Consider the following 52,470-nt stretch of genomic DNA (forward strand, 5'->3'; position numbering starts at 1 on the left):
ACTAGTGTTTAACTTCTTCTGTTTTAGTTGTAGTTGCTTTTACAGTAGTATCTTTAACGGTAGAATCTTTTACTGAAGTATCAACAGCAGTAGTATCAGTAACGATAGTTGAAGAATCAGTTAAAGTTGTGTCAGAACCTTCAGCTTTTTTTTCTGAGTTACAAGCAACAACTGATAAAGATAAAGCTAAAGCTAAAAAGCCTAATTTGAATGCATTTTTCATGTTTGAATATTTTTAGTGATTAATTAATTTACCCTTAATACGTAGATATTAAAAAGGTAACCCATAAAAATCAAAAAAAATAAAAAAGTCCTTAAGAGGTTGATCTTAAGGACTTTTTTATATAACTAAAGTTAGACTAGTGTTTAACTTCTTCTGTTTTAGTTGTAGTTGCTTTTACAGTAGTATCTTTAACGGTAGAATCTTTTACTGAAGTATCAACAGCAGTAGTATCAGTAACGATAGTTGAAGAATCAGTTAAAGTAGTATCAGCACCTTCAGCTTTTTTTTCTGAGTTACAAGCTACAACTGATAAAGATAAAGCTAAAGCTAAAAAGCCTAATTTGAATGCATTTTTCATTTTTGAATTTTTTAAGTAATAATTTTCTTGTTAATGCCGCAAAGGTAAAAAGGTAACCCAACAATTTCCAAAAAAGTTAAAATATTTTTTTCTGCTATTTTTAGGTTACTGTTTATATAGAAGCGGAATTAAACTCCGTTAGTGGCTATAATTTTTTTTGTCTAATATTGGGTTACTATTTACCGAAAAACGTATTAACTAGTGAATAACAGTTTAAAGAGTTCAGTTCCAACGGATAGAGAGGTTATTTTAGGTATTCTAAATAACTCTGAAGATACACTTAACAAGTTATATAAGGCTTATTTTGCGATGGTTTTGCAATTTATCCTCAATAATAATGGTGATGAGGATGATGCAAAAGATGTTTACCAGGAAGCCATAATTATTTTATATAACAAAATTAAAGAGGGAAATTTCGAACTCAGCAGTAAACTTAAAACATATATTTATTCGGTTTGCCGACGGATTTGGTTAAAAAAATTGAGTCAGAGCAGTAGAAAGACCGGTAATATTAACGATTACGAAGATGTGTTTGCTGTTGAGGAAGATGTAGAAGAACACGAGGAAAAAGATTTGCAGTTTGTAAAAATGCAATCGGCTCTTGATCATTTAGGTGAACCTTGTAAAACCATTATTCAAGATTTTTATATACACAGTTTATCCATGCAGGATATTTGCGAAAAGTTTGGCTATACCAATACAGATAACGCAAAAACACAGAAGTATAAATGCCTGCAACGGTTAAAAAAAATATTTTTTCAACCATAATAATTGAAATGAGAAACGATTTGGAGTTAGATGCAATTATTGAAGATTATCTGTTAGGTAAACTTAACCTACAAGAAACCGAAGCTTTTGAACAGTTACGCCGGAATGATCCGACTGTAGACCATAAAGTGGTTTCCCATAAATTCTTTATGGAATCTATGGAAATGTTTGCTGCACAGGTTCGCTTAAAAGAACAATTAAATAGCATTCATGCAGAGATAGATGTAGATGGTTTGGCTTCAAAGCTAGGTCCTCATCCTTCGCGTGTGGTGCAGTTATGGCGTAAACATAAATCAGTAATTGCTGTTGCTGCTTCTTTTTTAGTTTTATCGCTGGTTTCAGTTTATTCTATTCAACACAATACTAAACAGAAAGAGCAACTTGTATTGTTAAGCAATCAGGTTAACAGGGCAATTAAAACACAAAATAGTTTAATCAGAAAGATAAACAACACCAATACCAGCCCGGGTAAACCGGCTGTTCAAAACAGTTTTGGCGGTACTGGTTTCGCCATCTCTACCAATGGCTACATCCTTACCAATCTACACGTAATTAACGGTGCTGATTCTTTGTATGTTCAGAATAATAAAGGGGAGTCTTTCAAAGTAAAATCAATTTATACAGATCCTCAGAATGATATTGCAATTCTTAAAATAAGCGATAAGAACTTCAATCATTTATCAGCTATTCCTTATTCAATAAAAAAGAATACGAGCAGCATTGGCGAAATAGTTTATACCTTAGGTTACCCTAAAGATGATGCGGTGCTGGGTGAAGGGTATGTGAGTTCTAAAAATGGTTTTATTGGTGATACTACGCAGTACCAGGTTTCTATTCCTGTAAATCCAGGTAACAGTGGTGGTCCGCTTTTAGATTCTAACGGTAATCTCGTGGGGATTATCAGCGGAAAACCGGATCAGACAGAAGGAGCTGCATTTGCCATTAAATCGAAATATATTTTAGAAGCCATGCGTGCAATCCCTCAGGATTCGTTAGGTTCAAGCAAACTTTCTTCAACGAAGAAAAGCCTGCTTTCTGGTTTGAAACGTACAAAGCAAATTGAAAAACTTCAGGATTATGTTTTCATGATCAAAGTCTATAATTAAATAATCCAAACAAATTAATATTAAATCCCCTGTTGCGTAACTTCTTCAGGGGTTTTTTGTGCGATTATAATTTAGATGTATTAAAGTAATATTAAACCTATGTATTTACTATAGTATTGATTAGCTTTGTTTAAATCAACTTAAAATTAATATTATTATGAGCATAAGATTAGGCGATACCGCACCAAATTTTCAAGCGGAAACATCTATTGGCAATATAGATTTTTACGAATATTTAGGCGATAGCTGGGGCGTTTTGTTTTCGCATCCTGCGGATTATACGCCTGTTTGCACCACAGAATTAGGCCGCACTGCTGCACTTAAAAGTGAGTTTGAAAAGCGAAATGTAAAAGTGCTTGCATTAAGTGTAGATTCGGCAGAATCGCACAAGGGTTGGATTAGCGATATCAATGAAACCCAAAATACCTCTGTAGAATTTCCAATTATTGCAGATGCTGATAAAACGGTTGCAAATCTATATGATATGATTCATCCAAATGCTTCAGAAACGCAAACCGTAAGATCGCTCTTTGTTATTAGCCCTGATAAAAAAGTAAAATTAACCATCACTTATCCTGCTTCAACAGGAAGAAACTTTAATGAAGTATTAAGGGTAATTGATTCTTTACAGCTTACTGCCCAATATACAGTTGCCACTCCGGCAGATTGGAACGATGGTGATGACGTAATTGTAATAAATAGTATTAAAACAGAAGATATTCCGGATAAATTTCCAAAAGGGCATAAAGTTATCAAGCCATATCTACGCACTACGCCACAACCGAACAAATAAATAAGAATTTTACGATCTATACGCAACATTATCGTTAACAATGGCTCGTTTCAGTCGTATTGTCTCATTATTTATTATATTCGATAGTTTTGTTCGAAGATTAACGCCTGATAATTTATTTAATTTTTAATTGTTTTTGGGAAAATGAAGGGCAAGATTTAAAAATTATTTATTAATTATTATTTTTATGGCAACTGGAAAAGTTAAGTGGTTTAATACTCAAAAAGGTTTTGGATTTATATTGCAAGAAGACAATACAGATTTATTCGTTCATTTTAAAGACGTTCTTGGTGGAATTGATAGTATACAAGAAGGAGACAGTGTAGAATATGAAGTAGCTGATGGCCGAAAAGGGTTGCAAGCCATAAACGTTAAAAAAATTAGTTAAGATTAAAGTATCAAAAAAGAAGCGCCTTTCTCTTTGAAGGGGCTTCTTTTTTGGCGTAAATCCTGGAAAATCCCTGGTGGACTATTACGATTTGCAATCAATAGTGTTGAATAATGGATGCTTTGAGGATCACGTTTTCTCCATTGGCTATTTTGGTGAAAATCAAAAACTGATTGTGGTTTGATTTAATTTTATATTTTTTCACCAATTCTTCTGCTTTCGCCGGATAATTCCTTACAATCACATTTCCAGTTAAATTACCCGTTTTTTTTAAGTCTGCAGCAGTTAGTTGCCCTTCAAGTTCAAATATTCTTCCTGGAAAGTCACTGTTAATGATATTACTTGCATAAAGTTGGGTTTGCGGATGCAATTTTGCCAATTGATAGCTAGCTGCAATCAGATTAAAGGCACCAGACTTAAGCAATGCTGCATCTGGTTCATACAGGTATTTAAAGCTTGCAAGATTATCGGAAAAGGATACATTGACATCACTTTCAGATTTTTTAAAGCAAAATACTTTTTCTTTTTCATTGAGTGCCACAGCAGTAATCTTCGGCTCGCCCGAAAAATCCTGATCAAGAATCCATAGCAACTCTTTACATTCATTTTTTACACTCACGATATGAATTTCACTTACGAATTTTAATTCTGTTAAACCCGCAGTTATGTCCAGTAGTGGAGCCGTCTTAATAATTATTCTGCCTGCTTTTTGCAATAGTAAATCCAGGTTTGCAGTTACATCCGGCGTGCAATCTTTCAACATGAATACCTTGCCTTTACCCGCCCTGCGTGCAGGATCAATATAAACGGTATCATATTGTTCGTTTGCATTTCTAACGAATGCCATGCCATCAACGGCTTCAAAATGAATGTTTTCCGCACGGAGGATTTTGGCATTATGTGCTGCTATCGCAGATAATTCTTGATTGATTTCGCAATGAGTTACCTTACGTATTTGCTTGGAAAAATAATAAGCATCTACTCCAAAACCTCCGGTCAGGTCTATCAGTACATCGCCAACGGCTAATTTCGATTTATACTGTGCCGTGATTTCTGAAGATGTTTGCTCGATAGACAAAGGAGGCGGATAGTAAATGTCTGAAGCCTGAAACCAGCTTGGTAACTTCTTTTCAGATTTTTTCTTACTTAGTAATTGTCCCGCTAACTCGGCTGCACTTACGCCTTCGAATTTACTTCTAGCTAAAGCAATCTGATTGATATCTGCATTTAAATTTGCGTCAATGTATTCCTGAATAGCTTTAGCTAAAAGTTTATAGTTCATTTTGCAGTTTCTAGATTGTATACCTGATTAATTATCCAAAGGAACTTGTTCAATCCAGGTTGGCTAAGGCGATTTGATTTAAGCCTTATTTTTCATCACCATCTGGCAGGTATGGCGACTTTTTACTTCCAGTAAAATATCTTTATCTACCGTTACGCGGTCAATAGTACTTTGATTGTAGTAGCGGATGGTCACTAACTCAAGGTCTTTATTATATTTTACAGTAAATTCTGCAGATAGGTCTTTAATTAGCCGCTCAATCCTTTCCGGCTGATCATCAACACTCACCGAAAAACTAATAGCAGAGTTCAGCATGGTGTTAATTTTAATCTTATGCTTGTGGAAGAGTTCGAAGATATTGCTTAGGTTTTCTTCAATAATAAATGAATAATCCTTTGGGAAGATGGAAATCAGTGCCTGATTAACTTTGAAAATAAAAGAAGGAACCGGTAGGGGATTATTCTCCTTTGTGATGGCTGTTCCAACACCCTCTGGTTGAATAAACGAGCGGACGAACAAAGGGATTCCCTTATTTTGTAGCGGTTTAATTGTTTTTGGATGAATCACGGTTGCGCCATAGTAAGTCAGCTCTATTGCATCATGATAAGAAAGCTGTGCAATTTTTTCAGTTTCATCAAACCATTTAGGATCTGCATTTAACACTCCCGGAACATCTTTCCAAATAGTTAATGCCACCGCGTCAAGGCATGAGGCAAATATGGCTGCAGAATAATCTGAACCTTCTCTCCCTAAAGTAGTGGTGTAATTTTCGCTCGTTCCGCCAATAAAACCCTGGGTAATAATAATGTGGTCATCAAGCAAAGGTACCAGATCACGTTGGATAATTTGATTCGTTTTAGCCCAATCCACTTTACCTTCACGGTAGGTATTATCCGTTTGAATAAAATTCCTGGCATCAGTCCACAATGCCTTGTTTCCACATTCATTTAACCAGGCGGCTACGATTTTGGTGGAAACGACTTCACCGATTGAAACAATCTGATCGTAAATATAATCAGCGTCATTATCCGGCTCATCTTCAATCAGCCAGTCAATCTCCACAAATGTATTCGCAACATCATCATAAACCGAATTGGATTTACCTTGAAAAAGCGCCTCAATAATGTGAAAGTGGAAATGCTTTATTTCATCGAAAATGGCGTGGGTTTCATCACTGCCATTTAAGTAGGCATGGGTTAACTCTTCCAGCTTATTCGTTATTTTGCCCATTGCTGAAATTACCACCAGCAATTTGCCGTTTTTATAATCTCTAACGATGTTGCAAAGGTTCTTCACGCCAGCCGCATCTTTTACTGAGGCACCTCCAAACTTAAAAATATCCATATTAAAATGCCTTAACCTGATCTGTAGATAATGCGGCATTTAGCCAGCCGCTTTCTAAATATGCACTGTATTTATTATAAAAGTTAATTGCAGGTGCGTTCCAATCCAAAACCTGCCATACCATTCCATTGAAATTGCCGTTTTTAGCTTCTACAATAACTTTTTCAAAAAGAATTTTGCCAATTCCTTTTCCCCTGAATTCTTCCGTTACAATAAAATCTTCCAAATATAATCTCGAACCCTTCCAGGTAGAATAACGGGTATAATATAAAGCAAAGCCTACAATTGTTCCGTCAACCTCTGCTACGAAAGCCTTCCAAACAGGGTTTTTGCCAAATCCTGCTTCAGTAAAATGATCCAGCGTTACGGTAACTTCTTGTGGAGCGCGTTCATATACAGCCAGTTCGTTAATCAACTCCAAAATTCTTGGGCAATCTATGGCTTTGGCTGTTCTAATATTTAAATTCATTAAAGATTATCTGAAGTGTTTTTAAAATGTTTGATGGTGCGCTTTCCGAAAATGCTACTTCCAATCCGAACCATTGTACTTCCTTCTTCTATGGCAATTTTATAATCTGCACTCATGCCTGTAGAAATCTCCCTGAAATAGTCTTCTTTCGGAAAAAAGCTGGACTTAATGCCGTCGAAGAAAACTTTCAGCTCGTTAAATTCAATGGTAATTTGCTTTTCATTTTTTGTATTTGTCGCGATGCCCATTAAGCCTACAATCCGAACATTTTTCAGTTCTGCAAATTCGCTTGAACGAAGTAATTCAATGGCTTCATCATGAGCCAATCCGAATTTGGTTTCCTCGTCGGCAATATAGATCTGCAATAAACAATCGATAACCCGTTTATTTTTGATAGCCTGTTTGTTAATTTCCTGCAATAGTTTCAGGCTGTCGACACCATGAATCATGCTTACAAAAGGCGCGATATATTTAGCTTTATTGCTTTGTAAATGGCCAATCAAATGCCACTCAATGTCTGCAGGCAACTGCGCCTGCTTCTCAACCATCTCCTGCACCATGTTTTCGCCAAAAATACGCTGACCTGCATGATAAGCTTCCAGTATTGTATCGGCAGATTGTGTTTTTGAAACAGCGATCAGTTTTACACCATCAGCCTCAACTTCGTTTTTATATTGTTTAAGATTATCAGCTATGCTCATTTATAACTATTTTTGGGTAAAATTAACAACCTTGCCGCAATTTGGGCAAAAAATAATATTTTAATTGAGCATGAAAGGATTAATGTGGGGTTTAGTGATGGTTGTTCTGGCTTTTGGCTGCAAGTCTAAAACACCAGATGGCATCATTGATATCTCAAGAATGGAAGGGATATTGTTTGATATTCATGTGGTAGATGGCTATATATCTACCATTTATGTTCCTGATTCTGCAAGAAAAGTTGCTTCAGCTTATTACAAAGGTATCTACAAAAAATTTGATACTGATTCTGCAGAATATACGAGGAGTTTAAATTACTATTATCAAAATCCTGAAAAGCTGCAGGAAATGTACAAAGTGATTTCGGCCCGGTTAGATAAGCAAAAAGCCAATATTAAGCAGGCTGATTCCTTACTGCTGAAAAAGAGATTTAAAACCGATTCGCTTAAAATTATTAAAAAATTCAAAGCAGATTCTTTATCCATTAGAAAAAAGATGAAAACCGATTCTTCATCTAAGGTAAAAGCTGATGCACAAATTAAAAAGAAAAAAGCACAGGCTGATTCCATTTTAAATACCAAAAGAAATGGTGATTTAAGACCGTTATCAGTAGCAGTACAATAATATGTTATATCCCGAAAATTGTTTAGAACGTTTAGGTTTTGTAGAGATAAGGCAACTTATTAGCAAGCATTGTTTAAGTCCGATGGGGCAGGCAATGGTGCTAAAGATGCAGGTGATGAGTCGTTTTGATCAGATCGATAAATTTTTACGTCAAACCCATGAATTTAAGAGCATCCTGCAAAATCAGGAGCCGCTACAAATAAATACCTTTTTTGATATTAAATCTCTGGTTGATAAAATCAGGGTGGAAGGCACTTATCTTCAGGAAGATGAATGGTTCCAGGTTTACACTTCGTTGCAAACTGTTTTTTCGGTTTTGCGGTTTTTTGAAGAGCGGGCGGAGGTTTATCCAACTTTAGAGGCACTTTTCGAGCATCTGCCTATTGAAAAAAATATCCTTCGAAAAATTGAAATGGTGATTGATCCGAAAGGAAAAATAAAACCAAATGCCTCGAAAGAATTGCAGGAAATTACTGCTGCAATTTCGCGTTCCGAGCAGGATGTACGCAAGCGAATGGATTCCATTTACAAACAAGCCATTGCCAACAACTGGGTGGCCGATGGAAGTTTAACCATTCGTGATGGCAGAATGTGTATTCCGGTATTGGCGGAAAATAAGCGGAAGTTAAAAGGTTTTGTTCATGATGAATCGGCCACAGGCCAAACGGTTTACATTGAACCAGAAGAAGTTTTTACACTCAACAATAAGCTTCGCGATTTGGAATTTGATAAACGCAGGGAAATCATTAAAATTCTAATTACACTTACTAATGATTTGCGTCCTTATTCCCCGTTATTGCTTTCCTATCACGGTTTCTTAACTAAACTGGATTTTGTACGTGCGAAGGCTTTATTTGCTTTGGATATTGAAGCAGAAATGCCAGGATTACTGAAAGAACCAAAAGCAAAGTTAATTAATGCGAGACACCCGTTATTGGCACTTTCTTTTGCAGCTGAAAAGAAAACGGTTACGCCGTTAAATATTCACATTGATGCCGAAACGCGTGTAGTTTTAGTGTCAGGGCCAAATGCCGGTGGTAAATCTGTTTGTATGAAAACGGTAGGTTTGCTGCAGATTATGCTGCAAACAGGCTTGCTGATTCCGGTAGATGCCAACAGTGAAGTGGGCATTTTCGAAAACATCTTTGCAGATATTGGCGATGATCAATCCATAGAGAGTGATTTGAGTACTTACAGTGCGCACTTAAAAAAGATGCGTTATTTTGTTGAACATGCTTCGCCAAAAACAATGGTTTTGATCGATGAGTTTGGTACCGGGACAGACCCTCAGTTTGGCGGACCGATGGCAGAAGCGGTTCTGGAGGTATTGAATAATAAAAAAGTTCGTGGAGTAATTACCACTCACTATTCCAACCTCAAGCTATTTGCAGGTAATACTCCGGGCCTGGAAAATGCCTCTATGCTTTTTGATAATGCGAAGATGAAGCCGCTCTATATTCTGGAAATGGGTAAACCCGGAAGCTCTTATGCTTTTGAAATTGCCCAGAATATTGGCTTACCGAAGGAAGTGATTGCACTGGCGAGAGAAAAAACAGGATCAAATCAGAATCGTGTAGATACCATGCTGGTGGATTTGGAACGTGATAAAAAGAACGTTTATGATGCTAAAGTTAGCTTGGCGAATCAGCAGAATAAAGCAAAAAACCTGATTGCAGAGAATGAGAAGCTGAGAGCCTTTCTGGATGAAAACCGAAGGATTTTAATTAAAGAGGCAAAGCAGGAGGCACAAAATATCATCAAAAATGCCAATAAGCTGGTCGAAAATACCATTGCTGAGATAAAGGAAAAACAAGCTGATAAAGCGGTTACAAAAGAACTTCGAGAAAATTTACAACAAGAACTGATTAAAAATACCGAACCAAAAGAGCGGCCAAAGCCTGCTCCGGTTGTGGTGGGCGGCGAGATTGCCATTGGTGATTGGGTAAAGTTTACCGACAGCGAAACCACCGGGATTGTAATGGAAATTAATCGTAACGAGTTAATTTTAGCCATAGGCGATTTACGTTCTACGGTTAAAAAGAATCGCGTTCAGCGGATCAGTAACAAAGAGGCAAAGAAAGTAGTGCAAAGTAGTGGCGGTTCATTTGCAGGGCGAATGAATGATGCGGTTTCAGGCTTCCGGGCAGAATTAGACTTGCGGGGAAAACGTACCGAAGATGCTTTATTTGAAGTAGAGAAATACCTGGACAAAGCCATTATGTTAGGCTTCCCGTCTATTAAACTGATTCATGGTAAAGGTGATGGGATTTTAAGAAAAATGATCAGAGAATATCTTCGTAAATATAGCCAGGTGAACAGGATGGAGGATGAACATGCAGACAGAGGCGGGGATGGAATTACCTACGTTTATCTGAATTAGCGCAGGGCATGAAATGTGGCTATAGGGAGTTGGAAGTGTGGTGGTAGAAAATAGAAAAGAAGGAAACAGAAAATAGGTGATGAGAAACAGGAGGGCAGGAAATAAGAAAATACAAAAAACATAACAAGAACGGTAGACGAAATGCGCTAAACGAAAAACGATTACGCTATATGGAAGAAAACAGATTACTTCTTTTTATCGCCCGGACACTTTTTGCAGCGCTTTCCTTTTTTATATTTTTCACAACACTTTTTGTGCTCAGCAGTACAGCTGAAGATAAATCCCATCCCTTTTTGAAATTCAGGATCGGTAGGGATAATCAGTATTTTGTCTTCGTCTCTCTCGTAAATCATTGCCTTACAAAGGTAAGCGTCGTTTAGAACAATTCCAATTTAATGTTATTCTAAAAAGATTTAAAAGTAAAACATTGTTAATATCTAAAGGCATTTACTAAATTAGCGAACTAACCAAAAATTCGTAAAATGATAAATAAAGTGGTATCAGGCGCTGAAGAGGCGATCAAAGATATTTCAGATGGCGCTACAATTATGCTTGGTGGTTTCGGCTTATGTGGGATTCCAGAGAATTGCATCAATGCTTTAGTAGAAAAACAAATCAAAAACTTAACCTGTATATCTAACAATGCCGGTGTAGATGATTTTGGGATTGGTTTGCTTTTGAAAAAGCGCCAGGTAAAAAAAATGATCTCTTCTTATGTAGGTGAAAATGCTGAATTTGAAAGACAGTTGTTAAGCGGAGAATTGGAAGTTGACCTTATCCCACAAGGGACTCTTGCTACCCGTTGTATGGCTGCCGGATATGGAATGCCGGCAATTTTTACGCCTGCAGGTGTAGGAACTGAAGTGGCTGAAGGTAAAGAAATCAGGAACTTTGACGGGAAAGATTATTTACTGGAATATGCATTCGATGCAGATTTTGCCATTGTAAAAGCATGGAAAGGCGATGCTGCAGGTAATCTGGTTTTCCGGTCTACCAGTAGAAACTTTAATCCTGTAATGGCAATGGCCGGGAAAATAACCATCGCCGAAGTAGAAGAATTAGTAGGGGTTGGAGAACTCGATCCTGATCATATCCATACACCAGGTATTTATGTACACCGGATATTTCAGGGGAAGAATTATGAAAAGAGAATTGAGCAGCGAACTGTTCGTGTGAAGGCATAGGTTTTAAGTTCTTCACTCCGGATTTTTTAGTTATGTATCATTCTCTCAGCCAAAATTAGCTTATGTCATTATCAAAAGAAGAAATAGCAAAACGCATCGCGAAGGAAATAAAAGACGGTTACTATGTAAACCTTGGCATTGGGATTCCCACTTTGGTGGCGAACTATATTCCTAAAAACATCAACGTTGTTTTGCAATCTGAAAACGGCTTGTTAGGCATGGGTCCTTTTCCTTTTGAGGGTGAGGAGGACGCTGATTTAATCAATGCCGGAAAACAAACCATCACTACATTGCCCGGTTCCTCTATTTTTGATTCTGCTATGAGTTTTGGAATGATCAGGGCGCAAAAAGTCGATTTGACTATTTTAGGTGCGATGGAAGTTTCAGAAAACGGAGATATTGCCAATTGGAAAATTCCAGGTAAAATGGTTAAAGGAATGGGTGGTGCAATGGATCTAGTGGCCTCGGCAAAAAACATCATTGTAGCCATGCAGCATATTAATAAAGCTGGCGAAAGCAAATTATTAAGTAAATGTACCTTGCCCTTAACCGGCGTAAAATGCATTAAAAAGATAGTTACCGAACTTGCTGTACTGGCTGTTTTGCCGGAAGGCGGCTTTCAACTCCTGGAACGTGCACCGGGGGTAAGCATTGAATTTATTCAACAATCAACTGCGGGTAAATTAATTATTGAAGGTGAAATCCCGGAAATGGAATTTGATTAAGCGAGTTTCTGTTAAACGACAAAAGGATAGCCTTGGCTATCCTTTTGTCGTTTACTGGATGTTTACCAGAATATTGTTTCGAAGGTTATTTGAAATGTCTTCTGTAATGGCAATCAGTTCATCTGGTTCATTCGTATTATTCATCACTACCTTATCACATTCATCTCTGTAAGGTAAAAGATATTCTTTATAGGCAGGTACTACATGGTTGTGCCATTTATAGATTACATCTTCTTCAGGATAACCACGTTCCAAACCGTCACGTTTAACACGGCGTTCTAGTGCAATCTGCTCATCAGCATCAACAAAAATAGTGTGATCGAGTAGGCCGGCTATTTCTTTGAAATGAAGAATGAAAAGACCTTCTACAATGATAATCGGGGCAGATTTGATTTCTAAAATCTTAACCACTGCAAGTGGGTTGTTAAAGTTGTATTCCTTCTTATAGACTACTTCTCCGTTTAGCAATTGCTTAATATCACGTAAGAATTGTTCGCTATCTATAGTTGAAGGAAGGTCGAAATTATAGAGTTTATTTTCTTCCTGGGTCATGTCTCCTGCCGGGATGTAATAATCATCCTGAGAAACCAGTGTTACTTCATCTTGTTTAAAATGGTGAAGAAAGCAATTTAAGAAAAAAGTTTTACCAGATCCGCTACCGCCGGCAATACCAATCACAAAGGGTTTTTTATTTAAACTCATTGAGCACTATAGGTTAAATTACATAAAAATCGCTTGTCTAAAGCACCTAATGAATCGGCAACAGCTTTAGTCATTACAATGATAACATCTTTTGTGGATTCGTTCTCTGTGAATTTACCAACAACCTTCGCAAAGGTGGTACGGTTTGTCATTGGATTAGTCAGTTTAATTACGCGGCCAACCGGAGCGCTCCTGTGTAATACCAACATTTTGGTGCCATCTAAATCTGCATCTGCAATCCATATTGCAGCACCTTTTTCTTCAATCTGACTTAAGCCATAAACGCTCGGATCGCGACGAAGTTTCGGATCTTTAACCATTGTGCTGTCTGGTTCATTTTCCTGTTCTTCTCTAGACAAATCATTTACTGATCTTGGCTGTGGGGGTCTTGGAATAATTAGTTTCTGATCAGTCTTAATGGTATTTTCATCCATTTTGTTTGCCGATCTGATTTGGTAAGCCGTAAGATTATATTTTTTAGCAATGGTGAAAATGGTTTCACCATCCGCTACTGTATGGATAAAACTCTCATCTTTTGAAACCGGAGCAGGTTTTACCGTTTGTTCGGATTGCTTTTCCTTTGGGACCTGAACATCAGTAACAATACCGCCCGGAACTTTTAATACCTGGCCAATAGTAATGGCATTATCAGGTAAGTTGTTCAATTTTCTCAACTGGTAAGCTGTAACACCATATTGTTTAGCAATAGTAAAAATGGTTTCGTTTCTTAGCACTGTATGGGTTCCTGCCGCTTCAGGAGCTTTTACAGTATCAGTAGTTGCTGTAGTTTGTTCAGAAATACTCACCACTTTGTTTTCCTCTACGTTTTTAGTAGCAGGGATTTTTAACTTCTGGCCGATGCGAAGGCTGTTTCCCGATAAGTTATTGGCTTTTTTAACCGCCTCTACAGTTGTACCATATTTCTCTGCAATTTTGCCTAAAAATTCTTTTGCGGCTACCGTATGTTCGATCATGGTTTGATCTGTTGAACCTGGCGCAGTTTGCTGCGCCGCTACAACAGGTGTTTCTACTTTTGCAGTTTGTACAGGCGCAGCAGGAGAATCGGCTACAGCATCACTCTTCGACGAGATTTTCAGTACCTGGCCAATGCTTAAATTATTTCCTTTAAGGTTATTGAGCTTTTTAATATCATTAACCGTTGTGCCATATTTTTCTGCAATAGCATTCAGATTGTCTTTTGCTTTAACCGTATATTCAATAATACCCCCGTCTGAAGAAGCCGCAGCAGGCGTAGCGCTGCTATTTGATCCCCATGGAAGATTAGTAGGAACCTTAATGATTACACCAACCTGTAGATATTTATTTTCATTGAAGACCATAATATCTTTAGGAGATACATTGTACCTTCTTCCGACAGAATAATAGGTGTCTTTGGCTACAATTTGATGTACAATAAGTTTTTTGCCATTATTATTTTCTACGCCGATAGAGTCTCTTGCTGTGTTGGCTTTCGCATTTGCAATATTTAAAGCAAATAGAACAACAGCAGATAAATATATTTTGTGCATTTATTTTGTATAAATTTCTAAGTCAAATTAAGCAATTATACGAATAATATTATTAACCATATTTAGATTTTGAAAGCAACACCACGTGTAAAGAGAGTGGCTTACTATGGATTTTAAATCTATATAATTCATTCACAATTACTTGTAAAGGCGATAATTGCTATAGTATTGAATAATAAACGAACTTATAAATAAGGTATTGCATGAACGGAAGTTTAGATTAAAACTTTTATAAAACTTGTTTGTTACGTACACATCAAAATAACAATAAATACTGTATAAAATGGACGCTAAAGAAATAAGCTTAAACGAAAAAGAGGTTAAACCAGTAGTTGATCTTTTAAATGATTACCTGGCTAATTATCATATTCATTACCAAAAACTTAGGGGTTGCCATTGGAATATCAAGGGACAAAACTTCTTTACCCTTCACGTTAAATTTGAAGAACTATATACCAATGCACAAGTAACAATTGATGAAATTGCAGAACGCGTGCTTACCCTTGGAAAACCGCCTCACAGCCGTTTCGCTGATTATATTCAAGAGTCGCAAATTAAGGAAATCAACACCATCGGCATGGCTGACTTAGACATGGTTGATGCGATTTTGGATGACATGGCTAAATTAATTGAAATGGAGAGAGAACTGTTAATTGCTACGGATGATGCCAGCGATGACGGTACTAACGATATGGTGAATCGTTTTATGCAGTTCAAAGAGAAAAACACGTGGATGTTGCGCTCTTTTGCTGGAAAAAAATAATATCAACAAGTAATGTTTAAGCCTTAGCTAAATTGATTTTTGTAAAATCTGTTTATCTGAGGCTTTTTTATTTTTCGGAAATACTAAATATTTATCTTTGGGCATGGCGTACAGAAGTTTAGCAGAATGTGTATCAGATCTTGAAAAAAACGGGCATTTAATCAGAATTAAAGAGGAGGTAGATCCTTACCTGGAGATGGCCGCCATTCACCTTAGGGTTTATGAAAATCAAGGGCCAGCCATATTGTTCGAAAAAGTGAAGGGAAGCCCTTTCCCTGCGGTTTCGAACTTATTTGGTACACTGGAACGTTCTAAATTTATTTTCAGGGATACTTTGCCAAAAGTGCAGCAATTGGTTTCGTTGCGAAACGATCCCATGAAGGCTTTAAAAAATCCGTTTAAATATGCGGGTTCAGCAATGTCTGCCTTATCGGCCTTGCCCATGAAAACGCCATCTGCCAAAAATAAGTTCCTTAAAACAAGTATCAGTGCGTTGCCCCAAATTGTAAACTGGCCAATGGACGGAGGTCCGTTTGTAACCATGCCGCAAGTATACACAGAAGATGTTGAAAAGCCCGGAGTCTTGAATGCCAATCTCGGTATGTACCGGATTCAACTGGCTGGCAATGATTATATAAAAGATAAAGAAATTGGTTTACATTATCAGATTCACAGGGGGATTGGCGTTCATCAGTCGAAAGCAAATAAACTCGGACAACCTTTAAAAGTAAGCATCTTTGTTGGTGGTCCGCCTTCGCATCCTCTGGCTGCGGTAATGCCATTGCCTGAAGGCTTATCTGAAATGACTTTTGCAGGAGCACTGGGTGATCGAAGATTCCGTTATTTTTATGATGATGAAGGTTTTTGTATTTCTGCAGATGCTGATTTTATCATCACCGGAACGGTTTATCCAAATGAAAATAAACCTGAAGGGCCGTTTGGAGACCATTTGGGTTACTATAGTTTAACCCATCCTTTCCCCTTGATGAAAGTGCATAACGTTTATCACAAGAAAGATGCGATCTGGTCATTCACGGTAGTTGGGCGACCTCCGCAAGAAGATACGAGTTTCGGTGCATTGATTCATGAAATTACCGGTTCTGCCATTCCACAGGAGATTCATGGATTAAAAGAAGTTCATGCTGTTGATGCAGCAGGTGTTCACCCTTTATTGTTTGCCATTGGCAGTGAGCGATATACACCTTATTTGAAAGAGCGGAGACCTCAGGAAATTTTGACGATTGCCAATCATATCCTTGGGAAAAATCAGCTTAGTCTTGCTAAATATGTGTTGATCACTGCGCGGGAAGATGATGAAAAGCTAAGTACGCATCATATTCAAGAATTCATATCGCACGTACTGGAAAGAGTCGATTTAACCAGAGACATACATTTTTACACCAACACCACCATTGATACGCTGGATTATAGCGGTGATGGTCTCAATAGTGGTTCTAAAGTGGTTATTGCAGCCGCCGGAGATAAAAAACGTGAACTTTGGGATAAAATTCCTGACGATCTTAAGCTGGGTGACGGTTGTTATACCGCCCGGATTGCAATTCCCGGAGTACTGGTTTTGGAATGTGATAAGTATGTAAGTGCCGAGAAAACGGCTGCGGAAATTGCTGCTTTAAACATTTCCTTAATTGATCAGGATTTAAAAGGTTTGCCGCTGCTTGTTATTGCAGACGATGCAGAGTTTACCGCTGCCAATATTGATAATTTGGTTTGGATAACCTTTACCAGGAGTAATCCGGCAGCAGATATTTACGGCGTAAATGATTTTACTATAAATAAGCATTGGGGATGCAAGGGTTCACTAATTATTGATGCCAGGAAAAAACCACACCACGCACCAGAATTGATAAAGGATATTAAAGTTGAAGAAAAGGTAAATGAATTAAGTATACCAGGCCAGGTACTTTATGGTGTGATTTATTAAGTTTTAAGATTAAAAAGCACTGGATTCAATCCAGTGCTTAAGTATTTTTTTTATTGTTTAGTGCTTAAAACTTATCATAAAATCAGTTTTTAATTCTTTTTGGTTCTACTGAGATAAGCATAGAGCCAGTAGAAACATCATTTGTTACATACCTGTCTTTGTAATAAGGTGGTTGGCTACCATCACGAGGAGGTCTTGAAGGGGTGTATTCAACGGTTTCTTTCCTTAATATAATGGGGTTTGAAAATTCTAATATACCTTCTCCAAGATCATCGGAACCGACTGTAGTTTTAACTTGGAAAGAATTGGTAGTACTTTCTGTTAGAGAGGCCCCAAATTTTACTCCTACTTTTACCTTTTCACCAAAACCAACATCATACTGAAAATTTGTTGCGTATGTAGTAGTATTTGTGTATGATAGTGTTATGTCTTGTGAAAGATCGAACTCTTTAGCTATAAACTTCCATTGTGAGCCATAATTTTCTAAGTCCCACGCAACTATGGGTTCATTCAAAAAACATTCTTTAGGCGTTATGCTTACTCTGTAGTTCCGGGTAGTATTGCCATCCCTTTGATAAACAACATCAAATAAATCAGTTCCTTTTAGCGAGAAAATCTTTTCAATTTGAGAACTTCCACCATTTTTTGAATTTATTAGTATGCTAATTCTTATATCAAAGTACCCATCAGTCCAAAGTACGGGGAAGGGGCGGTCTCCTGGACGATATGAATATTCGTCAACTGATTTTGGATCGGCATCACTATCGCTTATTTTTCCATAATTATTATCTTTTAATTTAATTGATACAATATGTTCAACATAAGAATTATTAAATTTCCCTCTAACAATATTATTTGCAGGGTTTAGCCCATAATAAATATAATCTCTATGCCAATCTAAACCCAAATTAAAAGCATCAATTGCTGCCTGGTCAATTGATCTTTCCGGGAAGCTGTTCGCAAGAGGTAAATCAACAAGTCTTGATGTTTTTTCAGGTTTGATAGAATTTTGGAGTTGATTTTTTAACGTTAAATTCGATACAGATTTGTTAAAAGCTTTATTTGCAAAAGATAAATTAAATGAAGAATTGCGTAGAGAAATTTTATTTTCATTTGAATTATTTATTACAATTCTTTCATTTTCTTTAACTACAACAACCGGATATCCAGGTACTAGGCCGTATGGAACTTTAGTTGTTTCCCCTTTAGCATTATACAAGATAATGTTATCATAAACTTTAGTAGCTGGAGATACAGCCACCAAAGGCATTTCAGTGTTTATATCCCAGCTCTGTGGCGTAAAATTTGGTATCTCCGGAACCATGATCGTTAAAGTAGGAAGGTTTTCAATCGCGTTGTTCAAATTTATTTTAGAATCGGCATATTGGGATATTATTTGATAGAATGTTTTTCCGTCTTTTATTGGTTCATCCTTTACCATTTGAAAGAGGATATCGTTGTCCATGTCAAATTGCTTAAGGGCTTCATTTTTAATGAATGATCTCAAACTAGGTTCTTTTTCTAGAGCAATAGCTAAAACTTTTGAAAAGGCTGCTTTTGAATCCTGTTTTTCCATAGTTGTTAGCATTGGGGGCTGATCTTCCTGCTTGATTTCCTTTTTGCAAGAAAATAATACCGCAATAATTGCTAAGTAATAAATTTTATTTTTCATATTAGGTTTTTATTTAACTACAATATTAGCTAAAAACTTTGTATGTGTGTTGATATTTTTATTTAATAATAAATTATACTTATTATATATTTATTTAATTGTTATTATGTATTATTAATTTGATTTAGGTATTTTTCAATTCTATAATTATTAATGATGCAACAAGAAAGGGATGTTAATATTTTTTAAAAAAAAAGCCACAACCTTTACAAGGCCGTGGCTTTAAATAATTTCTTAATTTATTCTAAAACCTCACTCCAAATGTTAAGAAAACATTATTTCTAGTACTTTTTACATTAGCAACGGGCTCAGAAAAATCATAAAGCTCGTATGGTGATGAGTTGAAGTTAGTTTTATAGTTCTGGTAAGCAACATCAAAATAATAATTATCTACGCGGTAACCAATACCGCCAGTGTAGTATTGAGCCTGGTAGAAAGATTTATCACCACCTTTAATACCATTACCGTTTAATCCGTATCCACCTCTTAAACTAATTTCAGGACTTACTTTTACTTCAGCACCTACTCTATAATTCACTGCTTCTTTATAGCTGTCCTTAACAGTACGGTTATTAATGGCAATGTCATTAACGTTAGAACCATCATCAGCTGAAAAGCGGATAGATGAATAATCAATATAATCCACATCGGCAGAAATTAATGCCATGCCACCAATTACGTAACTTAAACCAGCAGATGCTTTTAATGGCGTACGCAGGTTATAAGTGAAAGTATAATATTGAGGTGCATTATTAAACGAATCCGCTCCGTTATTACTGTTTCCAGCTAAGTTAGCCTGAAGCGTTTCAGCTGTATTATCCTGAAGATTCATCCAGGTTGGTGTTTGAAAGTTTACCCCGATTCTCAACTCATTTACAGGTCTGTAGATCATTCCCAATTTAAGGTTAAAGCCCCCACCTTTGGTTTCCTGGTTTCTCAATTGCGTTAGATTGTAGTTTTCGTTTCCAGTAAAACTATTCTGATTTTCATTAAACCAGTTCGTAATTCCAGATTCCGTAAAAACAGCATCACTAACATATCTCACGTTAACAAAACTGGCAGTAGCTCCTAAATACAACTTATTAGAGAAGTTCAGTGCACCAGCAACGTTAAATTCTGAGGTAGATCCTGATCTGGTTTCAACCCAATTTTGATTGAAACTATTATTTCCAAAAGGGGCAGCTGAATAGCTGTTAGTAAAACCAGGAGCACCATAATTTATAAGTGTACTGTTATAGGCATCCCCAGCAATGGTTCTATCTATACCAATATCATTTGCTTGGTCTACGTATGCATTTCTGATTGAATTATTGTTATTTACACCATTATAGGCAATGTTACCTAAGAAATCGTTGTTTCTGGTATAACTCACACCGAAAACGGTACTTACTAGGCCTTTATTTACATCCGAACCTTTCATTTTGGCAGCCGGACTATAAAAAACAACTCCTAAGTTGTTCAGGTTAATTTGACTTTTACTGGCTTTGGTAGTGGCCCCTAAGAAAGCGCTATTATTGTCAACAGAGTTAAACTCAGGCGTAATACTGAATTCTGATTTTGTAAATAAACCTAAACCAGCAGGGTTAGCACTAATGGAACTGATATCGCCACCTACCCCAATCTGCGCACCACCCATTCCTTTAAAACGGGCGCTACTACCATAATTAGTTTGAGAAAAACGGAATGCATCAGGAGCATAACTTTGTGCATGCAATGAACCTATAGAAGCTACTGTAGCCACTATAGATGCTAAAATGTATCTTTTCATTTGTTGTGTGTGTTGCTAAAATTAACCTCTTCCAGATCTTGATGGCCTAGAGCCGCCACCGCCGCCTCCGCCATATGATCCGCCACCGCTACTGCCTCTACTTGCAGGAGGTGCAGAATAAGTTGGTCTTGTTTCTTGTCTTTGTGGCTGAGGTGCATAATTCTCATTTCTTCCAGGTCTGCTGGAATTTGCGTCTGGTCTTGAATATCCACCAGATTGTTGTCCGTTTCCATTAACCTGGCTTCTTGACGGTCTGCCTACATTATAATTAGGTGAATAACCTTGTCTATTGTTCCCGTTTTGAGGCGCTACACCAGATCTGTTAGGTCTACCCCCATAGGTACTTCCGTTATTATTACCATAACCTCTGCTATTAAGTGTATTACCTGGTCTTGCTCTGTAGTTATTATTACCGGTATAAACTCCACCACCGTAGAACCCTCCGCCATAACCTAAGCCGCCGCCATACCAGCCACCGCCCCAACCGAAGCGATCATAATAGGAGTTAGGCCCCCATGAATTCCATCCGTAAAAGGGACTGTTCCATCCGTAACCAAAGTTGCCGTAGTAGAACGGATTGCTCCAAATACTACCATAACCTAATCCGATGCCGAAACCACCGCCCCAGCCACCTAAGCCGTAACCGCTGCTCCAGCCTAAACCACCGTAACATAAATAGTTGGTTGCACCGTAAGAATTGCCGTAAGAAAAATTATCATAATACGGATCATAATATCCGCGCCAGCTTGTACCGTTAGAAAAGCGATTTATTCTGGATGAATAATCCATGTCGTAATAAGGATTACTCGTGCCATAATATTCGTCGTAACCCTCCTGATCCTGAACTTGATCCTGGTTTTGATTCTGTGCATATTGCTGTTGAGGAACTACCTCCACCTCTCTGGCTTTCGCCACAGAGTTATAAACATCGTCATTTTGGCTGGTAGACGCCAATTTCGATGTTGAACATGATGCCACCAGCCCCGCGGCGGCAATCATAACAATAGGAAAAAATTTAATTGGTTTCATTGTGTTTATATTTAGTTGTGTGTGTTTTTGCTAAAAATCTAACGACTTATGATGGCTATAATTTTGATCAATTATTAACATATCATAAATGCCAGCTATTGATAATCGTTTTGTAGGCATAAATTTATAAATTTGTGATCTAATTTCACATATTTTAACACACAAATTACGTTCCAAATACATAACATGAGCAAAGAAATTACAAGTAGAGAAGCAGATTATTCCCAATGGTATAATGATATCGTGTTAAAGGCCGACCTTGCTGAACATTCGGCAGTTAGGGGATGTATGGTTATTAAGCCCAATGGCTATGCAATATGGGAAAATATGCAGGCCGTACTCGATAAGATGTTTAAAGACACAGGTCATAGTAATGCTTACTTTCCTTTGTTCATTCCTAAGTCATTTTTTTCTAAAGAAGCCTCTCACGTACAGGGTTTTGCCACAGAATGTGCAGTGGTGACACACTATCGATTGAAGAATGACGGTAATGGCAATATTGTTGTTGATGAAACAGCTAAATTAGAAGAAGAATTAATCGTTCGTCCTACTTCTGAAACCATTATCTGGAATACTTATAAAGGCTGGATTCAATCCTACCGTGATCTTCCGATTTTAATTAACCAATGGGCCAATGTAGTGCGTTGGGAAATGAGAACGCGGTTGTTTTTGCGTACGGCAGAATTTTTATGGCAAGAAGGACATACTGCTCATGCTACGGCACAAGAGGCAATTGAGGAAACCGAACGTATGTTACACATTTATGCAGATTTCGCCGAAAACTGGTTAGCCGTTCCGGTAATCAGAGGAAGAAAATCTCCAAATGAAAGATTTGCAGGTGCTTTAGATACTTATTGCATTGAGGCACTGATGCAGGATGGTAAGGCTTTGCAAGCCGGAACATCTCACTTTTTAGGACAGAACTTTGCAAAAGCATTTGATGTAAAATTTACTGGTAAAGATGGAAAGCTAGATCACGTTTGGGCAACATCATGGGGTGTATCTACCCGTTTAATGGGCGCATTAATTATGGCACATAGTGATGATTCGGGTTTAATCATTCCACCGAAATTGGCGCCAACTCAGGTAGTAATTGTACCGATTTATAAGGGTGATGAAGACCTGGCTAAAATTACGGCTTACGTAAATGAATTAACAATGCGCCTGAAAGGAATGGGTGTTTCTGTAAAATATGATGACCGCGATACCCAACGTCCGGGGTTCAAATTTGCAGACTATGAATTGAAAGGTGTGCCAATCCGGATTGCAATTGGGGGCAGAGACCTGGAAAATAAAACAGTGGAAATCGCCAGAAGAGATACGAAGTTGAAACAAACGGTTCCTCAGGAAGGCCTTGATATCTATATTGTTAAATTATTGGAGGATATTCAAACCAGTATGTTTAATAAAGCATTGGCTTATAGAGATTCACATATTACAGAAGCCAATTCTTATCAGGAATTTAAAGACCTGTTAGATACTAAAGCTGGTTTTATTTCTGCCCATTGGGATGGTACCTCTGAAACTGAACAGAAAATTAAGGATGAAACTAAAGCAACTATTCGCTGTATTCCTTTAGACAATAAACTGGAAGATGGCGTTTGTATTTATTCGGGCAAGCCATCAATTCAAAGGGTATTGTTCGCGCGAGCGTATTAAAGAGTCTGGAGTCGTGAGTCTTAAGTCTGGAGTCAGCAGTAATGATTCCAAAGTCTTCAGTCTTAGGTTTTGATCATGAGTTTGGAGTTGTGACTTTTAATTCGCGAGTCTTAATCTGCTATATCATTATAAAATGAGCTAATGAGCATTAAAAGTCATTAGTTCAAATCTATCATCTCATATTTATTTAAGTCTATTTAAGAAATGAAGTTCGGAACAAAAGCAATACATGCAGGCCAGGAGCCTGATCCAACAACGGGTGCAGTAATGACACCAATATATCAAACTTCTACCTACTGGCAAAAATCGCCGGGAGATAATAAGGGTTACGAATATTCAAGAGGAACAAACCCGACACGTAAAGCCCTGGAAGATTGCCTTGCAGCTTTAGAAAATGCAAAATATGGTTTAGCATTTTCAAGTGGGATGGGCGCTACTGATGCTGTGCTAAAATTGCTGTCCCCGGGCGATGAGGTAATTACCGGAAACGATTTATACGGTGGTTCTTATCGGATCTTCACGAAGATTTTTTCGAAATATGGAATTAAATTTCACTTTCTGGATCTTTCAAAGCCAGAAAATATGTTGCCATACATTAACGATAAAACAAAGCTGGTTTGGATAGAAACACCTACCAATCCAACAATGCAAATCATCGATATTGAGGGCGTTGCAAAAATTACTAAAGAAAAAAACCTCATTTTAACTGTAGATAATACTTTCGCATCACCCTATTTACAAAATCCTATTGATTTAGGTGCTGATATTGTAATGCATTCGGTAACCAAATATATTGGGGGTCACTCAGATGTAGTAATGGGTGCGCTGGTTACGAACGATGAGCAGTTGTATAAAGATCTTTGGTTTATCTACAATGCTTGTGGAGCAACGCCTGGTCCTCAGGATTCTTTTTTAGTTTTGAGGGGAATCAAAACACTTCACCTGCGCATGAAAGCGCATTGCGAAAACGGAGAACGCATTGCTCATTTTCTTAAAAACCATCCTAAGGTTGATAAGATTTACTGGCCTGGTTTTGAGGATCATCCTAATCACGACATTGCTAAAAAACAAATGCGTGGTTTTGGTGGAATGATTTCCATTACGCTTAAAGGAGCGGATTTGCAGGAAACATTCAGAATCTCTTCAAACTTTAAAGTCTTCACCCTTGCAGAATCTCTTGGTGGTGTAGAGTCTCTAATCAATCATCCGGCTACCATGACTCACGGCTCTATCCCTAAAGAAGAGCGTGAAAAAGTTGGTGTAACTGATAATTTACTCCGTTTGAGTGTTGGCGTGGAAGACATTGAAGATCTTTTAGAAGATCTTGGCAATGCACTGGCATAAATAATTTTCGGGCAAATGGTTCATTTGCCCGTTTAGTTATTCTCTCTTAAAAACGCATGATATTTTCGGGTTAAGATTGCATTATTATTTATTATAAACAGCGTTGCACGGAAAGCTAAACTTTCAATCTTTTACGGGCATATTAGTCTGCTCCTTGTTTTATCCAAAAACTGATGCAATTTTTAGAACTGAAAAATTTTCTTGATCAAAAGGTGGAACAGTATAATCAGCCTGATTTCATTTCGAACGATCCGGTTTGCATTCCGCATCTTTTCTCAAAGAAACAGGACATAGAAATAGCGGGCTTTTTTGCTGCAATTCTGGCCTGGGGCCAGCGGAAAACCATTATTAATAAGTGCCGGGAATTGCTTGCACGGATGGATAACTCGCCATATGAATTCATGCTTCATCATAGCGATGCAGATTTGAAAGGTTTATTAAACTTTAAACATCGAACATTTAATGATACTGATTTACTTTATTTCGTGTCGTTTTTTAAAGCTCATTATCATCACTACGATAGCCTTGAGCAAGCATTTGTGCCAAAAAAAACCCATTTCTCTACGGATATTACCCCAATCAAATCTGTTAATATCCCGGCGGGAGTTGCTATTGAAGATTCCTTAAATTATTTCAGGTCTTACTTTTTTTCTCTGGAAGATTTTCCGCACCGTACTAAGAAACACATTTCGTCACCGACACAGAAATCTACCTGTAAACGCTTAAATATGTTTTTGAGGTGGATGGTTAGGAAAGACAATCATGGTGTAGATTTTGGTATCTGGAACATACTTCAGTCAGCTGATTTAATTTGCCCTTGCGATGTCCATGTAGATAGGGTAGGGCGCTTGCTGGGATTGATTGCAAGAAAACAAACAGATTGGCTTACTGCCGTAGAACTTACGCAGCATTTAAAGGAATTTGATGCAAACGATCCTGTTAAATATGATTTTGCATTATTCGGATTAGGAGTTGAAAAGATTCTTTAAAATATTGAATCTTGAGAAATGTCAAAAAAAAATCTTTTCTTTGATGCCATCTTTCGATTATCCGTTGTACTTCAGTAGTGTAAGGCTGTTGTCACCTATTTAGTTGTTTTTAAATGATCGCTATTAATTTATCTGATAAAGACAGATGGAAAAAATTCAATAATTTTTCCCCATTTATTTCAATTTTTAAAAAATTTCATCCGCTTAATGGCGATATTGAACAACGCATCAACCAACATACTTTCCCTGTTAGTTATAAAAAAAATAAATTTATTGTTTCTCCGGCAGACCGGAATAAATATTTATTTCTGATCGTTAAAGGCGTGGTAAGGGGATTTGTGAAAGATGGCAACACTGAAATCACCACCTGGATTGCAAAGGAGAATGAAATTGTAGGCACCATCCGTAATCTCTGGTTAGATGGAGATTCAGAAGAACATTTGCAGGCACTGGAAAATGTAGATTTGATCGCTATTCCACATGTGCTTACAGAATATCTGTATGAAAATTATCCTGAGGCTAATATCGTAGGAAGAAAAATTATGGAACTCTATTACCGCTCTGCAGAGGAGCGTGCCTATCTTTGCAGGATCTCCTCTGCTGAAAAGAGATATAAAAGATTTTTGGTTTCTTTTCCGGATTTGATTAACCGGGTTTCCCTTAAATATATTGCTTCTTTTCTGACGATTCGATTAGAAACACTAAGTCGGATAAGAGCAAAAATTTAAGATCCGGAATCAATACGATTAATGTCTTTCAGATCAGAAATAATCAAATATCTTTTTTAAGATTATCAGTTTCAATTTTAAAATCTAAACGTGAAACCATTTTTACCAGGATCTTAATAGCACTGGAATGTAATAATTTTATTTAAAGCTAAGTTTTACTATAAAATCCATCAATTTCTCATAACTATGTATAGTTGCAATTTTAGGGGTTTGGCCGCAGGATTAGTTCAGCTACATCTTTTCGTGTTTTTGTAATTATCTTTGCACGTTAGAATCATAGAAGTATGGGTTAAAATAACGCTATACATATCGGCAGCAATATTTTAATTTTGCCGTTGGTAAGTGTGCTATGCAGTCGCTATTAATCAGAATTGTCTTTGAAAGATTAGTCCCATAATATTTAAAACACACTAACTTGCCGTTTCTCAAAATTATTATTCAATATTTGCGATTATTTGCAATGTGTCATAATAAATAAGCTGCTAAATTGCTCCTTAAATTAATCGATTTAGCAGTTTCCTACAGCTTAAGTACAACGATTTAGTAAAACTATACAAGAATTTTATAGCTTGCACGTTTATTAGTTAAACATTATTTACGCTTAACAATATTATTTTTTCAAAAACGTGTAGAAATGAGTAAAATTGTATAATAATGTTTACATTTGTGAGATCAAAAAAGTAGTCTTTTTTTGAAACGAATAGGCTACGAATTTCGATAAAATTGATAACTTTGATAATATTTATATCCTTATTTACACACAATGAAACCTAAGAATACTGGAAGTACTTTCACGGTACTAATTGCCGATGATCACGAAATCATCCGCAGGGGTTTAAAAAACTTAATTTCTGAATACTGGGCGGGTGTTGAGATTATTAACGCCTCTACTCTTGAACAGACTTTAGTTGAAGCCGAAAAGGCGCCTAATTTGATTATTATAGATGTGAATTTGCCTGGTGGCAATAATCTGAAGGTAATTGATCAAATCAAATCCGTTCAGCCAGCTGCTAAAATATTGGTTTTCTCATCTTTGAATGAGAACATTTACGCTGTGCCTTATTTAAAATCGGGAGCATCTGGTTATTTAACCAAAAATGCAGAAGAGTCGGAAATTGTAACTGCAATTACAACGATATTGGCTGGTAGCCGTTATTCTAGCAGAAACGTTAAGGAGAATATGTTTAACAGCATTTTAGGAAATGATGCAGATAATCCATTCACTAAGCTATCTGGCAGAGAGTTGGAAGTTGCAGAACTATTAACTAAAGGTATTGGCGTTCTTGAAATTTCGAATCAGCTTAAATTGCAAATGGGTACAGTAAGTACTTATAAGCTCAGGTTATTTCAAAAATTAAAGATCAAAAGTATCATTGAACTTGCTGAAAAAATGAGCATTTACGAAAAATAGAAAGAGGTTACTCTTTCTATTTTTTTGTTTGCTTCTTTGCTGTACCAGTACCATCTTCGTCTGCAGATTCGTTGGGGGTAGATCCGGCTGCGCCATATTTATCAGATGCACCTTTTCCATTCTGGTCAAAAGTAGCTTTCTCTTTTGCTGTTCCTTTTGATTGGTCTTCGTTGTTGTCTTTATCTTTTGTGCTCATTTCCAAGATTTTTAGTAATCGGTTATTAATGGTTTTAATATTGAACAAGCCTACACAGCTAAAAGTTTTTTATAAATGCCAGCAATGTAAATACGAATCTAATTATATCGGGCATTTTCATGTTTTTTATGTAAATTAAATCAAATTTTTGTTCATAACTATATGATTTTCCATTGATTATGAATATTTTTGTTTAGCCATCAAACTCCTTATTATTTATGTCATCTAATGTAATCAGTCATCAGCCGAAGGTATGCCCCGCTTGCCCGGCTTGTAAAAATCCAGAGACTTCCCGGGTTCCGAGAGGTTTTGTGTTTAAGGTGCTTATGCCTTTCGTGCCGGTAAAACATTTTAAGTGTTACAGGTGCTTTAAAAAGTTTTATGTTTTTACGCGTTAAGCCTGGCAATCTAACCGAGTGTTTGGCACAACGTTTTGATCTGTTACTTTGTACCTCAGGATTTATTGAACAGTTTGCGGTTAAATAAGTAATTAAATTTATGCCCTAGCTTTGCAGGTTATTAGAAGTTACCTCGCTACAAGGTCTTAACGCATTTACAAAAATCATCCTTTCCCCCAGTTTCTTAAATTTTATTATTCCTGAATCAGTCACTGATCCCGGATTCTACCTTACCTTGAAGCTTTGCTTATCAAGCGGCTTAGACGCACGCTAATATTTGCCTTCTCCAGATAATCAGATAGCTGTCTTCAGAAATAAATGAACTTATACTAACAGATTATTAGGTTGCTGAGATAAGTTTGTGCCTATACAGATAGGTTAAATTTATACATTCACCGCTCACTTTTTTGACATCTCGTTACTCACCTTTTAATTCAGGAGAGCAGTGGTTAATCTTTTCCGTCTTCATTATAACGCTTTATAATTAAATTAAATTATTTCATTTGGTCATTCAGCGCTCAGCAAAAAGTCCATAAACTGCATTTTCTATTAAAAACCAAAGCTTAATAAAAGCTAAATATGTTAGTATTTTGTTGGTAAATAAAATTTATTTTAAGTTTAAAAACTAAAAATAATAGTAATTTTGTTCCTGCAAATAGCTGAAATTTAAACTGATTTACAGGATGATGGACAAAGATAAACAGATTATTCATATGGATCAGGATGCTTTTTTTGTGTCAGTGGAATTGAAGAAAAACCCCAAACTGATTGGAAAGCCTGTTATTGTGGGTGGTAATTCCGATCGGGGCGTAGTAACCTCCTGCAGTTATGAAGCACGAAAGTTCGGAGTACATGCGGCAATGCCGGGTAGAATGGCTAAGCAGCTTTGTCCGCAGGCTATTTTTGTTCGGGGCAATATGGATGATTATTCCAAAGCCTCTCATGAAATTACTGAAATTATTTCTGAACGTGTGCCCTTGTTTGAGAAAGCGAGCATTGATGAACATTATATCGACATGACTGGCATGGATAAGTTTTTCGGCTGTATGAAATTTGCTTCCGAACTCAGGCAAACTATTATTAAGGAAACCGGTTTACCCATCTCTTTTGGTCTATCAGTAAATAAAACGGTTTCTAAAATTGTAACCAATGAATGTAAGCCAAACGGAGAGATGGAAATTCCCTTTCCGGGTGTCCGGCCTTTTTTAAATCCTTTGGCCGTTCATAAAATACCTGGAATTGGCGATGCTACCCACAAAAAACTGAGCGAAATGGGCGTACGGAAAGTGCAGACGCTGGCCGAGATTCCTCAGGAGCTGATGTTTAAAATTTTAGGTCATCATGGTTTAGGGATCTGGCAGAAAGCCAATGGAATCGACCTTTCTCCGGTAGTGCCGTATCGCGAAAGGAAATCAATTGGTACACAAACTACCTTCGAAAGCGATAGTATGGACATTTCAAAAATGAAAGCCATATTAAGTGGAATGGTTACCAATTTAACCTACGAGCTTCGAAGTCAGCAGAAACTCACCGCTTGCATTACTGTAACCATTCGCTATTCAAATTTCGAGACAGTAACTCAGCAAGCCCGCATTCCTTATACCGCACTGGATTCTTTGCTGATTAACAAGGCACATGATTTATTTAAAAAGCTTTATTCTAAACGAATGTTGCTGCGCCTGATTGGTGTTCGGCTTTCGCACCTGGTAAGCGGCTTTGAGCAGATTGGTTTATATCATACTTCAGAAGAAGAATATGATTTATACCAGGCAATGGATAAAGTCCGGGATCATTATGGAATTGAATCAGTAGTAAAAGCCTGTATCGTAAAGCGCCCGGAACGGGATGAGCAAGGAAAAATCATTAAATATAATCCCCGGAAAAAACATTTAGAGGAAAAACAGGAAGAAGAGACTCAACCCGTAGACGAACGTAAAAAATCCAGAATCAGAACCTTTATCAACTCTGATCTGGGTACGGCAACGAAACTGGATGGATAGGGGCAGGGGAATGGCGAATAGGAAATAGAGAATGGGAAATAGGTACGGCGGCGGAAATGAGAAATAGGTATCGGGAAACAGAGATTGGTAATAGGAAACAAATAGAGAATTGTAAATAGGTAATAAGGATGGAGAACGGTAGATGAAAAACGATAAACGATAAACGAAACACTGCAAACGAAATGTTTCTTAATGTACATTCCTCTTACAGCCTCAAATATGGAACGATGGATATTCCGACGATCGTTTCAAATGCACGTGCATTAGGTATTCGCCAAATGGTGCTGACTGATATTAATAACTCTAGCGGCGCAATCGAATTTATAAGAGAATGTTTCAAACAAGGAGTTGCCAAAGCACCAGATGAAGTGCAGGCCGGAAATATTCCATACCAGTTAAAACCGATTGCGGGTATCGAGTTTCATAAAGAAGGTCAGCTTTTATATTTCGGAATTGCAAAAAATAAAGAAGGTATGCGAGAGCTTAACGAGTTTTTGAGCATCCGCAATATCGAAGATGAGATCTTGCCAAATGCTGCACCTTCTTTCGAAAATGCTTTTATCGTTTATCCGTTTGCCAAAAATTTTAACCGCAAACTCAAATTCAATGAGTTTGTTGGCATAAAAAGCAGTCAGCTAAATTTTCTTTATAAACATCCCTTACTTCAACAACCCGAAAGGTTGGTGGTTTGGCATCCGGTTACGGTGGGTAATCGGATTGAACATCGTCTGCATGAATACCTGAGGGCCATCGAAATGAACACTTTATTGAGCATGGTGCCAGATGACGCTAAATGTAGTCTTGATGAAGTCTTAATTACGGAAGAAGCACTTAAATTAAAATTTGAAACATTTCCGTTCATCGTTGAAAATACACAAAAGTTGATGGATGCCTGTGACCTGAGCGTTTACTTCGAGCCGCAGGTAAAGTCTAAAAACAGATTTGCGTATACCAAAGAAGGGGAAGCATTTGATCAGGTATTGTTGAGGCGAATTGCATATAAAGGTTTGGCTTATCGATATGGAAATGATCATTCAGTTGCCCGTGCAAGGATGGAAAAGGAATTGAAAATTATTGAGTTTAAAAATTACTGCGCTTACTTTTTAATCACTTTTGATATTGTTCGCTATGCGATGGGAAGATGTAAGTTTTACCATGTGGGCAGAGGCTCCGGCGCCAACAGCATTGTGGCGTATTGTTTGCGGATTACCGATGTAGATCCGATAGATCTTGATTTGTATTTTGAACGTTTTTTGCATGAAAAGCGCACCAGCCCGCCAGATTTCGATATTGATTTTGCCTGGGATGAGCGGGAAACGATCCAGAAATACATTTTTAAAAAATATCCTAAATGGCATGTGGCGTTTTTAGGTACAATGAGCACATTCAAAGACAGGGCAGTTATCCGTGAAATTGGAAAGGTTTTGGGATTGCCAAAAGAAGAAATAGATAGTTTTACCGATCCAGCCAAAGAACGCGAAAATCATCAGAATGCCACCTATAGGAAACTGGTAGCGGTTCACCAGCACATGAGGAATATGCCCAATCAGCGATCTATCCATGCCGGTGGGATTTTGATTTCCGATGAACCCATTACTTATTATACGGCGTTGGATTTGCCGCCGAAAGGTTTCGTAACCGTGCAATGGGATATGTATGAGGCCGAAGCAATCGGCTATGAAAAGTTCGATGTGTTGAGTCAACGGGGAATAGGACATATCCGCGAAGCCGTTCAGCTCATCAGGCAAAACCGGAATGTAGAGATTGATATTCACGACTTCAAGAAGTTCAAAGCCGATCCTAAATTAAATAAGATTTTAAGGGAAGGTCAGCCGGTAGGTTGTTTTTATATTGAATCGCCAGCAATGCGGCAGCTACTTAAAAAGTTGAAGTGCGAAGATTATTTAACACTGGTTGCAGCAAGTTCAATCATTCGGCCGGGCGTGGCAAGTTCGGGTATGATGAAGTCGTTTATAGAACGCTACCATGCACCAGATAAGGTGGTTTACCTCTGCAAGGAAATGGAAGAACAACTAAAGGAAACCTATGGCGTAATGGTTTACCAGGAAGATGTGATCAAAGTTTGCCATTATTTCGCCGGCCTGGATCTAGCTGATGCCGATGTATTGCGAAAGGCCATGAGCGGAAAGTACCGTTCAAAACTTGCTTTTGAAGAATTGGTGAATAAGTTTTTTTACTCCGCAAGGCTTCAGGGGCATTCAGAAGAACTCATTACCGAAGTCTGGCGGCAGATATCTTCTTTTGCTGGTTATAGTTTTTCGAAAGCGCACTCAGCTTCTTTCGCAGTAGAAAGTTACCAGAGTTTGTATCTTAAAACTTATTATCCAAAGGAATTTATGGTAGCCGTTTTAAATAACTACGGTGGCTTTTACAGTCGCTGGGTCTACGTTCATGAGCTTCAAAAAACAGGGGCGAAGGTGCATTTGCCCTGTGTAAACAATAGTGATGAAGTGGTGAACATTAATGAGAATGAGGCTTACCTGGGCTTCATTGGCGTGCAGGGTCTGGAAAATAAGTTTATCACCCAGATTCCACTTGAGCGTAAAAGAAATGGTCCTTTCAAAGATTTGGAGCAGTTTGTAAAACGTACAAAAATAACGTTAGAACAGGCTATTTTATTAATCAGGCTCGGGGCTTTAAGATTTACAGGAAGAGATAAAAAAACACTGCTTTGGGAGATTTATAATTACCTCGGGCATAAGCAAAAAAGAATAGATGCAGCTGAGTTATTTAACATCGAAAGTAAAGCGTATAGTTTACCAACCTTAGAAAACTCGGCGCTTGAAGATGCCTATGTAGAATTAGAATTGTTGGGCTATCCGCTGAACTTTGAAATGTTTGATTTTCTGAAAACAAGTTATCGGGGAGAGATAATGGCGGCAGATTTAAGCGAAAATGTAGGAAAAACAGTTCGCATGGTAGGTAATTATGTATGCGAAAAAACTGTACATACCATTAAGAACACCAAGATGTGGTTTGGTACGTTCCTGGATGCGAATGGCGACTTTTTCGATACCATCCATTTTCCAAATACCACACCTGTATACCCATTCAAAGGAAAGGGTTGTTACTTGATTTTGGGTAAAATAGTAGAGGATTTTGGCTTCCCCAGTGTGGAGGTTTTAAAGTTTGCTAAGCTTGAAATTCACATGAATCCGGTAGCCGGAAATTAGGCATGAGCCGAATAATCTTTATATTCGGCTCATGAATTGGCTATTTTTTGAGCCGAATAATTCGTATATTCGGCTCATGAGCTATAACTGGGAATTATCTGATTGGCCAAATTTTACATTTTCAACCAGCAAAATAGACGGAAAATTATATGCTTTTGCACAGGAAACCGGTGAGGTAAATGCATTATTAACTGCATTACCTGATAACATCAGACAGGAAACCTTATTAGAATTAATTCTTTCAGAAGCAATTAAGACGTCGGCAATAGAAGGGGAGTTTCTAAGTAGGGAAGATGTAATGTCTTCCATCAAAAATAATCTGGGATTAAATAAAACTGCAGAAGTTGTAAAAGATAAAAAAGCTTCAGGCATCGCTGATTTAATGATTGAGGTTAGAAATACCTTTGATAAAAAAATAGATGGACATACATTACATCATTGGCACAAACTATTATTTGCAGAAACTTTACATATTAATGTGGCTGCATGGAGAAAAAGTAGCGAGCCAATGAGGATTATTTCCGGAGGAATAAATAAAGAGCAAATTCACTTTGAAGCTCCACCATCATCAATTGTTGCAAAAGAAATGGATCGTTTTTTGAGTTGGTTTAATCATACCATGCCAAATGGATCAAAAGAAATTAAAGATCCGGTAATTCGGGCAGGTATTGCTCATTTGTACTTTGAAAGTATTCATCCTTATGAAGACGGGAATGGACGCATTGGTAGAGCTATTGCAGAAAAAGTACTTTCTCAAACACTTGGCAGGCCCGTAATGCTTAGCCTTTCTAATACAATTGAACGAAATAAAAATGCTTACTATCAGGCATTAAAAAATGCTCAAAAAAGTAACGAGATTTCTAAATGGTTAAATTATTTTGTAGAAACGGTGTTAAATGCGCAGTTGGATGCGAAGCAGATGATCGATTTTACCTTGAAAAAAATAAAGGTATTTAATTCAATTAAAGAAAAGATTAATGATAGGCAGATCAAGGTTTTACAAAAAATGTATAGTTTCGGCCCAGGTGGATTTGAGGGAGGAATGACTGCGAAAAAGTATATTTCCATTACTGAGACATCAAAGGCAACTGCCACCCGGGATTTACAAGGACTCGAAAAGTTAGGTGTCTTGGTGGCTGTTGGAGGAGGAAGAAGTGTAAATTATCATCTAAATTATTAAATTAAATGATTCACATCAAAGCAGAAATCGAACGGTTCGGACAAATGGGAGAAAAAACTGGCTGGCGTTATGTTTTTATTCCTGCAGTTATAGCGAACGAACTTAAGCCCGATTGTAAGGTGTCTTTCAGGGTAAAGGGAAAGCTTGATGATTTAGCAATCGCCGGAATCGCAACGGTACCAATGGGCGCCGGTGATTTTATCATCGCTATTAATGCGACCCTTCGTAAAAAGCTAAAAAAAGAAACAGGTTCAAAGATAGAATTATGGCTGGAAGAGGATCAGAATTTTAAAATTGAAATGCCTGCCGATTTAGAAGTTTGCCTTGCTGAAAATGAAATACTTCTTACCCGGTTTCTGCAACAACCGAAATCTCATCAAAACTATTTTATTAAATGGATTAATGCCGCCAAAACAGAACCCACCCGTACCAAACGATTAGTTATGACCGTTAACGCGATGGAAAAACTACAGGATTATGGCGCGATGATTAGAGGAAGTAAAGGGAGTTAGGAGTTGAGAGTCCAAAGTCGTGAGTCTAAAGTCATGAGTCCAAAGTCATGAGTCCAAAGTCGTGAGTCAAAGTCTTGGGTGCAAACTGAAGCAGATAGTAGGGCCAAACCCTTTAAATCCTAAACTATAATAACCCACACTAACCTCTTTTATACCCGCTAATGCCTTCTCTTATAATCCCTGAACCAGCTACTTACTTTCATTTGAATTACGCCTAAAAAAGCCTCGCGGAAAATCCGGGTGCTCATTTTTGAAGTTCCTTCGGTTCTATCGGTGAAAATAATTGGTACTTCAACTACATTAAAGCCAAACTTTATAGCCGTAAATTTCATTTCGATTTGAAAGGCATACCCCACAAAGCGGATCTTTTCTAAAGGAATGGTTTCCAATACAATTCTACGGTAGCACTTAAAACCCGCCGTGGCATCCTGAATGTTAATCCTCGTAATAAAACGAACATACATCGAAGCAAAGTACGACATTAATACCCTTCCCATTGGCCAGTTAACTACATTTACGCCCTTTACATATCTCGATCCAATCGCAACATCTGCACCACTGATACAGGCTTCGCGCAGGCGCGAAAGATCATCCGGATTGTGAGAAAAATCAGCATCCATTTCAAAAATAAACTGATAATCTTTTTGCAGTGCCCAGTTAAATCCGTAGATATAGGCGGTGCCTAAACCTTGTTTCCCAGCGCGCTCTACAATAAAAAGATGACCTTCGTATTCGGCTTGTAATGATTTTACAATATCTGCTGTGCCATCAGGTGAGCCATCATCAATAATCAGCAAATGAAAAGGTTGATTTAATGAAAATACCTTTCGGATAATCCTTTCAATATTCTCCTTTTCATTGTAAGTGGGAATGATTACTAAACTGTCTGACACGCTTGTTCGTTTTATATAAAATGGAATTCGGCTAAAAATGATTTTAGCTTTAGAGGGCGAAAGTAAATATTATAAATTAAAAAACCGTATCACCCCCAGTTGATACGGTTTAAAATGTATTAAAAATGTTTTTACCTCACCTCCTGCATCAGTTTCTTAATTAACTGAGAAAATACAATTAAAAATATACCTGCAATCAAAGAATAAAGGGCTAGAGATTTATAACCTTCTGTATAAGATGTTAATTTCGCCATTAAGGAAGCATTTTCAATATTAGACATCTCTGCACCTAATTTTCCGGCAGCAAGCTGACCAAAAGCACTGAATAAAAACCATAAGCCCATCATCATGCCGAACATTCTTTTCGGCGATAATTTGGTAATAATCGACATCCCGATAGGACCAATGCATAACTCACCTAATGTAAGCAGCAGGTAAGCCAGGGTAAAAATATTTAGCGAACTAATGCCTTGCGCATTGGCGAAAAACCGGGTGGCGTAGAAAGTATAAAAACTTAAAGCCAGCAACACAAAGCCCAAACCAAATTTCACCACAGTATTCGGCTCAATTTTGCGTTTGTACATTCCTATCCATAATAAGCCAACCAACGGACTAAACACAATCACGAAAAATGAATTTACACTATTGTTTACTACGTTTGGATCGATAGAGAAAAACAACAGGCCATGATCTAGATTGTCTTTAGCAAACAGAGATAGCGACCCGCCACTTTGTTCGGAAATCGCCATGAAAATGAAGTAACAAAGAATAAAAATAAAAGCCGCAAGCAATTTATACCTCGCTTTAACCTCTTTAATACTGAACATTTCGTAAAAAAAGTAAACTAAAGCTACTACGCCAAGCGTATACATAAAGTAATCCGTATAAGCGGTATTCCTTACCATAATAAAAATCAGCGGGATACAAAAAACAGAACCGATATAAACCACAACTTCGTAAATGGTCCGTTTCCCTTTCTGTAGATGCATGAGGGGAGAGCTCCCAATCGGGCCCAGGTATTTTTTGGTAAAAATAAAGGTGCCCAAGCCAAACGCCATTACCAAGGCCGCCGAAAGGAAGCATAGGTTCCAGGAAACATATTTCCCCAAGTAAATGCACATTGCTCCACCCAGTAAGCCACCAACGTTGATTCCGGCATAGAATAAGCCATAACCAGCGTCTCTTCTGTTGTCTTTTTCATGGTAAAGTTCGCCCACCATCGATGAAATGTTTGGTTTGAAAAAGCCAGTACCGATGATGGAAAGCGTAATGCCGACATAAAATAAATCATGTGGCGAGAAGGCAAGAATCAGGTTGCCTACAATCATTAACGAACCACCCCAGAAAAGTGATTTTCTGAAACCTAAAATCTTATCGGCAAAGATGCCGCCGATAAAGGTAAAGGCATAGACAAAAGCCTGGATTGCGCCGTATTGGAGGTTAGATTTTTGATCGGTTAATCCCAATTGATCAACCATAAAAAATGCCAGTACACCACGCATACCATAGAAACAGAAGCGTTCCCACATTTCTACCAGCGATAAATACCAAAGTTGTTTCGGATATTTACCTTCAAAGTTTTGAATCGCTTCTAATGTTTCAATAGAAGGCGTTTTTTCGGTTATAATCTGCATCTTATTTAACTCCGTGCATTAGTTTTTTAGTTACCGGCGTTAGCAACATAATAAAAATACCAAGGCCGACAGGGATTAAAGTGAAAATTAGGAAGAATGTAGACATGGAATATTGTGCAGTAATTTTATCAATCATTCCACCCATGGTACCTGCTATTTTATTTCCGATGGCGATTGCCAGGTACCAGATCCCGAACATGATGCCAATCATTCTGCCTGGAACCAGTTTCGAAACATATGATAATCCTACCGGAGAAATGAATAATTCGCCCATAGTATGGAAGAAATAAGCTAAAATAAGCCAGATCATACTTACCGAAGCCACTTTTGCGCCTGATGGAATTGAACTGGATCCATAAGCTAAGGCTGCAAAACCGACGCCTAAAAGAATCATGCCCAAGCCGTTTTTCATGGTGGCAGATGGATTATATTTACTTTCCCAAAGTTTTGATACAATTGGTGCACAAGAAATAATAAATAATGAGTTCAGCACACCAAACCACGTTGCCGGAACTTCTGCTTTTACATCACTGTACTGGTTTTTCAACATATAAATTACCAATCCCCAGATAATTAAGAAACCTGCAGCAAGAATAATATTTCCAAGAGCGAATTTTCCGAATGTTTTTCTGAATAAGCTAAATAATACATAAGTGATGATCACCAATGGTACCACCGTAATTAAAGTGTTGGCCACGTTAAAAATGATTTTTGCATTTCCTTCTAATAGCCTGGCGGTATAATCTTTAGCGAAGATAGTCATGGAGCCACCGGCCTGCTCAAAAGAAGCCCAGAAGAAAATGGTTATGAAAGCCAGTACAATGACCACAATCATTTTATCACGAAGCTTTGGTGCGTATTGCGCAATCCTTTTTACAAGGATAAAAATGAAAAGTGCCAATGCGATAATGATCGCCAGGTTGTCTCCGGTTAGAGGGCCTACCTGGAAGTTGAAAATCGTGGAGCCTGTAATTTTCGAAACAGGATCATTGATAATCCATACTAAGCCAATAATAGAAATCAAGGCAATAAGTACAATGTCGAAGATAGAAAAAGGGTTTTTTTGTGCTTCTGCCGGATCTTCGTCTTCATCCACAACTACATTGCTCTTTTCTGGTTTTAGACCAATTGTACCGAAAATATTTTTAGTGAAATAGAATTGCAACATCCCGATAAACATGAAAATTCCAGCCAACCCAAAGCCATAACTCCAGCCCCAGTTTGGATTTTCACCAATGTAGCCACAAAGAAGCATTCCTAAGAAAGCACCAGAGTTTACACCCATGTAAAAAATGGTATAAGCACCATCTTTCTTTTCAGGATGTTTTTTATACATGTGTGAAAGAATTGAAGTCATGTTTGGCTTAAAAAATCCATTTCCAACTACCAGAAGGCACAAGCCCAAATACATGAAAATTGGATTAAACTCGAATGCCATTGATAAGTGGCCAAGTGTCATCAGCAGTGCGCCCAGGATGATCGCCCAGCGATATCCGATGAATCTATCTGCAATAAAGCCACCTAAAATAGGGGTAAGGTAAGCAAGAGAAGTATAGGAACCATAGATAGCTAAGGCATGTTCGCGCGGCCAGCCCCAACCTGGGTTATCCCCAAAAATAGATGAAGTTAGAAATAAAACGAGCAAGGCCCGCATCCCATAGTACGAAAATCTTTCCCACATCTCCGTAAAGAAAAGTACAAATAAACCTGCCGGATGACCCAATACCTTACTGCTAAAGAAATCGTCTTTGGTTTCAATTGATGTTTGCATAAAACATTTATTGGTTTTAGTTTATGAATTCAGAATTTGTGTGTTGTTTAAGCTTGTTTGCAAGGCGCAATATAGTCAGCGAAGGGCAAACTCACAAATTTTAAAGTTATAGGGAAGGTATTGAAGATGTTAAGATTTGCCGGAATCAGAACTTTCGAATGGGTTTTATATTCTTCTTTGGATCAGCATATAGCTCATCCGTTGCGGTGGGATCATTGTTCAGTTCCAGGCCTTCCTGCAATCTTAGCCGGCCACCAATAATCTTGAAACCATCGAAGGTGCCATCAGAACCATAAAACTCATACCTGCCGAGCATTTCAGAATCAAAAGGTGCAAGGTGATCGAAAACAATCATTCCGGCTTTTTGATCAACCCGCAATGTCATTGCATTGGATTTAGTGTATTCGAAGATTACGCGGTTTTTACCTTTCAGTTCTTTCCCATCAAATACCGGAGCACCGAACTTCGGCTGATCCTGGTTAAATGAAAGAATGTCTATGATCTTTTTGGTGGTGGTTTGCGTATTTCCTTTCCAGCCAAGCAATATATAGTAAGGCAGGCGACCGCTACTACTTACCGGCACAATGTCGTAATAACGTGCACCAAACCATTTCTGATTGTCGGTAATGGCGTTTGCATCTGAGATGTTATCGGTTTGATCAATTAGCGGGTGCAGTTTCAAAGGGCCATTACCGGTATTTATTTGGATGGTGCCAAAATAACGGTAAGTTCCATTTTCCTGCTGTATGTACCAGCTTAAAATTCTGAATGCTTTATCTGGCGATTTAATTACGGAAACATTTTTTAAAGAATCGAAAGGGTAGGCAAAAGAATTAGGTGTCTTTAACGCTTCTACCAAAGTCTTCACAAACCGGCCATTAACTTCTGCTTTCTTCGCATCTGTTTCTGCTGCTATGGCAGATGTAGAAATTTTGATGAGCGAATCCTGAAAAATGTTAAGATTGTTTTTGCTTTGCTGCGCCATGGTGTTAAGACGTAGCAAAGCAAAAATGAAAAGAATATAATATTTGATCTTCATCTACTAAATTTTCTCAATAACCAGGGCGCTGGCCCCGCCGCCGCCATTACAAATGCCCGCAACTCCAATCTTGCCGTTATTTTGTTCCAGTACTGAAAGTAAAGTTACCACAATTCTGGCTCCTGATGCACCCAGCGGATGGCCCAGTGAAACGGCACCACCATTTACATTTACCTGGTTCTCTTTTAAGTTCAGTTTTTGATTATTCGCAATGGAAACTACAGAAAAAGCTTCATTAATTTCGAAGAAATCAACATCATTAATATCAATATTCGCTTTTTGTAATGCTAGAGGAATGGCCTTGGATGGGGTAGTGGTGAACCATTCTGGTGCCTGCTGGGCATCTGCAAAGCCTAAAATTTTAGCGAGCGGCTTTATTCCCAATTCCTTTGCTTTATCTGCGCTCATTAATACAAGTGCAGCTGCACCATCATTTAACGTAGAGGCGTTGGCGGCAGTAACGGTTCCATCTTTCTTAAATACTGGTTTTAAAGATGGAATTTTATCAAACTTTACTGCAGTAGGCTCATCATCTGTATCCACTAGTGTAACTTCACCTTTTCTGTCTTTCACTTCAACGGCAATAATCTCACCGGAGAATTTGCCGTTTATTTGTGCGTTTTGCGCTCTTTTATATGATTCGATAGCAAAATTATCCTGCTCTTCGCGACTAATATTGCATTCGCTTGCGCAAAGTTCTGCGGCTGAACCCATGTGGTAATCGTTATAAACATCCCAAAGGCCATCTTTCACCAGGCCGTCCGTAAGCTGGCCATGGCCAAGGCGATAACCATTCCGGGCTTTATCCAGATAAAAAGGCACATTACTCATGCTTTCCATTCCACCGGCAACAATAATGTCCTGATCGCCATTGGAGATACTTTGAGCCGCAAGCATAATTGCTTTAGCGCCCGATGCACAAACTTTATTAATCGTGGTAGCTGGCAGATCTGGTAAGCCTGCCAGTTTTGCAGCCTGGGTTGCTGGTGCCTGACCTAAATTAGCTGACAATACATTTCCCATATATACTTCCTGAATTTGTTCTGGAGCCAAACCCGCTTTTTCTATTGCAGCTTTGATGGCAAAACCACCTAATTGCGGTGCAGAAAATTGAGCTAGCGAGCCGCCAAAACTGCCAATAGGGGTTCTTACAGCGGATACAATTACAACTTCTTTCATGAATTAAATTTTTTATGAATTTTTTGGTTAGGCCGCTAAGTTATGCATTTTTTAAGATCACAATGCCGAAATACTCGTCATTTTAACGTGAATTTAGCGTATCAAAGCAGTTGCCAACAAAACAAGAAAGACAGCCCAACGATACGGGATAATGTATTTTCATTCCTCTTTGGGTTTGTTTTTTTTTCTTGATTTGAGTGCCTGGTTCAACAGAAACTCTATTTGTCCGTTCGTACTTCTGAACTCATCGGCTGCCCAGGTTTCAACTTCTTTTAACAAAGCAGGACTGATCCGTAATACAAAAGCTTTTTTATCTTTCTCCGCCATTCTCTTGTATTGCCTGTATTTTAAACCTTGTTTTTATATTGATGAGGAAGGTCTCCATTTCTTCCACTTTATTGGTGCTGAAAAGTAGCTTTTTCCCATTCTTAAATTCGAATTGCAAACCCCGGTTTCCGTCGTTTAATACGTAGGCTTTGTCATTCGTTTTAAACCATAAGCGGCTTTTTACCCCATAGCCTCCATATTCAGAAAAGGCATCGTATGCGCTGAGGTATGCTTTTTCTATGTTTTCCCACTGTTGAGTTTTATATTTAAGCTGCAATGGAAAATACCGGTAAGCCATACCGTGCTGATTTATCTTTAGGGTTAGTGTGCTTTTTTCAATCAGGAAAATAATTAAGAAAGGTGAAAATAAGGCGAGGAGCGGTGAAAAGTACATGTCTTTGAGCTCTTCCAGGTTAAGTCCACCCTTACTGAGAAAAATAATGGCTAATGCAGGTAGGATGCTTACCCCGGTAATAAGGTATAGCCACCAGATTTTTAGGCCTTGTTTTTCCTCGAATTCCATTTTAATTGTATAATGTGCCGGTATTTACAACTGGTTGTACGTGCCTGTCGCCACAAAGCACCACTAATAAATTGCTTACCATTGCTGCCTTACGTTCTTCATCGAGTTCTACAATTCCTTTTTGCGATAATTTCTCGAGCGCCATTTCTACCATTCCAACAGCACCTTCCACAATAAGTTTACGGGCGGCAATTACGGCGGTGGCTTGCTGGCGCTGCAACATGGCACTGGCAATTTTCGGCGCATAAGCCAGGTGAGAAATTCTTGCTTCTAAAACATCAATCCCTGCCCTCGAAAGGCGTTCGTTCAATTCTTTTTCTAAAATTTCACTTACCTGTTCTGCACCATCTTTAAGTGTGATGCTGGTTTCTTCGCCTTCAGAATGATCATAAGGAAAAATATTAGCCAGGTGCCTAACTGCGGCTTCGCTTTGGATATTTACATATTGCATGTAGTTCTCCACTGAAAATACGGCTTTCGCAGTTTCGTTCACTTTCCACACCACAACGGCGGCAATTTCAATCGGGTTTCCCAGCTTGTCATTCACTTTTAACTGTTGCCCGTTTAGGTTATTCGCTTTTAAAGAAAGCCTTCTTTTAGTGGTGAGTGGGTTTACCCAGAAAAAACCATCTGCCTTTACGGTGCCAATGTATTTCCCAAATAAAGTTAATACCATAGATTGGTTGGGATTGATAATGAGAAAACCGGGGAAGATCAGGAACAGGTCTACAGCTAATATAATGCCCCCTGTCAGAAATAATTCGTTAACAAAGCAAATTATAGATCCGGCTAATAATAATAGCGAAAGTACAAATGTTAAATAGCCTGATGGCGGACTGATAATTTTTTCCTGATACATAGTTGATATTAATTTGATATCATAAAGTAAATTATAAAATCTCGTAATCGCAAACAAAATCAGTAAAATGTATATTAGATAAAAATGTTATTTTTGACAATATAATAATCTATTCGTTTTGGCTAAAATCAAGAAAAATTCACACAAAATCCTTTACCGCAAATATTCGTCGAACCTGAAATATGTGATGATGGTATTTACGGTTTTCGTTATTACGTTATTCTTACCCAAACAGCCCCGGTTTAGATATGAGTTTGAAAAGGGAAAAGTATGGATGAATAAGGATTTGATCTCTCCCTTTAGCTTTGCTATTTTAAAAACAAATCCACAGGTAAATACCGATAAAAAGAATGCGCTTAAAGATGTTTTACCTGTTTATCAGTACGATGCGTCGGTGAGCAGCAATTCGCTGGAAGCCTATACCAATGAGTTCGACATTAAATGGAAATCAAAGCAGCTGGATGAAAAAGACAAGTTAAAGTTCAAAACAGAATCTTACAGATTACTCAGCAATATCTATCAGCGGGGCATTATCGGTTTAAATGCCAAGCAGCAGACGAATGGTAAAAACTATGATTTTTCGCTCATGGAAAACAATGTAGCCAATCAGAAAAATACCCAGGATGTTTTTACTACCGAAACCGCGTTGCTTCATTTTAAAGCCAATTTTAAGTCGCCAAACCAGGTAATGGTAGATTTGATTGCCAACCTGGCGGAAGATCACATTACTCCAAATATTATATTCGATGAGCGCCTGACGCAGATTATTCAGCAAAACACGGTAGATAATATTTCTACCACTAAAGGGATGGTGCAGAAAGGCGAGCTGATTGTATCTAAGAATGATGTAATTGACGATGAGATTTACCAGAAACTGGAATCTTATAAGGCTACATATGACGCTCAAACCAAAACCATCGGCAGCAGGGCATTGGTTTACTTAGGTCAGGTGGTGCTTGTGAGTTTTATGTTAACGATCTTAATGTCCTTTCTATTCCTGTTCCGGAAGGATATTTTTTCAGATAACCGGCAGCTTTCATTAATTCTTATTGTTACTACCGGAATGTTGCTGGCGCTTACCTGGGCGATTAAAATTGAAATTCCAAGTTTATATTATATTCCATTTTGTGTCGTCCCCATAATCATCAGAATCCTGTTTGATACCAGGCTGGCACTCTATCTTCACTTACTGGTGATATTAATTGCCGGTTTCTTTGTGGCGAATAGTTTTGAATTTGTGTTCTATCAGGTTACTGCAGGGATGGTAGCGATTTTTAGCATTAAAAACTTTGTTAAACGCGAACGATTCCTGGTTTCGGCGCTATTTATCCTGATGGCCTACTTCGTGTCTTTTGTAGGGATAGCCTTGCTGAGGGAAGGTTCGTTTCGTGAAATTGAGTGGGTAAATTTTATTCCATTTATATTTAGTGTGCTGCTTTCGCTTCTCGCTTACCCTTTAATTTATTTGTTTGAACGCATTTTCGGCATCACATCTGATGTAGCCTTGATTGAACTAACCAATACCAATAATAAGCTGCTCCGTGAGCTGGCTTTTAAAGCCCCGGGTACATTTCAGCACTCTTTACAAGTGGCGAACCTGGCAGAAGCTGCAATATTTAAGATTGGTGGTAATTCTGTATTGGTGAGGGCAGGAGCACTTTATCATGATATCGGAAAGGTTGATAATCCGCAATATTTCATCGAGAATCAGAATACGGCTGTTAGTCCGCATGATAAATTGCCTTATGAGCAAAGTGCACAGATTATTATTCAGCATGTACATAAGGGAATTGAGATTCTTCGGAAGAATTTAATTCCCGAAGCCATTATTGATTTCATCAGAACGCACCATGGCAATACCCGAGTAGATTATTTTTATCAGTCGTTTTTGAAAAATTCTCCGGAGAAGTTTGTAGATGAAAACATTTTCCGCTACCCGGGGCCGATTCCTTTCAGCAAGGAAACTGGGGTGTTAATGTTGGCAGATTCTGTTGAAGCAGCCTCAAGAAGTCTGAAAAATCCCGATGCGCAGAACATAAATGACATCGTTGAACGGATAATTAATTACAAATTGGAGCAAAATCAATTAGATAACTGCGATTTAACATTAAAAGATATTGAAACTATCAAATTGATATTCAAGACGATGCTGATGAGTATCTATCACGTGCGAATAGATTATCAACAAATTTTGTAATTTTTTTTTGTTGGATAACTTGTTTTACTATATTTGCAGACCTCAAAACAACGCCGGTAGGGCGAAAAACAGGGGGTTGAAAAGGAGAGGTGCCTGAGTGGCCGAAAGGAACAGTTTGCTAAACTGTCGTACTGGTAACGGTACCGCGGGTTCGAATCCCGCCCTCTCCGCAGAAAATAAAAATTTGCAAAAATAGATGGAATTATCAATTTAAAACTGTTACTTTGCAATCCCTTCGAAAAAGGGAATTAAAAAAGAAGATACCAAGTTCGGGATGTAGCGTAGCCCGGTATCGCGCCTGCTTTGGGAGCAGGAGGTCGTAGGTTCGAATCCTGCCATCCCGACAAAAAGTTCAATCCACTTTTAAAACAGGATTAAAAATAGGTGATACCAAAGTTCGGGATGTAGCGTAGCCCGGTATCGCGCCTGCTTTGGGAGCAGGAGGTCGTAGGTTCGAATCCTGCCATCCCGACACCAATTGAAGTAAACTTCAGCAAAAACCCTTAAGTCGGAAGATTTAAGGGTTTTTTGTTTTCCAAAAGATTCCTAAAAGCGGTTATTTCGGATTTTAATGCAGCTTTTTTTTAACATTTCATAATTGTTAAATAACAAAGTTGTAAGAATGAAAGCGCTGATTTATTAAAAAGAGTGAAAGATGTTCTTCATCGAAGTGTTTTATTAGATTTTCAAAGAAAAATGCTTTACGAAAAGTCTATTGGCAAAATTTTAATCTAACGTGAATTTGCTCCTAAAGGGATAGGCTAAATTACGAAGAAAGGGGGAAGCAAGGATCATCGACTAAAAATTCAAATTAAATGAAGATTATAATTTGATTGCTTTAATTAAGGTTCTCCTATTTGAAATTTAATATCTAGAATTTTAACTATTCTATGTAGAAATTAAACCTCCCTATATAAACATCTCCTGCTTAACAGGAACAATTATTAATTTTATTTTTAGCAGCACTTTAAATTTGATATAGTTAATGGTTACTTGTTTAAAGTATTCAAGGGATGTGACTGCATCGCTTTCAGGCAGGCGGAACTGGATGGACTTATATATTGATTTAAGTGAGCCTTCTAAACAGATATTAAACTCATGCTATATCTAGATCTCGCGTTTATTCCATGATAATATTGAGATGTTAACAAAAATAAATTGAAAAAAATAGTTTTTTATAAACAACCCGATCAGATGGATTGTGGTCCGACCTGCCTGCGAATGGTTGCGAAGCATTATGGTAAGAATCTTAGCCTGCAGAAACTCCGAGAGATTTCTGGTATAAATAGAGAGGGCGTTTCTTTACTGGGAATTAGCGAAGCTGCTGAAAAAGTAGGATTTCGAACTTCTGCAGTCCAGCTTGGTTTAGACATCTTAAATGAAATCGATCTTCCCGTAATTATTCACTGGAATCAAAATCATTTTGTTGTTTTGTATAGGATCCAAAAAAAATATCTGTTTTATAAAAAGAAACTTACCTATATCATCGCAGATCCTGGTAAAGGAATAATGAAATATGATAAAGCCGGATTTTCTAAATATTGGTTGAGCTCATCCCGTGATGGTGACAGGCATGGCATCGCTTTAATTCTGGAGCCGACACCAGATTTCTATCAGCAAGAAGGGGACCCTAACGGCGGGCTCAGTCTGCAGTATTTATTTGGTTATTTGCGAACCTACAAAGGCTTGATATTTCAGTTACTTATAGGCTTGGGGGTGGGTAGTTTACTTCAAATGATACTGCCCTTTCTAACACAGAGCATTGTAGATATTGGTATAAGTACCCGTAACCTAGGTTTTGTGTATGTTATTCTAATCGCTCAGACGATGCTATTTGTAGGACGAATTGGAGTAGAGTTTATCCGCAGTTGGATACTTTTGCATATAAGTTCCAGAATAAATATTTCAATCTTAACCGATTTTATCATTAAGCTTATGAAGCTGCCTATGAGTTTTTTTGACACGAAAATGACTGGTGATATAATGCAGCGGATGAATGACCAAAGCCGTATTCAAGGTTTTTTGACTGGATCAACGCTCAACATATTGTTCTCCTTGTTTAATTTGATAATATTTTCGATAATCCTATCATGGTATGATCTTTCGCTATTTATTATTTTTTTGATCAGTAGTTTATTATATGGGCTTTGGGTGGGTTATTTTTTCACAAAGAGGCGTGAGCTTGACTTTAAGAAATTTGATATTGCCGCTAAGAATCAGAGTGTGGTGGTTCAGCTCATAAGTGGAATGCAGGAGATAAAACTAAGTAACAGCGAACAACAGAAACGCTGGGAATGGGAAAGTATACAGGCTAATCTTTTCCAATTCAATATCAAAAGTTTATCACTTACTCAGCTTCAACAAACAGGGGCATTTTTTATTAATGAAGGTAAGAACATCCTGATCACCTTTATGGTTGCCAAAGCTGTTATTGAGGGACAGCTTACTCTTGGAGGAATGATGGCTATTCAATACATAATTGGACAGTTAAATAGTCCCATTGAACAGTTACTAACTTTTCTTCAACAACTACAAGATGCGAAAATAAGTTTGGAACGCCTAAATGAGATTCACGAAATGGAAGATGAGGAGCCTGTTGGAAAGGAATTGATCAGGGAACTACCATGGGATCATACGATTAAATTGCAAAATGTCTCGTTTTTGTATCCTGGCGCTGGGAACCATCCTGTATTAAATAATATTACGCTCGAAATTCCTCAGGGAAAGACTACGGCCATCGTTGGATCGAGTGGAAGTGGCAAAACAACAATATTAAAATTGCTACTGCGTTTTTACGCTCCTCAGAATGGTAAACTGACTGTTGGCGCGTCACCACTCGATCATATTGGGTACAAGGCATGGCGTGCTAATTGTGGTATCGTTATGCAGGAAGGCTTTATATTTTCAGATACTATTGCGAAGAATATTGCAGTTGGTGAAGATTATCCAAACATAATAAAGCTTAATCATGCTGTAAAGATGGCTAACCTAAATGAATTCATCGAAGTGCTGCCACTAGGATTAAACACAAAAGTTGGTCAAGAAGGTAATGGAATTAGTCAAGGACAGAAACAACGTATACTAATTGCCAGAGCAATCTACAAAGATCCAGCTTATATATTTTTCGATGAAGCGACAAATGCGTTGGATGCAAATAATGAAAGTGTGATAATGAAAAATTTAGAATCTTTTTTTCCTGGCAAAACGGTAGTGGTAGTTGCCCATAGGCTTAGCACTGTGAAGAATGCGGATAACATAGTTGTTCTTGATAAAGGTATTATTATAGAACAAGGATCTCATGCAGAACTTACCCTTCAGAAAGGAATGTATTACCAATTGGTAAAGAATCAATTAGAATTAGGGAATTAATCCATTGGGATGAAAGAAACAGAAGAACATCATGAAGAAAAATTCTTTCATGAAGCAATGGCAAGTGATGAGGTTCGGGAAATCATAACAGCTATACCGAGCTGGATAATTAGATGGGGTATCATGTTGATATTTTTAATTTTAGTTGGCATTGTGATGGGGTCAGCATTTATAGAATACCCTGATGTGGTTAAAACAAACTTGAAAGTCAATAGTACGAACTCACCAAAAGCAGTTCTGTCGGAACGGGCTGGTAAATTAATTAGAATTTTGGTTGTTGATGGACAGATAGTAACACCTGGACAGCCATTGGCTTATTTAGAAAGCGTTGCAGATCATCGCAATGTCCTAGAGCTCAAAAAGTGGTTGAAAAAATTACAATCCTTTGAGCCTACAAAAGATTTTACTATAAAACCACTTCCTGCTAATTTAGTTTTAGGCGAATTACAAGCTAGTTTTCAAAGTTTCTATCAGCAGTATCTTCAATATCTGTCTACAAGAAGTGATGGCTATTATGTTAATAAGCTTGTGTTTTTAGGAAAAGACCTGCGTGATATTGATCGATTACGTGAACAAATATTTAAGCAAAAAAAAATTCAGCAGCAGGAATACTCAAATCAAGAAGCAGAATATAATGCTTATCAAAAATTATATAAAAATAATGTAATTTCGAGAAGTGAGTTTATTCAGCAGCAAAATAAATACCTTTCCTCTCAATATCCCTTACAACAAACTGAGACCGCATTACTTAATAACATTACCAGCTATAACGCAAAAGACAAAGAACTTTTGGACCTTAAGCATACCATAAAAGAGGAGCAGGGAAAGTTTACGCAAAGCTTGAATAAGTGTCTTACCGATATTGACTCGTGGCTTTTGCAGAATGTACTCAGTGCGACAGTAGGGGGCAAACTGACTTTTGCTGGTATACTTCAGCCCAATCAATACCTCACGCAAAATCAGGAAGTATTTATAATTAACCCCGGAAATGCAGATTTTTTTGGCGAAGTGCAAATTCCTCAATATAACATGGGTAAAGTGCGATTAAGGGAGAGGGTTTTGATCAAGCTACATAGTTACCCATTCGAGCAATATGGAATGATAAGCGGAAAATTAACCTATATCTCCGATGTAGCCTATCGTGATAGTGTATTCATTGCTAAAGTGAGCTTTGAAAAAGTTCCCAGGTTCGATAAGAATTATGGCATAGTGCTAAAAAATGGTATGCTTGCTGATGCGGAGATTATTACTGAGGAAAGCTCGCTATTGCGGCGTTTCTTTAGAAATTTTATTAAGATTTTCAAAAAGCATCAATAAATAATCAACGCTATTAGATATAAATCAATTTGTTGAAAATGTTTCAATAAGGTTAGCATCAGTTTTGACCATAAATGCTAATACATAACCTATTTATACTTATCCATGCTCAGTGAGTTTTTTATAAAGAATATTTGGGTTTCTGTGTAATGGAACACAGAAATTTCATATATAAAACCTTATTTGCATTTCTAAGATAGAGTAAAAGTCCTAGGTAACATTTAACATCTAATATTATAATGAATCTTTTTAAGCCGGTTAGGCACAATATCGAAAGTATCACTCTACAATTGCTATCTGCCTTATCCGTAAATGTGACTAAATCGCAAGTGAAGAGCTGCCTCCATGAACATCCCGGATACCCTAGCCTCCTTTCTCTTAGTGATTGCCTAAGTGAGTGGAATTTAGATAACCAAGGCTATTTTATAAGCAAAGTTAACTATGACGTTGAAGATCTGCTGTTCCCATTTATAGCACACTTAAAGGAAGATGGTGGTCATTTCATTTTAGTACACTCTATTAATGACAGTCAGGTTCGCTATTCGGATGAAATCAATCGTGCAGGCATGATGAGTGAGAAAGATTTCTTAGATCGTTGGGGTGGAGTGGCACAGCATGCTGAAGTTACGAAGCAAAGCGGACAAAAGGATTACGTTAGTGCTTTAGTGGGAGAAACACTAAAAAAGATGGTAATACCACTGATAATAATACTGTTCCTACTCTCTATTTCCATTCAAGGTCATCAAATGAGCTGGCCTATTTTCAAATGGCTAATGATGACTGCAAAGATTTCTGGAGTTGCGGTAACAATTTTACTATTAATTCAGATGTTTGATCCAAAAAATGGTTTTATAAACAAGATTTGTGGTTTAGGCGGGAGTTCAGAATGTTCAAACTTAATAACATCCAAGGCCTCTAAAATTACTACCTGGCTGAGCTGGAGTGAAATTGGTTTTTTATATTTTTCTGGAACTGCCCTGGCCATATTGATTGCAACTAATCCTATGGGTATTTTGGCTTGGATAAATGTATTTTGTCTTCCTTACACCATATACTCACTTACTTATCAATATCTGTCTCGCAAATGGTGTGCCTTATGCTGTCTAGTTCAGCTAATCATCCTAACCGAATTTGTTCTAAATATTGTATATGCCTCATTCAGCTTCGAATCCAGCTTTCAATTATTTTGGCAGATGTTTATAGTATTTCTAATTCCCCTTTTAATTTGGGGATTAGCGAAGCCATTATTATTTAAGTCTTCTCAATTTGAAAGTGTCAAGACAAAATTAAATAGCTTTCGATATAATGGGGTATTATTTAGAAAGGCTTTGACTAGCTCAGCGTGTTTTGCGGTTCCAGATAATCTGACACCAGTAATATTAGGAAACCCCAATGGAAAAACTGTAATTACAGTTGTTAGCAGTCCCTACTGTGATCCATGTGGTGAGGCTCATGACATTTTGGAAAAGTTTATTCGAGCGAACGAGGATTTGCAGGTTAGGATTTTATTTAAAACTGCTGGGAGAGGGGATGAGAAAAAGTTGGTATTCGCAAAGCATATTTACACAATCGCGCTTTCTGAAACAGATATCTCGACATCTAATGCAATCCACGAGTGGTATACTCAAGAACTAAAAAACTTTGACAAATGGGCAAGGCTTTATCCCGCTGGGAACGTGCTGGATTTGGATAGTTTAATATCTGTACAGCGTGAGTGGTGTGATCTGGCAGACGTTAGGTTCACTCCAACTATTCTAATTAATGGATATAAGTTGCCTGAACCATACTCCCTAGAGGATATTAAATATTTCTCGCACTTGATATAAATGCAAATTAAGGCAAAAAAGAAATTGTACAATACCGGATTCGATTAGGTTGCAAACTGTCTGTCCAAAAACGAAGTACCCGCGTATTCAGGGGCCATATTGCATATACCAATAAATTTGACCCCCTTTCGCCAATTTTAAATTGACCCCCAGAGTTGTTGCTTGAAAAAAGCAGAA

43 protein-coding genes and 3 tRNA genes are annotated in these 52,470 nt (G+C 37.7%); 26 read left to right on the forward strand and 20 right to left on the reverse strand.

Going from position 1 to position 52,470, the window contains the following annotated elements; translation table 11 throughout:
* Position 1: 1 nt before the first annotated feature.
* Both GJU39_RS17520 and GJU39_RS17525 read right to left on the reverse strand, forming a co-directional pair.
* Complete coding sequence (locus GJU39_RS17520; RefSeq protein ID WP_154282299.1) at positions 2-223, reverse strand: hypothetical protein; 222 nt, start codon at positions 221-223, stop codon at positions 2-4.
* A 136-nt stretch (positions 224-359) separates the two neighbouring features.
* A complete protein-coding gene (locus tag GJU39_RS17525; protein WP_154282300.1) occupies positions 360-581 on the reverse strand; it encodes a hypothetical protein in 222 nt (73 codons plus the stop codon).
* A gap of 201 nt (positions 582-782) precedes the next feature.
* Between GJU39_RS17525 and GJU39_RS17530 the strand changes: the two genes are divergently transcribed.
* The 4 genes from GJU39_RS17530 to GJU39_RS17545 all read left to right on the forward strand — a co-directional run bounded on the left by GJU39_RS17530 (position 783) and on the right by GJU39_RS17545 (position 3,636).
* Positions 783-1,349 (forward strand): RNA polymerase sigma factor, encoded by a 567-nt coding sequence (locus tag GJU39_RS17530; protein ID WP_320463222.1) that lies wholly within the window; start codon positions 783-785, stop codon positions 1,347-1,349.
* 8 nt (positions 1,350-1,357) lie between these two features.
* Positions 1,358-2,455, forward strand: a complete 1,098-nt coding sequence (locus GJU39_RS17535) for a S1C family serine protease (protein ID WP_154282301.1) — start codon at positions 1,358-1,360, stop codon at positions 2,453-2,455.
* A 157-nt stretch (positions 2,456-2,612) separates the two neighbouring features.
* Positions 2,613-3,248, forward strand: a complete 636-nt coding sequence (locus tag GJU39_RS17540; protein WP_154282302.1) for a peroxiredoxin — start codon at positions 2,613-2,615, stop codon at positions 3,246-3,248.
* Positions 3,249-3,435: 187 nt separating this feature from the next.
* On the forward strand, positions 3,436-3,636 hold the full coding sequence (locus tag GJU39_RS17545; protein WP_154282303.1) for a cold-shock protein: 201 nt from the start codon (positions 3,436-3,438) through the stop codon (positions 3,634-3,636).
* A 97-nt stretch (positions 3,637-3,733) separates the two neighbouring features.
* Here GJU39_RS17545 and GJU39_RS17550 read toward each other — a convergent pair whose 3' ends face one another.
* The 4 genes from GJU39_RS17550 to GJU39_RS17565 all read right to left on the reverse strand — a co-directional run bounded on the left by GJU39_RS17550 (position 3,734) and on the right by GJU39_RS17565 (position 7,432).
* Positions 3,734-4,918 (reverse strand): THUMP-like domain-containing protein, encoded by a 1,185-nt coding sequence (locus GJU39_RS17550; RefSeq protein ID WP_154282304.1) that lies wholly within the window; start codon positions 4,916-4,918, stop codon positions 3,734-3,736.
* A gap of 78 nt (positions 4,919-4,996) precedes the next feature.
* On the reverse strand, positions 4,997-6,262 hold the full coding sequence (locus tag GJU39_RS17555) for an aspartate kinase (protein WP_154282305.1): 1,266 nt from the start codon (positions 6,260-6,262) through the stop codon (positions 4,997-4,999).
* Position 6,263: 1 nt separating this feature from the next.
* Positions 6,264-6,731, reverse strand: a complete 468-nt coding sequence (locus GJU39_RS17560; protein ID WP_154282306.1) for a GNAT family N-acetyltransferase — start codon at positions 6,729-6,731, stop codon at positions 6,264-6,266.
* Positions 6,731-7,432, reverse strand: a complete 702-nt coding sequence (locus GJU39_RS17565) for a YggS family pyridoxal phosphate-dependent enzyme (RefSeq protein ID WP_154282307.1) — start codon at positions 7,430-7,432, stop codon at positions 6,731-6,733. Before GJU39_RS17565 ends, GJU39_RS17560 begins: the two co-directional genes overlap by 1 nt.
* A gap of 70 nt (positions 7,433-7,502) precedes the next feature.
* Between GJU39_RS17565 and GJU39_RS17570 the strand changes: the two genes are divergently transcribed.
* From GJU39_RS17570 to GJU39_RS17585, 4 genes are all read left to right on the forward strand, one after another.
* Positions 7,503-8,054, forward strand: a complete 552-nt coding sequence (locus GJU39_RS17570; RefSeq protein WP_154282308.1) for a DUF4296 domain-containing protein — start codon at positions 7,503-7,505, stop codon at positions 8,052-8,054.
* 1 nt (position 8,055) lies between these two features.
* On the forward strand, positions 8,056-10,434 hold the full coding sequence (locus tag GJU39_RS17575; protein WP_154282309.1) for an endonuclease MutS2: 2,379 nt from the start codon (positions 8,056-8,058) through the stop codon (positions 10,432-10,434).
* A 482-nt stretch (positions 10,435-10,916) separates the two neighbouring features.
* Positions 10,917-11,618: a CoA transferase subunit A gene (locus GJU39_RS17580; RefSeq protein ID WP_154282310.1), complete on the forward strand. Its 702-nt coding sequence runs from the start codon at positions 10,917-10,919 to the stop codon at positions 11,616-11,618.
* A gap of 62 nt (positions 11,619-11,680) precedes the next feature.
* Complete coding sequence (locus GJU39_RS17585; RefSeq protein ID WP_154282311.1) at positions 11,681-12,343, forward strand: CoA transferase subunit B; 663 nt, start codon at positions 11,681-11,683, stop codon at positions 12,341-12,343.
* 51 nt (positions 12,344-12,394) lie between these two features.
* On the opposite strand, the gene GJU39_RS17590 is transcribed toward GJU39_RS17585, so the two are convergent.
* Positions 12,395-13,045: a uridine kinase family protein gene (locus tag GJU39_RS17590; protein ID WP_154282312.1), complete on the reverse strand. Its 651-nt coding sequence runs from the start codon at positions 13,043-13,045 to the stop codon at positions 12,395-12,397.
* The gene (locus tag GJU39_RS17595) at positions 13,042-14,574 is read right to left on the reverse strand and encodes a LysM peptidoglycan-binding domain-containing protein (protein WP_154282313.1); all 1,533 of its coding nucleotides are present in this window, start codon (positions 14,572-14,574) and stop codon (positions 13,042-13,044) included. Before GJU39_RS17595 ends, GJU39_RS17590 begins: the two co-directional genes overlap by 4 nt.
* 283 nt (positions 14,575-14,857) lie before the next feature.
* On the opposite strand from GJU39_RS17595, the gene GJU39_RS17600 reads away from it, so the two are divergent.
* Both GJU39_RS17600 and GJU39_RS17605 read left to right on the forward strand, forming a co-directional pair.
* Positions 14,858-15,337, forward strand: a complete 480-nt coding sequence (locus GJU39_RS17600) for a Dps family protein (RefSeq protein ID WP_154282314.1) — start codon at positions 14,858-14,860, stop codon at positions 15,335-15,337.
* A gap of 103 nt (positions 15,338-15,440) precedes the next feature.
* Complete coding sequence (locus GJU39_RS17605) at positions 15,441-17,279, forward strand: UbiD family decarboxylase (protein ID WP_154282315.1); 1,839 nt, start codon at positions 15,441-15,443, stop codon at positions 17,277-17,279.
* 82 nt (positions 17,280-17,361) lie between these two features.
* Here GJU39_RS17605 and GJU39_RS17610 read toward each other — a convergent pair whose 3' ends face one another.
* From GJU39_RS17610 to GJU39_RS17620, 3 genes are all read right to left on the reverse strand, one after another.
* Positions 17,362-18,951 (reverse strand): hypothetical protein, encoded by a 1,590-nt coding sequence (locus GJU39_RS17610; RefSeq protein ID WP_154282316.1) that lies wholly within the window; start codon positions 18,949-18,951, stop codon positions 17,362-17,364.
* Positions 18,952-19,195: 244 nt separating this feature from the next.
* A complete protein-coding gene (locus GJU39_RS17615) occupies positions 19,196-20,719 on the reverse strand; it encodes an OmpP1/FadL family transporter (protein WP_154282317.1) in 1,524 nt (507 codons plus the stop codon).
* A 21-nt stretch (positions 20,720-20,740) separates the two neighbouring features.
* A complete protein-coding gene (locus tag GJU39_RS17620) occupies positions 20,741-21,748 on the reverse strand; it encodes a hypothetical protein (RefSeq protein ID WP_154282318.1) in 1,008 nt (335 codons plus the stop codon).
* 186 nt (positions 21,749-21,934) lie between these two features.
* Between GJU39_RS17620 and proS the strand changes: the two genes are divergently transcribed.
* From proS to GJU39_RS17645, 5 genes are all read left to right on the forward strand, one after another.
* Positions 21,935-23,407, forward strand: a complete 1,473-nt coding sequence (gene proS, locus GJU39_RS17625) for a proline--tRNA ligase (RefSeq protein ID WP_154282319.1) — start codon at positions 21,935-21,937, stop codon at positions 23,405-23,407.
* 204 nt (positions 23,408-23,611) lie between these two features.
* Positions 23,612-24,751 carry a cystathionine gamma-synthase gene (locus tag GJU39_RS17630; protein WP_154282320.1) on the forward strand — a complete coding sequence of 380 codons (1,140 nt, stop codon included), beginning with the start codon at positions 23,612-23,614 and terminating at the stop codon, positions 24,749-24,751.
* A 173-nt stretch (positions 24,752-24,924) separates the two neighbouring features.
* Positions 24,925-25,740, forward strand: a complete 816-nt coding sequence (locus GJU39_RS17635) for a TIGR02757 family protein (RefSeq protein WP_154282321.1) — start codon at positions 24,925-24,927, stop codon at positions 25,738-25,740.
* Between the two features lie 113 nt (positions 25,741-25,853).
* Positions 25,854-26,468 carry a Crp/Fnr family transcriptional regulator gene (locus GJU39_RS17640; RefSeq protein ID WP_154282322.1) on the forward strand — a complete coding sequence of 205 codons (615 nt, stop codon included), beginning with the start codon at positions 25,854-25,856 and terminating at the stop codon, positions 26,466-26,468.
* A gap of 763 nt (positions 26,469-27,231) precedes the next feature.
* A complete protein-coding gene (locus GJU39_RS17645) occupies positions 27,232-27,879 on the forward strand; it encodes a response regulator (RefSeq protein WP_154282323.1) in 648 nt (215 codons plus the stop codon).
* A gap of 16 nt (positions 27,880-27,895) precedes the next feature.
* Here GJU39_RS17645 and GJU39_RS17650 read toward each other — a convergent pair whose 3' ends face one another.
* The gene (locus GJU39_RS17650) at positions 27,896-28,075 is read right to left on the reverse strand and encodes a hypothetical protein (RefSeq protein ID WP_154282324.1); all 180 of its coding nucleotides are present in this window, start codon (positions 28,073-28,075) and stop codon (positions 27,896-27,898) included.
* 1,081 nt (positions 28,076-29,156) lie between these two features.
* Between GJU39_RS17650 and dinB the strand changes: the two genes are divergently transcribed.
* The 4 genes from dinB (at position 29,157) to GJU39_RS17670 (ending at position 35,359) form a co-directional block, all read left to right on the forward strand.
* Positions 29,157-30,473 (forward strand): DNA polymerase IV, encoded by a 1,317-nt coding sequence (gene dinB / locus GJU39_RS17655; protein WP_342448224.1) that lies wholly within the window; start codon positions 29,157-29,159, stop codon positions 30,471-30,473.
* 182 nt (positions 30,474-30,655) lie between these two features.
* Positions 30,656-33,667: a DNA polymerase III subunit alpha gene (gene dnaE / locus GJU39_RS17660; RefSeq protein ID WP_154282325.1), complete on the forward strand. Its 3,012-nt coding sequence runs from the start codon at positions 30,656-30,658 to the stop codon at positions 33,665-33,667.
* A gap of 31 nt (positions 33,668-33,698) precedes the next feature.
* Positions 33,699-34,847, forward strand: coding sequence for a Fic family protein (locus GJU39_RS17665; RefSeq protein ID WP_245227990.1), 1,149 nt, complete (start codon positions 33,699-33,701; stop codon positions 34,845-34,847).
* A 5-nt stretch (positions 34,848-34,852) separates the two neighbouring features.
* Positions 34,853-35,359, forward strand: a complete 507-nt coding sequence (locus GJU39_RS17670) for a YdeI/OmpD-associated family protein (RefSeq protein ID WP_154282326.1) — start codon at positions 34,853-34,855, stop codon at positions 35,357-35,359.
* Between the two features lie 158 nt (positions 35,360-35,517).
* Here GJU39_RS17670 and GJU39_RS17675 read toward each other — a convergent pair whose 3' ends face one another.
* The 8 genes from GJU39_RS17675 to GJU39_RS17710 all read right to left on the reverse strand — a co-directional run bounded on the left by GJU39_RS17675 (position 35,518) and on the right by GJU39_RS17710 (position 43,584).
* Positions 35,518-36,252, reverse strand: a complete 735-nt coding sequence (locus GJU39_RS17675) for a polyprenol monophosphomannose synthase (RefSeq protein ID WP_342448225.1) — start codon at positions 36,250-36,252, stop codon at positions 35,518-35,520.
* 131 nt (positions 36,253-36,383) lie between these two features.
* Positions 36,384-37,886: a peptide MFS transporter gene (locus GJU39_RS17680; RefSeq protein ID WP_154282327.1), complete on the reverse strand. Its 1,503-nt coding sequence runs from the start codon at positions 37,884-37,886 to the stop codon at positions 36,384-36,386.
* A gap of 1 nt (position 37,887) precedes the next feature.
* Positions 37,888-39,657, reverse strand: a complete 1,770-nt coding sequence (locus tag GJU39_RS17685; RefSeq protein WP_154282328.1) for a peptide MFS transporter — start codon at positions 39,655-39,657, stop codon at positions 37,888-37,890.
* A gap of 145 nt (positions 39,658-39,802) precedes the next feature.
* Positions 39,803-40,696 carry a hypothetical protein gene (locus GJU39_RS17690; protein WP_154282329.1) on the reverse strand — a complete coding sequence of 298 codons (894 nt, stop codon included), beginning with the start codon at positions 40,694-40,696 and terminating at the stop codon, positions 39,803-39,805.
* Between the two features lie 3 nt (positions 40,697-40,699).
* Entirely contained in the window at positions 40,700-41,875 is a 1,176-nt protein-coding gene (locus tag GJU39_RS17695; RefSeq protein ID WP_154282330.1) for an acetyl-CoA C-acyltransferase, read from the reverse strand.
* 159 nt (positions 41,876-42,034) lie between these two features.
* Complete coding sequence (locus tag GJU39_RS17700) at positions 42,035-42,202, reverse strand: Arc family DNA binding domain-containing protein (protein ID WP_154282331.1); 168 nt, start codon at positions 42,200-42,202, stop codon at positions 42,035-42,037.
* The gene (locus GJU39_RS17705; protein WP_154282332.1) at positions 42,186-42,725 is read right to left on the reverse strand and encodes a hypothetical protein; all 540 of its coding nucleotides are present in this window, start codon (positions 42,723-42,725) and stop codon (positions 42,186-42,188) included. Before GJU39_RS17705 ends, GJU39_RS17700 begins: the two co-directional genes overlap by 17 nt.
* Before the next feature lies 1 nt (position 42,726).
* Positions 42,727-43,584, reverse strand: coding sequence for an SPFH domain-containing protein (locus GJU39_RS17710; protein ID WP_154282333.1), 858 nt, complete (start codon positions 43,582-43,584; stop codon positions 42,727-42,729).
* Between the two features lie 118 nt (positions 43,585-43,702).
* Here GJU39_RS17710 and GJU39_RS17715 point away from each other — a divergent pair, with 118 nt between their 5' ends.
* The 7 genes from GJU39_RS17715 to GJU39_RS17745 all read left to right on the forward strand — a co-directional run bounded on the left by GJU39_RS17715 (position 43,703) and on the right by GJU39_RS17745 (position 52,293).
* Positions 43,703-45,781, forward strand: coding sequence for an HD family phosphohydrolase (locus GJU39_RS17715; RefSeq protein WP_379103285.1), 2,079 nt, complete (start codon positions 43,703-43,705; stop codon positions 45,779-45,781).
* Positions 45,782-45,864: 83 nt separating this feature from the next.
* Positions 45,865-45,951 (forward strand) — tRNA-Ser (locus GJU39_RS17720).
* Positions 45,952-46,051: 100 nt separating this feature from the next.
* Positions 46,052-46,125: transfer RNA gene (locus GJU39_RS17725), tRNA-Pro, on the forward strand.
* Positions 46,126-46,179: 54 nt separating this feature from the next.
* Positions 46,180-46,253 (forward strand) — tRNA-Pro (locus tag GJU39_RS17730).
* Positions 46,254-46,939: 686 nt separating this feature from the next.
* The gene (locus tag GJU39_RS17735) at positions 46,940-49,150 is read left to right on the forward strand and encodes a peptidase domain-containing ABC transporter (protein WP_154282334.1); all 2,211 of its coding nucleotides are present in this window, start codon (positions 46,940-46,942) and stop codon (positions 49,148-49,150) included.
* 9 nt (positions 49,151-49,159) lie between these two features.
* Positions 49,160-50,467 carry an HlyD family efflux transporter periplasmic adaptor subunit gene (locus GJU39_RS17740; protein WP_154282335.1) on the forward strand — a complete coding sequence of 436 codons (1,308 nt, stop codon included), beginning with the start codon at positions 49,160-49,162 and terminating at the stop codon, positions 50,465-50,467.
* A 239-nt stretch (positions 50,468-50,706) separates the two neighbouring features.
* The gene (locus GJU39_RS17745; protein ID WP_154282336.1) at positions 50,707-52,293 is read left to right on the forward strand and encodes a thioredoxin domain-containing protein; all 1,587 of its coding nucleotides are present in this window, start codon (positions 50,707-50,709) and stop codon (positions 52,291-52,293) included.
* Positions 52,294-52,470: the final 177 nt, after the last annotated feature.

It is taken from the genome of Pedobacter petrophilus (assembly GCF_009674725.1).
Taxonomy (GTDB): Bacteria; Bacteroidota; Bacteroidia; order Sphingobacteriales; family Sphingobacteriaceae; genus Pedobacter; species Pedobacter petrophilus.

What these genes read in the sequence shown, in the direction of transcription:
- GJU39_RS17520 (WP_154282299.1), bottom strand. Translation starts at nt 223, where the DNA reads ATGAAAAATGCATTCAAATTAGGCTTTTTAGCTTTAGCTTTATCTTTA.
- GJU39_RS17525 (WP_154282300.1), bottom strand. Translation starts at nt 581, where the DNA reads ATGAAAAATGCATTCAAATTAGGCTTTTTAGCTTTAGCTTTATCTTTA.
- GJU39_RS17535 (WP_154282301.1), top strand. Translation starts at nt 1,358, where the DNA reads ATGAGAAACGATTTGGAGTTAGATGCAATTATTGAAGATTATCTGTTA.
- GJU39_RS17540 (WP_154282302.1), top strand. Translation starts at nt 2,613, where the DNA reads ATGAGCATAAGATTAGGCGATACCGCACCAAATTTTCAAGCGGAAACA.
- GJU39_RS17545 (WP_154282303.1), top strand. Translation starts at nt 3,436, where the DNA reads ATGGCAACTGGAAAAGTTAAGTGGTTTAATACTCAAAAAGGTTTTGGA.
- GJU39_RS17550 (WP_154282304.1), bottom strand. Translation starts at nt 4,918, where the DNA reads ATGAACTATAAACTTTTAGCTAAAGCTATTCAGGAATACATTGACGCA.
- GJU39_RS17555 (WP_154282305.1), bottom strand. Translation starts at nt 6,262, where the DNA reads ATGGATATTTTTAAGTTTGGAGGTGCCTCAGTAAAAGATGCGGCTGGC.
- GJU39_RS17560 (WP_154282306.1), bottom strand. Translation starts at nt 6,731, where the DNA reads ATGAATTTAAATATTAGAACAGCCAAAGCCATAGATTGCCCAAGAATT.
- GJU39_RS17565 (WP_154282307.1), bottom strand. Translation starts at nt 7,432, where the DNA reads ATGAGCATAGCTGATAATCTTAAACAATATAAAAACGAAGTTGAGGCT.
- GJU39_RS17570 (WP_154282308.1), top strand. Translation starts at nt 7,503, where the DNA reads ATGAAAGGATTAATGTGGGGTTTAGTGATGGTTGTTCTGGCTTTTGGC.
- GJU39_RS17575 (WP_154282309.1), top strand. Translation starts at nt 8,056, where the DNA reads ATGTTATATCCCGAAAATTGTTTAGAACGTTTAGGTTTTGTAGAGATA.
- GJU39_RS17580 (WP_154282310.1), top strand. Translation starts at nt 10,917, where the DNA reads ATGATAAATAAAGTGGTATCAGGCGCTGAAGAGGCGATCAAAGATATT.
- GJU39_RS17585 (WP_154282311.1), top strand. Translation starts at nt 11,681, where the DNA reads ATGTCATTATCAAAAGAAGAAATAGCAAAACGCATCGCGAAGGAAATA.
- GJU39_RS17590 (WP_154282312.1), bottom strand. Translation starts at nt 13,045, where the DNA reads ATGAGTTTAAATAAAAAACCCTTTGTGATTGGTATTGCCGGCGGTAGC.
- GJU39_RS17595 (WP_154282313.1), bottom strand. Translation starts at nt 14,574, where the DNA reads ATGCACAAAATATATTTATCTGCTGTTGTTCTATTTGCTTTAAATATT.
- GJU39_RS17600 (WP_154282314.1), top strand. Translation starts at nt 14,858, where the DNA reads ATGGACGCTAAAGAAATAAGCTTAAACGAAAAAGAGGTTAAACCAGTA.
- GJU39_RS17605 (WP_154282315.1), top strand. Translation starts at nt 15,441, where the DNA reads ATGGCGTACAGAAGTTTAGCAGAATGTGTATCAGATCTTGAAAAAAAC.
- GJU39_RS17610 (WP_154282316.1), bottom strand. Translation starts at nt 18,951, where the DNA reads ATGAAAAATAAAATTTATTACTTAGCAATTATTGCGGTATTATTTTCT.
- GJU39_RS17615 (WP_154282317.1), bottom strand. Translation starts at nt 20,719, where the DNA reads ATGAAAAGATACATTTTAGCATCTATAGTGGCTACAGTAGCTTCTATA.
- GJU39_RS17620 (WP_154282318.1), bottom strand. Translation starts at nt 21,748, where the DNA reads ATGAAACCAATTAAATTTTTTCCTATTGTTATGATTGCCGCCGCGGGG.
- proS (WP_154282319.1), top strand. Translation starts at nt 21,935, where the DNA reads ATGAGCAAAGAAATTACAAGTAGAGAAGCAGATTATTCCCAATGGTAT.
- GJU39_RS17630 (WP_154282320.1), top strand. Translation starts at nt 23,612, where the DNA reads ATGAAGTTCGGAACAAAAGCAATACATGCAGGCCAGGAGCCTGATCCA.
- GJU39_RS17635 (WP_154282321.1), top strand. Translation starts at nt 24,925, where the DNA reads ATGCAATTTTTAGAACTGAAAAATTTTCTTGATCAAAAGGTGGAACAG.
- GJU39_RS17640 (WP_154282322.1), top strand. Translation starts at nt 25,854, where the DNA reads ATGATCGCTATTAATTTATCTGATAAAGACAGATGGAAAAAATTCAAT.
- GJU39_RS17645 (WP_154282323.1), top strand. Translation starts at nt 27,232, where the DNA reads ATGAAACCTAAGAATACTGGAAGTACTTTCACGGTACTAATTGCCGAT.
- GJU39_RS17650 (WP_154282324.1), bottom strand. Translation starts at nt 28,075, where the DNA reads ATGAGCACAAAAGATAAAGACAACAACGAAGACCAATCAAAAGGAACA.
- dinB (WP_342448224.1), top strand. Translation starts at nt 29,157, where the DNA reads ATGATGGACAAAGATAAACAGATTATTCATATGGATCAGGATGCTTTT.
- dnaE (WP_154282325.1), top strand. Translation starts at nt 30,656, where the DNA reads ATGTTTCTTAATGTACATTCCTCTTACAGCCTCAAATATGGAACGATG.
- GJU39_RS17665 (WP_245227990.1), top strand. Translation starts at nt 33,699, where the DNA reads ATGAATTGGCTATTTTTTGAGCCGAATAATTCGTATATTCGGCTCATG.
- GJU39_RS17670 (WP_154282326.1), top strand. Translation starts at nt 34,853, where the DNA reads ATGATTCACATCAAAGCAGAAATCGAACGGTTCGGACAAATGGGAGAA.
- GJU39_RS17680 (WP_154282327.1), bottom strand. Translation starts at nt 37,886, where the DNA reads ATGCAGATTATAACCGAAAAAACGCCTTCTATTGAAACATTAGAAGCG.
- GJU39_RS17685 (WP_154282328.1), bottom strand. Translation starts at nt 39,657, where the DNA reads ATGCAAACATCAATTGAAACCAAAGACGATTTCTTTAGCAGTAAGGTA.
- GJU39_RS17690 (WP_154282329.1), bottom strand. Translation starts at nt 40,696, where the DNA reads ATGAAGATCAAATATTATATTCTTTTCATTTTTGCTTTGCTACGTCTT.
- GJU39_RS17695 (WP_154282330.1), bottom strand. Translation starts at nt 41,875, where the DNA reads ATGAAAGAAGTTGTAATTGTATCCGCTGTAAGAACCCCTATTGGCAGT.
- GJU39_RS17700 (WP_154282331.1), bottom strand. Translation starts at nt 42,202, where the DNA reads ATGGCGGAGAAAGATAAAAAAGCTTTTGTATTACGGATCAGTCCTGCT.
- GJU39_RS17705 (WP_154282332.1), bottom strand. Translation starts at nt 42,725, where the DNA reads ATGGAATTCGAGGAAAAACAAGGCCTAAAAATCTGGTGGCTATACCTT.
- GJU39_RS17710 (WP_154282333.1), bottom strand. Translation starts at nt 43,584, where the DNA reads ATGTATCAGGAAAAAATTATCAGTCCGCCATCAGGCTATTTAACATTT.
- GJU39_RS17740 (WP_154282335.1), top strand. Translation starts at nt 49,160, where the DNA reads ATGAAAGAAACAGAAGAACATCATGAAGAAAAATTCTTTCATGAAGCA.
- GJU39_RS17745 (WP_154282336.1), top strand. Translation starts at nt 50,707, where the DNA reads ATGAATCTTTTTAAGCCGGTTAGGCACAATATCGAAAGTATCACTCTA.